42 protein-coding genes and 1 tRNA gene are annotated in these 41,395 nt (G+C 69.0%); 17 read left to right on the plus strand and 26 right to left on the minus strand.

The annotated features are described in order from the left end of the window. The first annotated feature begins 169 nt into the window (after positions 1-169). On the plus strand, positions 170-565 hold the full coding sequence (locus tag ACLBX9_RS15985) for a hypothetical protein (RefSeq protein ID WP_447719627.1): 396 nt from the start codon (positions 170-172) through the stop codon (positions 563-565). Positions 566-701: 136 nt separating this feature from the next. On the opposite strand, the gene ACLBX9_RS15990 is transcribed toward ACLBX9_RS15985, so the two are convergent. After that, positions 702-1,052, minus strand: a complete 351-nt coding sequence (locus ACLBX9_RS15990) for a hypothetical protein (RefSeq protein WP_447719628.1) — start codon at positions 1,050-1,052, stop codon at positions 702-704. A gap of 57 nt (positions 1,053-1,109) precedes the next feature. On the opposite strand from ACLBX9_RS15990, the gene ACLBX9_RS15995 reads away from it, so the two are divergent. Next, a complete protein-coding gene (locus tag ACLBX9_RS15995) occupies positions 1,110-1,253 on the plus strand; it encodes a hypothetical protein (protein ID WP_447719629.1) in 144 nt (47 codons plus the stop codon). 13 nt (positions 1,254-1,266) lie between these two features. Further along, positions 1,267-1,596, plus strand: a complete 330-nt coding sequence (locus ACLBX9_RS16000) for a hypothetical protein (RefSeq protein WP_447719630.1) — start codon at positions 1,267-1,269, stop codon at positions 1,594-1,596. Positions 1,597-1,678: 82 nt separating this feature from the next. Here ACLBX9_RS16000 and ACLBX9_RS16005 read toward each other — a convergent pair whose 3' ends face one another. Together ACLBX9_RS16005 and ACLBX9_RS16010 are read right to left on the minus strand one after the other, a co-directional pair. Next, positions 1,679-1,945, minus strand: a complete 267-nt coding sequence (locus ACLBX9_RS16005) for a hypothetical protein (RefSeq protein ID WP_447719631.1) — start codon at positions 1,943-1,945, stop codon at positions 1,679-1,681. Then, a complete protein-coding gene (locus ACLBX9_RS16010) occupies positions 1,945-2,394 on the minus strand; it encodes a hypothetical protein (protein ID WP_447719632.1) in 450 nt (149 codons plus the stop codon). The genes ACLBX9_RS16005 and ACLBX9_RS16010 overlap by 1 nt, the downstream gene beginning before the upstream one ends. Positions 2,395-2,856: 462 nt before the next feature. Between ACLBX9_RS16010 and ACLBX9_RS16015 the strand changes: the two genes are divergently transcribed. Next, positions 2,857-3,909, plus strand: coding sequence for a hypothetical protein (locus tag ACLBX9_RS16015; RefSeq protein WP_447719633.1), 1,053 nt, complete (start codon positions 2,857-2,859; stop codon positions 3,907-3,909). Between the two features lie 21 nt (positions 3,910-3,930). Here ACLBX9_RS16015 and tgt read toward each other — a convergent pair whose 3' ends face one another. Both tgt and queA read right to left on the minus strand, forming a co-directional pair. Next, positions 3,931-5,064 carry a tRNA guanosine(34) transglycosylase Tgt gene (gene tgt, locus ACLBX9_RS16020; protein ID WP_447719634.1) on the minus strand — a complete coding sequence of 378 codons (1,134 nt, stop codon included), beginning with the start codon at positions 5,062-5,064 and terminating at the stop codon, positions 3,931-3,933. Next, positions 5,061-6,125, minus strand: coding sequence for a tRNA preQ1(34) S-adenosylmethionine ribosyltransferase-isomerase QueA (queA, locus tag ACLBX9_RS16025; protein WP_447719635.1), 1,065 nt, complete (start codon positions 6,123-6,125; stop codon positions 5,061-5,063). Before queA ends, tgt begins: the two co-directional genes overlap by 4 nt. A 98-nt stretch (positions 6,126-6,223) precedes the next feature. Between queA and ACLBX9_RS16030 the strand changes: the two genes are divergently transcribed. The 3 genes from ACLBX9_RS16030 (at position 6,224) to ACLBX9_RS16040 (ending at position 7,720) form a co-directional block, all read left to right on the plus strand. Then, complete coding sequence (locus tag ACLBX9_RS16030; RefSeq protein ID WP_447719636.1) at positions 6,224-6,472, plus strand: hypothetical protein; 249 nt, start codon at positions 6,224-6,226, stop codon at positions 6,470-6,472. A gap of 5 nt (positions 6,473-6,477) precedes the next feature. After that, positions 6,478-6,735 carry a hypothetical protein gene (locus ACLBX9_RS16035; protein ID WP_447719637.1) on the plus strand — a complete coding sequence of 86 codons (258 nt, stop codon included), beginning with the start codon at positions 6,478-6,480 and terminating at the stop codon, positions 6,733-6,735. Between the two features lie 97 nt (positions 6,736-6,832). Further along, positions 6,833-7,720, plus strand: a complete 888-nt coding sequence (locus ACLBX9_RS16040; RefSeq protein WP_447719638.1) for a cation diffusion facilitator family transporter — start codon at positions 6,833-6,835, stop codon at positions 7,718-7,720. A 36-nt stretch (positions 7,721-7,756) separates the two neighbouring features. Here ACLBX9_RS16040 and ACLBX9_RS16045 read toward each other — a convergent pair whose 3' ends face one another. From ACLBX9_RS16045 to coxB, 10 genes are all read right to left on the minus strand, one after another. Next, the gene (locus ACLBX9_RS16045; protein ID WP_447719639.1) at positions 7,757-9,013 is read right to left on the minus strand and encodes an SfnB family sulfur acquisition oxidoreductase; all 1,257 of its coding nucleotides are present in this window, start codon (positions 9,011-9,013) and stop codon (positions 7,757-7,759) included. Positions 9,014-9,057: 44 nt separating this feature from the next. Then, positions 9,058-10,173 carry a dimethylsulfone monooxygenase SfnG gene (gene sfnG / locus ACLBX9_RS16050; RefSeq protein ID WP_447719640.1) on the minus strand — a complete coding sequence of 372 codons (1,116 nt, stop codon included), beginning with the start codon at positions 10,171-10,173 and terminating at the stop codon, positions 9,058-9,060. A 212-nt stretch (positions 10,174-10,385) separates the two neighbouring features. Next, the gene (locus tag ACLBX9_RS16055; RefSeq protein ID WP_447719641.1) at positions 10,386-11,150 is read right to left on the minus strand and encodes an SURF1 family protein; all 765 of its coding nucleotides are present in this window, start codon (positions 11,148-11,150) and stop codon (positions 10,386-10,388) included. After that, complete coding sequence (locus ACLBX9_RS16060; RefSeq protein ID WP_447719642.1) at positions 11,147-11,521, minus strand: DUF983 domain-containing protein; 375 nt, start codon at positions 11,519-11,521, stop codon at positions 11,147-11,149. Before ACLBX9_RS16060 ends, ACLBX9_RS16055 begins: the two co-directional genes overlap by 4 nt. A 148-nt stretch (positions 11,522-11,669) precedes the next feature. After that, a complete protein-coding gene (locus ACLBX9_RS16065; protein WP_010681844.1) occupies positions 11,670-12,533 on the minus strand; it encodes a cytochrome c oxidase subunit 3 in 864 nt (287 codons plus the stop codon). Between the two features lie 147 nt (positions 12,534-12,680). Next, positions 12,681-13,292 (minus strand): cytochrome c oxidase assembly protein, encoded by a 612-nt coding sequence (locus tag ACLBX9_RS16070; RefSeq protein WP_447719643.1) that lies wholly within the window; start codon positions 13,290-13,292, stop codon positions 12,681-12,683. A gap of 10 nt (positions 13,293-13,302) precedes the next feature. Then, positions 13,303-13,467, minus strand: a complete 165-nt coding sequence (locus tag ACLBX9_RS16075; RefSeq protein ID WP_010681846.1) for a hypothetical protein — start codon at positions 13,465-13,467, stop codon at positions 13,303-13,305. Between the two features lie 4 nt (positions 13,468-13,471). Next, the gene (locus tag ACLBX9_RS16080; protein WP_010681847.1) at positions 13,472-14,422 is read right to left on the minus strand and encodes a heme o synthase; all 951 of its coding nucleotides are present in this window, start codon (positions 14,420-14,422) and stop codon (positions 13,472-13,474) included. A 212-nt stretch (positions 14,423-14,634) separates the two neighbouring features. Further along, on the minus strand, positions 14,635-16,263 hold the full coding sequence (gene ctaD, locus ACLBX9_RS16085) for a cytochrome c oxidase subunit I (RefSeq protein WP_010681848.1): 1,629 nt from the start codon (positions 16,261-16,263) through the stop codon (positions 14,635-14,637). Between the two features lie 50 nt (positions 16,264-16,313). Continuing rightward, entirely contained in the window at positions 16,314-17,153 is an 840-nt protein-coding gene (gene coxB, locus ACLBX9_RS16090) for a cytochrome c oxidase subunit II (protein ID WP_010681849.1), read from the minus strand. A gap of 297 nt (positions 17,154-17,450) precedes the next feature. Here coxB and fdhD point away from each other — a divergent pair, with 297 nt between their 5' ends. Next, positions 17,451-18,293, plus strand: coding sequence for a formate dehydrogenase accessory sulfurtransferase FdhD (gene fdhD, locus ACLBX9_RS16095; protein WP_447719644.1), 843 nt, complete (start codon positions 17,451-17,453; stop codon positions 18,291-18,293). Between the two features lie 2 nt (positions 18,294-18,295). Here the strand turns inward: fdhD and ACLBX9_RS16100 are convergent, their stop codons facing one another. Beyond that, positions 18,296-19,171: a hypothetical protein gene (locus ACLBX9_RS16100; RefSeq protein WP_447719645.1), complete on the minus strand. Its 876-nt coding sequence runs from the start codon at positions 19,169-19,171 to the stop codon at positions 18,296-18,298. 541 nt (positions 19,172-19,712) lie between these two features. On the opposite strand from ACLBX9_RS16100, the gene gltB reads away from it, so the two are divergent. Then, positions 19,713-24,428 carry a glutamate synthase large subunit gene (gene gltB / locus ACLBX9_RS16105; protein WP_447719646.1) on the plus strand — a complete coding sequence of 1,572 codons (4,716 nt, stop codon included), beginning with the start codon at positions 19,713-19,715 and terminating at the stop codon, positions 24,426-24,428. A gap of 101 nt (positions 24,429-24,529) precedes the next feature. Beyond that, positions 24,530-25,963, plus strand: a complete 1,434-nt coding sequence (locus tag ACLBX9_RS16110) for a glutamate synthase subunit beta (protein ID WP_010681853.1) — start codon at positions 24,530-24,532, stop codon at positions 25,961-25,963. Positions 25,964-25,979: 16 nt separating this feature from the next. On the opposite strand, the gene ACLBX9_RS16115 is transcribed toward ACLBX9_RS16110, so the two are convergent. The 3 genes from ACLBX9_RS16115 to galE all read right to left on the minus strand — a co-directional run bounded on the left by ACLBX9_RS16115 (position 25,980) and on the right by galE (position 29,697). Further along, on the minus strand, positions 25,980-27,413 hold the full coding sequence (locus ACLBX9_RS16115; protein ID WP_447719647.1) for an SGNH/GDSL hydrolase family protein: 1,434 nt from the start codon (positions 27,411-27,413) through the stop codon (positions 25,980-25,982). 84 nt (positions 27,414-27,497) lie between these two features. Beyond that, positions 27,498-28,700: a lytic murein transglycosylase gene (locus tag ACLBX9_RS16120; RefSeq protein ID WP_447719648.1), complete on the minus strand. Its 1,203-nt coding sequence runs from the start codon at positions 28,698-28,700 to the stop codon at positions 27,498-27,500. 4 nt (positions 28,701-28,704) lie between these two features. Then, positions 28,705-29,697 (minus strand): UDP-glucose 4-epimerase GalE, encoded by a 993-nt coding sequence (gene galE / locus ACLBX9_RS16125; RefSeq protein ID WP_447719649.1) that lies wholly within the window; start codon positions 29,695-29,697, stop codon positions 28,705-28,707. A 175-nt stretch (positions 29,698-29,872) separates the two neighbouring features. Between galE and galU the strand changes: the two genes are divergently transcribed. Further along, entirely contained in the window at positions 29,873-30,742 is an 870-nt protein-coding gene (gene galU, locus ACLBX9_RS16130) for a UTP--glucose-1-phosphate uridylyltransferase GalU (RefSeq protein WP_010681857.1), read from the plus strand. A gap of 243 nt (positions 30,743-30,985) precedes the next feature. On the opposite strand, the gene ACLBX9_RS16135 is transcribed toward galU, so the two are convergent. Then, on the minus strand, positions 30,986-31,888 hold the full coding sequence (locus ACLBX9_RS16135; protein ID WP_010681858.1) for an N-formylglutamate amidohydrolase: 903 nt from the start codon (positions 31,886-31,888) through the stop codon (positions 30,986-30,988). 206 nt (positions 31,889-32,094) lie between these two features. Here ACLBX9_RS16135 and cpdR point away from each other — a divergent pair, with 206 nt between their 5' ends. From cpdR to ACLBX9_RS16155, 4 genes are all read left to right on the plus strand, one after another. Then, entirely contained in the window at positions 32,095-32,451 is a 357-nt protein-coding gene (gene cpdR, locus ACLBX9_RS16140; protein ID WP_003603128.1) for a cell cycle two-component system response regulator CpdR, read from the plus strand. Positions 32,452-32,589: 138 nt separating this feature from the next. After that, a complete protein-coding gene (gene grxC, locus ACLBX9_RS16145) occupies positions 32,590-32,859 on the plus strand; it encodes a glutaredoxin 3 (RefSeq protein ID WP_010681859.1) in 270 nt (89 codons plus the stop codon). Then, the gene (locus ACLBX9_RS16150; protein WP_447719650.1) at positions 32,852-33,709 is read left to right on the plus strand and encodes a carbon-nitrogen hydrolase family protein; all 858 of its coding nucleotides are present in this window, start codon (positions 32,852-32,854) and stop codon (positions 33,707-33,709) included. The genes grxC and ACLBX9_RS16150 overlap by 8 nt, the downstream gene beginning before the upstream one ends. A 20-nt stretch (positions 33,710-33,729) precedes the next feature. Beyond that, positions 33,730-34,185: a DUF1178 family protein gene (locus ACLBX9_RS16155; RefSeq protein WP_447719651.1), complete on the plus strand. Its 456-nt coding sequence runs from the start codon at positions 33,730-33,732 to the stop codon at positions 34,183-34,185. A gap of 37 nt (positions 34,186-34,222) precedes the next feature. Here ACLBX9_RS16155 and ACLBX9_RS16160 read toward each other — a convergent pair whose 3' ends face one another. Then, positions 34,223-34,711 (minus strand): disulfide bond formation protein B, encoded by a 489-nt coding sequence (locus ACLBX9_RS16160; RefSeq protein WP_447719652.1) that lies wholly within the window; start codon positions 34,709-34,711, stop codon positions 34,223-34,225. 2 nt (positions 34,712-34,713) lie between these two features. Beyond that, on the minus strand, positions 34,714-35,295 hold the full coding sequence (locus tag ACLBX9_RS16165) for a YqaA family protein (RefSeq protein WP_010681863.1): 582 nt from the start codon (positions 35,293-35,295) through the stop codon (positions 34,714-34,716). A 294-nt stretch (positions 35,296-35,589) separates the two neighbouring features. Here ACLBX9_RS16165 and ACLBX9_RS16170 point away from each other — a divergent pair. Further along, positions 35,590-35,674, plus strand: a tRNA-Leu gene (locus tag ACLBX9_RS16170). A 256-nt stretch (positions 35,675-35,930) separates the two neighbouring features. On the opposite strand, the gene ACLBX9_RS16175 is transcribed toward ACLBX9_RS16170, so the two are convergent. Continuing rightward, entirely contained in the window at positions 35,931-36,683 is a 753-nt protein-coding gene (locus ACLBX9_RS16175) for a Crp/Fnr family transcriptional regulator (protein WP_447719653.1), read from the minus strand. Between the two features lie 369 nt (positions 36,684-37,052). On the opposite strand from ACLBX9_RS16175, the gene ACLBX9_RS16180 reads away from it, so the two are divergent. Next, entirely contained in the window at positions 37,053-38,042 is a 990-nt protein-coding gene (locus tag ACLBX9_RS16180) for a phosphoribosylaminoimidazolesuccinocarboxamide synthase (RefSeq protein WP_447719654.1), read from the plus strand. A 43-nt stretch (positions 38,043-38,085) separates the two neighbouring features. Here ACLBX9_RS16180 and ACLBX9_RS16185 read toward each other — a convergent pair whose 3' ends face one another. The 3 genes from ACLBX9_RS16185 to ACLBX9_RS16195 form a co-directional block, all read right to left on the minus strand. Continuing rightward, on the minus strand, positions 38,086-38,367 hold the full coding sequence (locus ACLBX9_RS16185; RefSeq protein ID WP_010681866.1) for a DUF2312 domain-containing protein: 282 nt from the start codon (positions 38,365-38,367) through the stop codon (positions 38,086-38,088). Positions 38,368-38,422: 55 nt separating this feature from the next. Next, a complete protein-coding gene (locus tag ACLBX9_RS16190) occupies positions 38,423-39,601 on the minus strand; it encodes an alpha/beta hydrolase (protein WP_447719655.1) in 1,179 nt (392 codons plus the stop codon). A gap of 84 nt (positions 39,602-39,685) precedes the next feature. Further along, positions 39,686-41,053 carry an MFS family transporter gene (locus ACLBX9_RS16195; protein WP_010681868.1) on the minus strand — a complete coding sequence of 456 codons (1,368 nt, stop codon included), beginning with the start codon at positions 41,051-41,053 and terminating at the stop codon, positions 39,686-39,688. Between the last annotated feature and the right edge of the window lie 342 nt (positions 41,054-41,395).

Raw genomic sequence — 41,395 nt, forward strand, 5'->3', positions numbered from 1 at the left:
ACGGCGGAGGTCCTTCCGGTGAGGCTCCACAATGCCCAAGGCGGTCCCGCTAGGCAATCGGAAGTCCAAGAACTGGTTAGGTTTTCCCTGGGCGATGGGCCCCCGCGCCGTCCCGTTCCGAATCGCTCACAGTGCTATCCTGGCGAGGGTGGACGGCGAGGAGCGGGCGATGACGCACAAGTATTGGGAGCACAGGTCGGCTTGGGACTTCTACCGCATGCCGGAGGCCGCGCAGACGGCATTCCGCGACGCGGTCCGCGATGCGCGCTGCGGCGAAGAGAAGGCGGTCGAGGCATTCGTCGAGGCCGGCGTCACCGACTTGATGCGGCCAGTCGTGACGCTGCACGACCTGGTCATCGACGGGATCGCCGAGCTGCCCGCGGACGCGCGCCCCGAGGTTGAGCAAGTCCTATTCGGCCAGTTCCTCGGGCAGACGTCGCCCATCCGCCTCGTCCGCCAGGTCCTCGACCGGGCCCGGCTCGACGGCCTGAACGACCGCCAGATCGCCGGGGCGGTCACGGTCGTCCTGGAGAGCCATGGGCTCCTGCAGAGGGACCCGGCCTGATGGGCGAGCTCACCCTCTTCGTCTGCTCGGCCGGGTCGGCCGTCCTGCTGCTGGGCGTCCTCGCCACGGGGATCTTCGCGGCGCTGGATCGCGCGGTGGAGGCCTGCCCATGAGCCGCCCCGCGCCCTCGGCCGACCTATTCGCTCGGCTCGCCCGCCGTTTCCCGGGATCCCCCGGCCACGCCGCTTGGGTCGCCCGGCAGACGTGCCCGGATCGCCGCCTCGACGGCGGCCGCGGCGACGTCGGCCTCCCGGCCGTGCGGGAGGACCTCCCGGGTGAGGGCGCGCCCGGTCAACGGGTCGGCCACGATGACCGTGGATCGCTCCAGGCCGACGAGCACCCTCACGCTGAGCTCGACCCGTGTGCCGCTGCCGGGACCGTCCTCGACGGCGTAGAGGTCCTCGACGCCGATGGTGACGCCCGGCTGACGGGGCTCCATGCCGGCGAGCAACCTGATGCAGCTGGGGTCGTACGTGTCGTCGGGCATGCCACGGATTCTCGGGCCGCGCCCTTGGAGAAGCAAGCCCGGCACGTGCCACGGCACGTGCCAGAGAGGCCCGCCGACAAGGCGGAATTCCTCGCCCCCCGGGGCGGCCACACGGAGCTCGCGCTAGAGCGCCTGGCCGTGCGGGACGTCCGAATCCGGAAGGGGGCAGCCCTGCCGGCGGTCTGGTCGGCCTACAGCTGAGGGGGAGGGGACGATGCAAACCTACACCGAGACACCCCTCCGCCTGGTGCCGCCCCGGGGCGTGGTCATCGCGCCGGACTGGGACCGCCCGCTGGCGGCGCCCCAGCCCGAGGACGTCGCGGCCCTCCGGGCGCGCCTCGTCGCCGCCTTCGCGGGGGAGGTCGTCCGGATGCTGGCGTGCTGGGTGTCCGAGTGCGAGCCGGCTGTCGTGCACGGGCCCGACGGCCTGATGCGCGGCCTGGCGCTCGCCGGAGATCCGGACAGCCGGATCTTGGTGCCGTCCCGCCTCTCAACCTTGGAGGCCTGCGCGGCGACGATCGCCGGCGGGGTGGAACCAGCCTAAGGCAACTTCCAGAATTGCCTTAGAAAAGGATCACCCGACCTGTGTGTGCGCCACCTGTGCGCCCGTGAAAATGAACAAATATTCAGGAACCCCCGCCGCGATATTCAGGCGGAAGGTCGGGATCTGCCAGCAGCGCGGCGGTGCCCTGCCGGATGAGCGGGAGCAGCTCACCCATCTTGTCATAGGCGAACGGGGTGACGCCGCGGACGCGGGCGGCCAGCACGGCCTCTGCCGCGTAGAGCTCAAGGGCCCGGGGCGAGTCGAGCCCGAGCGCCCAGCGAAGCTCGCCACACGTCAAGCAGTAGCCGCGCCACTCGACGAGGAAGCGGCGATATTCGACCGGCCACATCAGATGCGCCCTCCCTCAGCCTGGACGTGAGCCTCGCGGACCCGGCGCAGCAGCGCCGGCCGCGCGGCGGTCACCCGCGCCGCGGCGGCCTCGAAGAGGTGCGTGACATGGACGTGGTTCTGCCGGTCCTGCCAGACGTTGAGCATCCGCCCCCAGTCGATGTCGGCGGTAGGCATCGCGGCGGCCATGTCCACGAGGGTGAGCATCAGGTCGACCTTCGTGACCCGCCGCTTCCGCTTGTCCAGGCCGCGCGGCGAGCATTCGTTCTGCATCATGATGGCGTACCAGTCGTCGCTCACATCCAGCTCTACGAATGTGTGCGACCGGTACACCTCGTCAGCTCGCCGGGCATCCCGAATCCCCTGGGCGAGCTCGGCCTTCTCGGAGTCGCTGAGCTGCCCGTAGACGGCGGCGCCGATCGCGATGGCGGTTTCGGTGATGAGGGGCATGTCCCTGTCCTCGTGCGTTTCGTTGCGCACAAGGTCGGCCGCGGAACCTACCTGAACCTTAGCGGGGTCCGGATGAGAGGGTGCTCGGTAAAGAGGACATTGCCAGGGGCCCTCGGAAGGGCTCCCCGGGAGCGTTCGCGGACCGTTCCCGGGCCACAGGTCGGCCACAGATTCGACCCCGCGGGCCACGGATTGCGGACGATGGCGGACGATGGGCGACGATGGCAGACCACCTTGCTCCGCAGGGGAAACGGGCCTATCAGGGCGCGGCGGGACCGTGCGTCCCCCCGTTCGGGACGTGGGGGTCGCAGGTTCAAATCCTGCCACTCCGACCAGCTTTTCCCGAGAGCCCAATCCTAAGCCGGCAAGAGCAACAGACCCATCCGGGGCGCGCCGGCGTCGGTCCGCTCGGCGATCCGTGCCTTGCGGCGGGCTCGCGGAGGGCGTTTATGCCTCCCGCTCATGGCCGGACCCTCGCCAGAACCACGCCGCTCCCTGAACGCCTCCGCGCTCTGGGCCGCGTTCGCGTGGAGTTTCGTCACCTGCGCCATCCTTGCCGGCGCCGCGGTGCTGCTCTTCATCGCGGCGATCGACCCGTACGGCCTGCGCGCGGCGCCCGGGCGGCCTCCGGGTCCGATCATGGACGCCAACCAGCGGCTCTCCTACCCGCAGATCGCCCGCGGCGGCCCCTTCGACGCGGCCGTGTTCGGGACCTCGACCGCGCGGCTTCTCGACCCGGACGCCCTGGACGCCGCCTTCGGATACCGCTTCGCGAACCTCGCGGTGAACGCGGCGACGCCGGACGAGCAGATCCGGCTGGCGCAGCTGTTCCTGGCACACCGGACCGTTCGGGCGGTCCTGTTCGGGCTCGACGCGACGTGGTGCGCCGCGGATCCGCCGCCGCGGACCGCCAACGCCTTTCCCGACTGGCTGTACGCGGACGGTGCGCCCTGGGGCGTGCTGCGGCAGGTCAGCCTGCGATCCGTCACGGTCGCGGTGCAGGCCGGTCTCGCCCGGCTCGGCCTGACGCGGCCCCGGATCCGCCGCGACGGTTACGCGGTCTTCACACCGCCGGAGGACCGCTACGATCCGGAGCGCGCCCGCGCCCACATCCGCGCCGGCGCCCTCAATCCGGCCGCCCGGGCGGACGCGCCCGACGAGCCCATGCCGGCGCTGGCGCGGCTCGACCTGCTCCTGACCCGGGTGCCCGCGGACGCGCTGAAGCTCCTCGTCTTCATGCCGGTCCACGCGGCCGCGCAGGGGGCTCCGGGAACGCCGGCCGGCCTTCGGGAGGAGGCCTGCAAGGCGCGCGTCGCGGCGCTCGGGGCCCGTCACGGCGCGGTGGTGGTGGATTTCCGCCGCGTGTCGCCGCTGACCAGCCAGGATGCCCATTACTGGGACGCCTTGCACTACCGCCTGCCGGTGGCGGCCCGCGTCGTGGCGGATCTCCAGGCGGCCGTCGCCCGCGGAACGGACGATCCCGGCGGCGACTATCGGGTGCTCACGCCCCGTTGAGGCTGCGGCTCAGGCGGTCGTTTAGGCGGCGCGCTCGGCCCGGGCCCAGCCCTCGCGGGTGCTGCCACAATAGTCGGCGAACCGGCCGTCTCGGACGGCCGCGCGGGCGCCGGCCATCAGGTCCTGATAATAGGCGAGATTGTTCCACGTCAGCAGCATCATCCCGAGGATCTCGTTCGAGCGGACCAGATGATGCAGGTAGGCCCGGGAGTAATCCCGCGCGGCCGGACAGGACGAGGCGTCGTCGAGCGGCGCCGTATCCTCGGCGTGGCGCGCGTTGCGCAGGTTGACGCGCCCGTGCCGGGTATAGGCCAGACCGTGGCGGCCGGCGCGGGTCGGCATCACGCAGTCGAACATGTCGATGCCGCGGGCGACCGCTCCCAGAATGTCGTCCGGCGTGCCGACACCCATCAGGTACCGCGGCTTGCCCTGCGGCAGATGCGGCTCGACCGTCTCGATCATGGCGAACATCACCGCCTGCGGCTCGCCCACCGCGAGGCCGCCCACGGCGTAGCCCTTCAGGTCGAGGTCGGTCAGCGCCCGGGCGCTCTCGACCCGGAGCGCCGGCACGTCGCCGCCCTGGACGATCCCGAACATCGCCCGGCCGGGCTGCTCGCCGAAGGCCACCCGGCAGCGCTCGGCCCAGCGCAGCGACAGGTGCATCGCCCTCTCGATCGCGCCATGCTCAGCCGGCAGGCGCACGCACTCGTCGAGCTGCATCTGGATGTCGGAGCCGAGCAGACCCTGGATCTCGATCGACCGCTCCGGGCTCATGTGGTGGGCCGTGCCGTCGATATGCGAGCGGAAGGTCACGCCCTGCTCGTCGATCTTCCGCAGGGCCGAGAGCGACATGACCTGGAAGCCGCCGCTATCCGTCAGGATCGGCCGGTCCCAATTCATGAAGCGGTGGAGACCGCCGAGGCGCGCCATGCGCTCGGCGCCCGGCCGCAGCATGAGGTGATAGGTGTTGCCGAGCACCACGTCGGCGCCCAGTTCCCGCACCTGCTCCGGATACATCGCCTTGACGGTGGCGGCCGTACCCACCGGCATGAAGGCCGGCGTGCGGATCGTGCCGCGCGGCGTGACGATCTCGCCGGTGCGAGCGGTGCCGTCCTGCGCCCGCAGGGTGAAGCCGAAGGGGACAGGGTCGGTCATGGTGCATCCGCGCCGGGGCCCGGGAAGAGCAGGCTGGCGTCGCCGTAGGAGTAGAACCGGTAGCCGCTCCGGATCGCGTGCTCGTAGGCATCCCGCATGGTCTCCAGACCCGAGAAGGCCGAGACCAGCATGAACAGCGTCGAGCGCGGCAGGTGGAAGTTGGTCACCAGGGCATCGACGGCGCGGAACCGGTAGCCGGGCGTGATGAAGATGTCGGTGGCGCCCGAGAAGGCCGACAATCTGCCGTCCGGGCTGGCGGCGCTCTCGAGGAGGCGCAGGGCGGTCGTGCCCACCGCCACGATCCGGCCGCCGGAAGCCCGGGCGGCGTTCAGCGCCTCCGCGGTCTCCGCGTCCAGGATGCCGACCTCCGCGTGCATGCGGTGACCGTCCGTATCGTCCGCCTTGACGGGCAGGAAGGTGCCGGCGCCGACATGCAGGGTGACGTGATGGCGGCGCAACCCGGCGGCGTCGATCGCCGCGAGCAGCGCCTCGGAGAAGTGCAGGCCGGCGGTGGGGGCCGCGACCGCGCCGGGCCGGCGGGCATAGACCGTCTGGTAGTCGGTGGCGTCGCGCGCGTCCGTGGGGCGCTTGCCCGCGATGTAAGGCGGCAGCGGCAGGGCGCCCTCGGCCGCGATGGCCGCGTCGAGCGCGGCGCCGGCCCGGTCGAAATCGAGCACGACCTCGCCGGCCTCCGCCTTCTCGACCACCACGGCGGTCAGGTCGCCGAAGCGCAGGACGTCGGCGACGCTGAGCCGTTTGGCCGGGCGGGCGAAGGCGCGCCAGCGGGCCGGCGCCTCGCGCAGGTGCAGCATCACCTCCGTCCGCTGGCCCGGGGCGCCGGGTCGCGTCCGCACCCCGTTCAGCCGGGCCGGGATCACCCGCGTGTCGTTGAAGACGAGGACGTCGCCCGCCCGCAGCGCCCCGGGCAGGTCACGGACGTTCCTGTCCGTCGGCGGCGAGCCTGGACGCACCACGAGCAGCCGCCCGGCATCGCGCGGCTCGGCAGGACGCAGGGCGATGCTGGTTTCCGGAAGGTCGAAATCGAACAGGTCCACGCGCATCGCGGGCTGCCTGCACCGAACGGCAGCGGGTTTCAACCGCGGAACCGGTTCGGGGCCTGTCCGTTTCTCGCCTCACCGAGACGCGAGACGCCCTGCCGATGCCCTGGTACGCCGTACGACCTCGAGACGCCGCCGATCCGCGCTGGCCGCTGCCGGGAACGGAACAGATCGTCCTGAAGGCGGACGACCCGGACGGGGCACGGGTGAAGTTCGCGCAGGCCTATCCGAGCCAGCCCTTCGGCAGCCCGGCCGCACCTGTGCCCGATGCCGGCATCGGCAGCTTCCGCGCGGAACCGGACGCGCTGATCGTGTCCGAGACGGGCGAGCCGCCCGCACCGCGGGAGTAGGGCCGGTGGCTACGGCCCGCCGACCCGGGCGGATCACCCTGGATGGCCAGCTCCTCAGTTACTGGGAGCGCGAGGCCACGCGCCTCGACGCCCTAGCGGCGACAGCGAGCTTCGGCTGGCAGCGCCGCCGCTATCAGCGGAAAGCGGAGGCGGCCCGCGCAAAGGCGCAGCGCAGCCGAGAACGCGAGGCCGCCCGCGGCGCGGCCGGGCCGGACGCACCAAACGAGACGGAGACCCGATCGATCTCCCCGCCGGAGACTTAGCCGGGGCTAAGACATTTTCGGCTCCCTTGAACCTTTGCCGTGGCCTTGGGCGTCGATGTTCCCGTATGGGGCCGCCGACACACGAACGGCGCAGGCCATGGACCGCACCCAGAAAGCCGCTCTCCTCAGCGCTGCGATCGGCTTCGCCGTCACGGCCCTCAAGTTCTACGCCGCCTGGATCACCGGAAGCCTCGCGCTGTATTCCGACGCGCTGGAGAGCATCATCAACGTCGTCGCGGCGATCGGTGCCTTCGTGGCCCTGCGGGTGGCGGCGCGCCCCGCCGACGAGGACCATCCCTACGGCCACCACAAGGCCGAGTTCTTCTCCGCGGTGATCGAAGGCGCGCTGATCGTCGTCGCGGCGCTGATGATCCTGCGGGATGCGTATGTCGGCCTGCTGGCCCCCAAGCCCCTGGACGCGCCGGTCCTGGGCCTCACCATCAACTTCTTCGCGAGCGTCATCAACGCGGTCTGGGCCTTCGCGCTGATGCGGTGGGGCAAGACGTGGCGGTCGCCGGCCCTGATCGCCGACGCCCGGCACGTCTTCGCGGACGTGATCACCTCCTGCGGCGTGCTGGTCGGCGTCGGCGCCGTGCTGGCGACCGGCTACCCGGTTCTCGACCCTGCCGTGGCCGGCTTGGTGGCGCTGCACATCCTCTGGTCGGGGTTCCGGATGGTCCGGGAATCCGTGGACGGCCTGATGGATCGCGCCGCCTCGCCGGAACTGATCGGCGAGATCCGCGCGCTGATCTCACGACACGGCGAGGGCGCCCTCGAAGCGCACGACGTGCGCACGCGCTCGGCCGGTCAGGCGACCTTCATCGATTTCCATCTGGTCGTCCCGGGGACCATGACGGTGGAGGATTCGCACGCCATCTGCGACCGCCTGGAAACCGCCCTCGAATCGACGATCTCGGGCGCCGTCGTGACGATCCATGTCGAGCCCGGGGCGGAGGCCAAGGCCCACGGATTGCCGGTTCTGTAGGCCGCCGCAGCCGGGGCCGCGGCGGCGGGGCGGCGGTCAGCTCCAGGCATGCTGGGGCGGGTTTACGCCGTTCAGCGCGTGGTTGCCGATGATCGCGTATTTCCAGCGTACCGGATCGTGAAGTGTGTGCGTGCGGGCGTTGCGCCAGTGCCGGTCGAGATTCTCGGCCGCCAGCGTCGAGCGGGTGCCCGACAGTTCGAACAGCTTGTTGGACGCCGCCAGAGCGACCTCGGTGGTCAGGACCTTCGCCTCGGCCACGGCGAGCTGCGCCGCCGCGACGCTCTCGGCCGTGGGATGCGCCACCGCCGCGTCGAGGGCCAGACCGGCCCGGTCCAGCAGCGCCTCGGCGGCGTGCTGGCGGATCGTCAGGTCGCCGATCGCCTGGATCGTGTAGGGATCGTCCGCGGCGCGATCCTGCCCGCTGTCGATCCAGGGCCGGGCCTTCTCGCGCACGAAGCGCACCGTGTCGTCCAGAGCCTCCCGGCCGATCCCGGCATCGATCGCGGCCTGGATGATCTGGAATACGGCCCCGTCCGCGGTCGGAGCCTCATAGCCCTTCCAGGCGGGGACGAGATGCGTCTTCGGCACCCGCACATCCTCGATCAGCACGGTGCCGCTCGCCGTGCCGCGCTGGCCGAAGCTCGACCAATCATCGATCACCGTCAGACCGGGCGCATCCCGCTCCGCGATGGCGTACCAAGCGCGCCCCTCGGCATCGAGGGCCACGATCGGCACGAGGTGGGCCAAGAGCGCCCCTGTGGCGTAGAATTTCTGGCCGCGCACGATCACGGCGTCGCCGGCATCGGTGAAGCGGGTGTCGAACTCGGCTGCCCGCTTGGTGCCCCGCTCCGAGAAGGCGTTGCCGAACCGCGTGCCGCGGAGCACCTCACCGAACAGGAACTGCCTCTGCGCCGCGTCCGAAACCGTCCGAATCGCCGCCACGATACCGAGGTGGTTCTGCGCGATCTGCGCGATGGCGGGGTCGGCCGCCGCGAGGATCGCGATCACCTGCGCCAGGGTGCGGTACGAGACCTCGGGACCACCTTGGGCCCGCGGCACGTTGATCGACCACAGGCCGCTCTGTGAGAACGCGTCGAGTTCCGCCAGCGGGCGCGCGGAGGCGCGGTCGCGCTCCGAGGCGCCGGTGCGGAACGCGGCCGCGAGCCGTTGGGCCACGGCGAGCGCCTCGTCATCGTCCTGGATGACGTGCGCGGCGGAGGGTGGGCGCGCGGGTCCGGGGACACCCTGGCGGCGCTCCGGTTCAAGCGTGCGCGCATCGACGGCGATGTTCATGGCTCAACCCCAGCAGGACAGGATCTACGGGCCGACGGCGGCGCTCAGGCCGCCTCGGCCCGGCTCTGGCGGCCGGCTTCCAGAGCGCGGACGCGAGGGATCACGTGTTCGCCGAAATACGCCACGTCCTCCTGGAAATGCAGGAAGGCCAGCAGCGCGAGGTCGGCGCCCGCGTCCTTGAGGGCGAGGATCCGCTCGGCGATCTGGTCGGGCGTCCCGATCAGGTTGGTCTTGAACCCGTCATTGTACTGGACGAGATCCTCGAAGCTGGATTTCGCCCAGTTGCCCTCGCCCTCCGGCGAAGCCTTGCCGGCATTCTTCACCTCGTGGCCGAAGGCCTTCACGGCCTCCGGATCGGCGTGGTCGATGATTTCCTGGAGGACGGCACGGGCTTCCTCCTCGGTGTCCCGGGCGATCACGAAGGCATTGACCCCGATCCGCGGCCGGTTGCCGGTCTCGGCCGCCTTGGCCCGGATGTCATCCACCTGAAGGCGTATGTTCTCCGGCGTATTGCCGTTGGTGAAGTACCAGTCGGACACGCGCGCGGCCATGTCGCGCGCCGCGCGCGACGAGCCGCCCTGGAAGATCTCCGGCAGGGGCTCGGCGGGTTTCGGCTTCAGGCTGTAGTCACGGTAGCGGTAGAAGTCGCCCCGGAACGTGAAGCTGTCCTGGGTCCAGATCCCCCGCAGGCTGCGGATGAACTCCTCCGATCGGCGGTAACGCTCGTCATGGTCGAGCCACGGTTCGCCGATGGCGCGGAACTCGCCCGAGAACCATCCCGAGACGATGTTGACCGCGATGCGGCCCTCCGTGAGCTGCGAGATCGTCGCGATCTGCTTGGCGGCCAGGGTCGGGTTCCACGGCCCCGGAAGGAGCGCCGCGATGACCTTCAGCCGCGTGGTCGCCGCCAGCAGCGCGTGACTGAACGCCACCGATTCGTGCTGGTACTCCGCGCCGTAGCCGGCGGTGAAGCGGATCTGCGTCAGGCCGTAGTCGAACCCCGCCGCCTCGGCGATCTGCGCCAGGCGCCGGTTGTACTCGGCGTCCCAGCTCGTCCGCTGCGGGATCTTGCTGATCACGAGGCCGCCCGACACGTTGGGGACCCAGTAGGCGAAGCGGATCGGCTCAGGCCGTGCTGCGGGGGGATGGGGGCTGGTCATCTGGCGCTACCTCGCATGTCCGACGCTGGCGCGCCGTGTCTTCTGCGGGAGATCGCCCTGAACTGAATACAACATGCAGAACCTGGGCGATCACTGAAGAACACCGAAAGTATTCCGGCGTGATCGCGTCGGGTCAAAGGAACGCGCTGCTGTTTTTCAGGCCTAATCGACGGCACTGTCCTTCGCGGCGGCGTCTTCGCTGCTCGTTTGTCCTATGTCGCCCGCGCAGGCTCCGATTCGTGCAGGCGCCGCCACGCGAAGACCGAGAAGACGCCGATCAGGCACGCGGCGAGGCCGAACCACGTGAACGCGTATTGCAGATGGTTGTTGGGGAGGTCGACCCGCAGCTGGCCGCCCCGCGGCCACGTGGTCTGGCCCGGAACGGCATCGGCCTCGATCAGGTAGGGAGCCGCATTCTCGAGGCCCCGTGCGGCCGCGATGCCGGGGATGTCACGATTGAACCATTCGCCGCGGGCCGGATCCGGCTCCGGCACGAACAAGCCCCTGACTTCGCTGGCGCGGAGAATGCCGGTGACGGTGGTCTCGCCCTCGATCAGGCCGTCCCGGCGATCGCCCTGTGCCTTCAGCTCGGTCGGGACGAAGCCGCGGTTGATCAGCACCGGGCCGCCTTCCGGGCGGACGAGCGGGGTGAGGACATAGTAACCCTGGAGCGCGCGGCCCGGCGTCTCGCCCGGAGCGAGCCCGTGGACCAGGGTCTCGTGGTCGTTAAGGAAGCGCCCGGTGACGCGGACATGGCGGAACTCGTCCCGGGCCGGGTCCCAGGCGTCGGGCGCCGGGGGTGCCACCGGCTCGGCGCGGCTCTGACGCAGGATCCGGGCGATCAGATCCTCCTTCCAGGCCCGGCGCTCGAGCTGCCACGTTCCGAGGCTGAGGAGGATGGCGAGCGCGACGAGCGAGGCGAGGCCCGGCGCGATCAGGTCGCGCCACGCTGGCCGCGATGTTGCCGACAAGGTCACCGCTCGAAGCGTCCTTCCTCGGCCTTGTTGCTGTACTGGAGCGCGATGAGCATGCCTTTGAGCGGGCGAACCAGGATCAGGCTGAGTCCGATCGAGAGGGTCGCCGCCACAACGGCGTGAACCCAGATCGGCGGCTCGTAGGTGATCTCCATCCAGAGGGCGAGCCCGACCACGATCAGGCCGACGATGGACATCACGAAGAAGGCCGGCCCGTCGGCCGAATCGAAGCTGGCGTAGTCCAGGCCGCAGACCTCGCAGGAGGGCCGGAGGGTCAGGTACCCCTTGAACAGGTGGCCCTCGCCGCAGCGCGGGCATCGACCGCGTAGGCCCGTTGGGACCGGAGGCGGGGGCGTGTAGGTGCGTTGGTCCACGGGCGAACTCCAGACCGATCCGGGATACCGCGCACGGGCGGCGCCCGACGCGTCCTATCGATATGGGGATTTGGTCGGGTCGGCACGAAAAAGGGCGGCCGGAGCCGCCCTTCGCACAGCCGCCATGCGCTGGCGGGATGGATCGGCCTCAGTGGGCGCCGCCGCCGTGGAAGACGCCCGAGCCCCACACGTAGATGGCGGCGAACAGGAACAGCCACACGACATCGACGAAGTGCCAGTACCAGGCGGCGAACTCGAAGCCGAGGTGCTGGCGCGGCGTGAACTGGCCGGCATAGGCCCGGAACAGGCAGACCGCGAGGAAGATCGTGCCGATGATCACGTGGGCGCCGTGGAAGCCCGTCGCCATGAAGAAGGTCGACGAGTAGATGCTGCCCGAGAAGCCGAACTCGGCGTGGCTGTACTCGTAGGCTTGGCAGGCGGTGAACAGCACGCCGAGGATGATGGTCAGCCACAGGCCGTACTTCAGGCCCTTGCGGTCGCCCTCCAGCAGCGCGTGGTGCGCCCAGGTCACCGTGGTGCCCGAGGTCAGCAGGATCAGGGTGTTCAGAAGGGGCAGGTGCCAGGGATCGAACGCCTCGATGCCCTTGGGCGGCCAGACGCCGCCGGTGAACTCCACGCGCGAGACCTGGATCGGGTCGGCGGTGTAGAGGGCGGCCTCGAAGTAGGCCCAGAACCACGCGACGAAGAACATCACCTCGGAGGCGATGAACATCATCATGCCGTAGCGGTGATGGAGCTGGACGACCCGGGTGTGGTCGCCGGAATTGGCCTCGTGCGCCACGTCCTTCCACCACGAGAACATGGTGTAGAGGACGCCGATCGTGCCGGCGCCGAAGATATAGGGGCCCGGGGATAGTGTGCCGATCTGGAGGCTCTTCATCCAGAAGACGGCGCCGAACGCCATCAGGAAGCCCGAGAAGGCGCCGATCAGCGGCCATGGACTCGGGTTCAGGATGTGAAAGTCGTGATTCTTGGCGTGCGCCTCGGCCATCGTCCCGTCGCTCCTCACCCTCGCGCCCTGCGCCGTTCCCGGCTTACGGCCTTACGCTGCTTGCTGTTGGCCGGGCGCGGCACGGACCACGCCCAAGCTTGTCGGCACCTTTAGTCGCTGCGGCCCCGTGTTGTCACGGTCCCGCGATCACAAATCGCCCTTCGTGCCCGAAGACGCCGAATTCGCCACAGGTCCCGTCACCGGCTGGCCGTTCTTGGCGGCGAAGTAGGTGTAGGACAGGGTCATCTCCGAGAGATGCGCAGTGTTCGAATCGTCCCGGACCGCCGGATCGACATAGAACACCACGGGCACGTCCAGAGTCTCGCCGGGCTGCAGCGTCTGCTCGTTGAAGCAGAAGCAGGCGATCTTGACGAAGTAACCGCCCATGAGGCCGGGCTGGACGTTGAAGGTCGCTACGCCCGTCGACGGCTTCGTGCCGGTGTTCTGCACCCGGAAGAACACGGTCTTGGTCTCACCGAGCTTCGCTTCGACGCGGTTCGCCTCCGGCGCGAACTTCCAGGACAGGCCCGGAGCGACGTTCGTGTCGAAATGAACGACCATGCTGTCGTCGCTGCGCGCCGCGGACGCCGCGAGGGCGGGGCCCTGGCGGGGGGTCCCGTCGTAGCCGGTCGCCTTGCAGAACGCGTCGTAGAGCGGGACCGACGCGAAGGCGAGCCCGACCATGCCGACGGCGAGGCCCCCGCAGGCGAAGGCGGTCCGCATGGCGCCGCGTCCGAGGTTGGCACGGGGAGCGGTCATCGCGGTCTCCTCACAACGGCCGGCTGAGGATCTGCGGCCCGAGCTTGACGATCGTCAGCACGAAGAACAGCAGGACCCAGGCGCCGAGCGCCAGCGCGATGGCGATCGACCGCTTGCGGCGGCGCGCCTCTTCCGCGGGCGTGAGCGGACGGTACTGGACCTCGTTATCCGCCATCGCGTCAGCCCATGACCGGACGGAACAGGCCGAAACTCTGCTCCGCCAGCAGCGCCGAGAACAGCGCGAACAGGTAGAGGATCGAGAAGCCGAACATCCCCATGGCGGCCTTCTTCTCGGCCTCGCCTTCGCGGTTCCGGAGGACGCGGATGCTGAAGGCGACCATGCCGAGGCCACCGACGACGCCGATCACCGCGTAGATCAGGCCGCCGAAACCGAGCGCCACGGGCACGAGCCCGAGCGGCGCGAGGAGCAGCGAGTACCATACGATCTGGCGGCGGGTAGAGGACGGCCCGGCGACGTTTGGCATCATCGGGATACCGGCCCGGGCGTACTCGTCGGCCTTGATCAGGGCGAGCGCCCAGAAATGTGGCGGCGTCCAGATGAAGATGATCGCGAACAGAATCAGCGACTCGACGCCGATGGATCCGGTCACGACGGCCTGACCGATGACCGGCGGCAGGGCCCCGGCGGCGCCGCCGATGACGATGTTCTGCGCGGTCGCCCGCTTCAGCCACATCGAGTAGACCACCGCGTAGAACACGATGGTGAAGGCGAGGAGCGCGGCAGCCAGGAGGTTGGCGGCGAGCCCCAGCACCACCACCGAGGCGACCGAGAGGAACAGCCCGAAACCCAGCGCCTCCTCGGAGGTGATCCGGCCCGACGGGATTGGCCGGGTCGCGGTCCGGCTCATGACCGCGTCGATGTCGGCGTCCCACCACATGTTGAGGCAGCCGGACGCCCCGGCACCGACCGCGATGGCGAGGAGCGAGATCGCGCCGATCGCCGGTTGGACATGGCCCTGCGAGACCACCATCCCGACCAGCGCCGTGAAGATCACGAGGACCATCACCCGCGGCTTCAGCAGGGCGAAGTAGTCGGGAACGTCTCCGCCTGCCGCCGTGAGGGCCGGGGCCGGACCGTCCCGGCCGATGCTGTTCGTCAGGCTCGTCATCGCGTCTGCTGCTGCTGTGTCGGCGCCCGGCCACGCGCGTCACGGCCGGGTCGAGTCTCGAATTCGAAATGTTCCAAGAGACGGCGTGAGCGGGGCCCAGGATCTCCCCGGGCCCGTGCGGATCGCCCTCAACGCTCGCCCTTGCCGGGAGGCCAACGAGTGGCCTCCGGGGAAGGGCGAGGGCCGCCGATGCGGCCCTCGCGGGGTTTGTATCAGTGCACGCCCGGCTCGTCGACGATGCGGGGCAGCGTCTCGAACTGGTGGAAGGGCGGCGGGGAGGGAAGCGTCCACTCGAGGGTGGTGGCGCCTTCGCCCCACGGGTTGTCGGCGGCCCGCTCCTTGGAGCGGAAGGCCAGGACCACGCCGATCACGAACACGAACATGCCGAGGCCGAAGATGTGGCCACCATAGGTCGAGACCTTGTGCCACTGGGCGAAGGCGTCCGGGTAGTCGGCGTAGCGGCGCGGCATGCCGGCGAGCCCCAGGAAGTGCATCGGGAAGAACAGGACGTTCGCGCCGATGAAGGCCAGCCAGAAGTGCAGCTTGCCGGCCCATTCCGGGATGATGTGGCCGGTCATCTTCGGGAACCAGTAGTAGACACCGGCGAAGATGATGAACACGGCACCCAGGGACAGGACGTAGTGGAAGTGCGCCACGACGTAGTAGGTGTCGTGCAGGTACTTATCGACCGCCGAGTTGGCGAGGACGACGCCGGTGACGCCGCCGACGGTGAACAGGAAGATGAAGCCCACCGCCCAGTGCATCGCGGCGGTGAAGCGGATCGAGCCGCCCCACATCGTGGCGATCCACGAGAAGATCTTCACGCCGGTCGGGACCGCGATCACCATGGTGGCGAACACGAAGTAGGACTGCGTCTGGAGCGACAGGCCGACCGTGTACATGTGGTGGGCCCACACGACGAAGCCGACCACGCCGATCGCCACCATGGCGTAGGCCATCGCGAGGTAGCCGAAGACCGGCTTGCGCGAGAACGTGGCGATGATGTGCGACACGATGCCGAAGGCCGGCAGGATCATGATGTACACTTCGGGGTGACCGAAGAACCAGAACAGGTGCTGGTACAGGATCGGGTCACCGCCGCCGGCCGGGTCGAAGAAGGTGGTGCCGAAATTACGGTCGGTTAGCAGCATCGTGATGGCACCCGCGAGCACCGGCAGCGACAGGAGCAGCAGGAACGCGGTCACAAGCTCGGCCCAGGCGAAGAGCGGCATCTTGTGCAGCGTCATGCCGGGGGCGCGCATGTTCAGGATGGTGGTGATGAAGTTGATGGCGCCGAGGATCGAGCCCGCGCCCGAGAGGTGCAGGGCGAAGATCGCGAAGTCGACGGCCGGGCCGGGATGGCCGGCGGTCGAGAGCGGCGGGTAGACGGTCCAGCCGGTGCCGGCGCCGGACGCGCCGGGGGCGCCTTCGACGAACAGCGAGCACAGCAGGGAGCAGAAGCCCGCCACCGTCAGCCAGAACGAGATGTTGTTCATGCGCGGGAACGCCATGTCGGGCGCGCCGATCATGAGGGGCACGAACCAGTTGCCGAAGCCGCCGATCAGCGCCGGCATCACCATGAAGAACACCATGATGAGGCCGTGGCCCGTGACGAACACGTTGTAGGTCGCGGGGTTCGAGAAGTACTGCAGGCCCGGCTGCTCCATCTCCATCCGGATACCGAAGGAGAGGAAGGCGCCGATCATGCCGGCGCAGAAGGCGAAGAGCAGATAGAGGGTGCCGATGTCCTTGTGGTTCGTCGACAGGAACCAGCGGGCGAAGAACGACGGCTTGTGGTCGTGGACCTCGTGGGCCTCGGCATGGGCTGCGGCTGTAGCCATGGATTCGGGTGCCTTGTGAGTCGGATGGGTTCTGTTCGGTCAGCCGGGGCTCAGCGCGCCTCGGCGAAGCTCGTGCCGTTGTCGATGCGGGCGTACTTGGTCTTCGCCTCCTTCAGCCAGTCGGCGTAGGCCTGCTCGCTCACGACGCGGACCACGATCGGCATGTAGGCGTGGCGCTGGCCGCACAGCTCGGAGCACTGGCCGTGGAAGGTGCCTTCCTTGTCGGCCTTGAACCACATCTGGTTCAGGCGGCCGGGCACGGCGTCGATCTTGAAGCCGAAGGCCGGCATGGCCCAGGAATGCAGCACGTCGGCGGCGGTGACCTGGATCTTCACGATCTTGCCGACCGGGACGACCATCTCGTTGTCGGTCTGGAGCAGGCGGGGCTGCTTGTCCTCGTCGATGTTGGCATCGAAGGTGAAGCCGCCGCCCGCCTCGGTCTGCGGGTACTCGTAGGACCAGTACCACGCGTGGCCGATGACCTTGACGATCATGTCGGCCTTCGGGTCCGAGAGCTGCGTGCGCAGCAGGCGGAAGGACGGGATCGCCACCGCGACGAGGATCAGCACCGGCACGATCGTCCAGGCGACCTCGATGGCGGTGTTGTGGGTGGTGCGCGAGGGGGTGGGGTTCCGCTTCTCGCCGAAGCGGAAGATGCACCACAGGATCAGGCCCAGCACGAAGACCGAGATCGCCAGCGACAGCCAGTGCAGGCCGACCTCGAAGCTGAGGATGTCGCGCGCGTTCTCGGTGACCGGGATCTGCCGGCTCATCTCCCATGGCACCGGCTGGCCGAAACCCGCGGCCTGCGCGCCTGTTAACGGAAAGAGCGAGGCGCCGAGAGCGGCGAGGCTCCAGAGTGACCGGTTGATCGTCCGCACCGTCCGCATCTGCCTCTCGTGGCTCCCCAAAACTGTCTGGCGGCTGCCGGACCGTCCCGTCTTGATCGCGTGCGGGATCGTACCGACGTGACGGAGTACCGGTTGTGTCACCCGGCATTATCCGACCGGCGCTTCAGACCACAAGGGCCGTCGAGGTGCAACCGCACAAGCGTCGCATGAGGCGCTTTCCCGACAGTTCCCCGCGCCTCGTGGCGTGTTCGCACCGCGAGGGTTCGGTAATTTTCGACCCGATTGCCCGACGGACCTGGCGGCGGATAGGAGTTCTTCCGCACATTGGAGCGCTGAATGCCGACCGCCCCGGAGAGCCCATCCCAGGACCTGCCCCCTGCCTCGGTGCGGGTGCCCATGCAGGTCGTAGCCTATACGGGATCCGAGCCGCGGCTGGATGCGCGAGCCCTCGCCGCGGAGGTGCCGGTCAACCTCGTGTACGGCAGCGTGCCGCATGCCGTGATGATGTGCACGCCCGCAGATCTCGAGGATTTCGCCTACGGGTTCAGCCTCACGGAGGGCATCGTCGAGGCTGCGGAGGAGATCCGCGAAACGCGGGTGGAGACCGTCGCCGACGGGCTGCGCCTCCATATCGAGCTGGCGCCCGGACGGCTTCGCGAGCACCTCGCGCGCAAGCGCGCCATCAGCGGCCGCACCGGGTGCGGCGTCTGCGGTATCGAGGACCTGAAGGAACTGCCCCGCACGGATCGGCGGATGGATTCGGAGGTGCGGGTCGCCGTCTCGGCGATCGCCCGGGCCCTGTCTGCCCTGGACGAGGCCCAGCGGCTCGGAGCCGAGACCCGGGCCGTCCACGCCGCCGCCTGGGCGCGGCTCGACGGCACACTGGTCGCCGTCCGGGAGGATGTCGGCCGTCACAACGCGCTGGATAAGCTGATCGGTGCACTGATGCGGTCCGGCGCCGACACGCGGGCCGGCTTCCTGGTGATCACCAGCCGCTGCTCCTTCGAGATGGTCGAGAAGGCGGCAAGTCTGGGTGCCGCGATCGTGGTGGCGATCTCGGCGCCGACGGCTCTGGCTCTGGACCGTGCCCGCGCCCACGCCATGACGCTCTGCGCCATCGCGCGGGCCGATACCGTCACGGTCTTCGCCGGCGCGGATCGGCTGATCACCGCCGGGTAGGGCTACTGAGCGGCGCCCGGTTCCTTCTCGACGGTACCGGGGACGATGGTCGCCCCGCCGATGACCCGCACGGGCTTCTTGTCCGTGGGCGGATCCTTCCAATCCTTGGAGTCCGGCTTGGGCGCTTCGGCCACGACCTTCTCTGCGGGCTTCTCCGCGGCGGGCGCCGGGGACGTCGCCGGCTGCGCCTTCTCGATCGACGCGTCCCGCGTCTCCGGCTTGCCGCCCGTCTTGGTGTCAGCCTTCGCGTCCGTTCTTCCCGAATCGGCGGGAACGGCCTTCGGCGCGGGGACCTCGGGGCTGTTCCGGAGCGCCGGGCGCAGATCGGCCGGCCGCGCCGGCGCCGCGCGCGCGACCTTGCGCGGAGGGGCGGTCCGGCCGACGCTGTCGGGATTGACGCCGTCCGGATTCGGCTCCGGCCTCAGGGCTTCACCGGCGGGCCTGCGCTGAAGCCTCAGGGCCGGCGGCTCGTCGAAGGGCGAGGGCCGCACGACCCGACGGGGCGCGGCGTCATCCTCGGTCCAGCCGAAGCCGGGCGCCGGGCGTTCCAGCCGCGCGTAGGTCTCCGGGGCGCCGACGCGCTGCCGGCCGATGATCGCGCCGCCCGTGGGATCAACGAGCAGGCGGACCGGGATGCCGGCCGGGTTGACCGCGTCGACAACGTAGACGCGCCCGTCGAAGCGCGGACGGCTCAGGCCGGTGAACCCGCGGTCGGCGAGGCGCCACGCGACCACGCGCGGCGGCAGGATCTCCTCTTCGAAGGCGAATTGCGCGCTGGCATGGCCGCCGAGACCCAGAAGGGCGCCGCCTGCCACGACGGAGGCGCAGAGAGCGCGGGTCATCGTGGTGCGGAGGCGCGCGGTCGATCTGCTCGTCATCGTCACTCTTGTGCGTTCTCGGTCTGGAGACCCGGCAGAGTGTCCGGTTCCGGCATGGTCCGGGCCGGTGAACCCGGACCTCGACCATGCCGGCGAGGTCGTTGCCCCGCATGCCGCTTGTGCTCGGCCCGTCGGGTAGACCGTGAGATTCGGGCGACAATGCGGAAGATGCGGAGCCGCGCTGGCCCGCGATCGGCAGCATCCTTGACGCAGTGGACGGCAGTCACTTGCTGAAAGGATTGCGATCTGGCAATTTCGCGACTTAGGACAGCACAACTGTCCCATCGGCCGTGCATCCCGGCCGTCGCCGTCTCGCGCGCGGGCGAGAAATACGGCAGACGGACACGGGCAGGCCAGCGCACCGTTCCCGGAGCGGTCCGGGTCCTCGACGAATGCAAGCCGGCGGACGCGTCCCGAGCGGGACCGACCGGACGGCCTGCGACACGAGGTCGGAGCGCGGGGCGCCGACGACCCGTGGGCATGAAACATGCTGGCGGGTTCAGCGGCGGCGGACGGTATCGAGGGAAGGACGAGACGAAGCATGTCACAGCGCAGACCCGCCGACGAGTTTGCTGCTTCCACGGTCCAGGCTGCCGCGCCCCGCGGCGGCGCGATGCCGCTCATCGTGCGCGATCCCGCTTTGCCGAAAGCGCAGGGCGCCTACGATCCGGCCCGGGAGCGCGACGCGTGCGGCGTCGGGTTCATCGCCGACATGCACGATCGCCGCACCCACGCCATCGTCGAGCAGGGTCTGAAGATCCTGGAGAATCTCGACCATCGCGGCGCCGTGGGCGCCGACCCGAAGATGGGCGACGGCTGCGGTATCCTCACGCAGATCCCGCACGGCTTCTTCGCCGAGGAATGCTCGCGCCTCGGATTCGAGCTGCCGCCGGCCGGGGACTACGCCATCGGCCAGTTCTTCATGCCGAAGGCCGAGGAGCCGCGGGCGATCATCCAGGAGATCGTCGAATCGTCCCTGGCTGCCGAGGGGCTGCCGCTCCTCGGCTGGCGCGACGTGCCGGTGGATCCCGAGGATCTCGGCGAGGCCGTGAAGGCGACCGAGCCGCATCACCGCCAGGTCTTCATCGGCCGTCCGGCGTCGGTCTCCGACCAGGACGCGTTCGAGCGCCGGGTCTACGTCGCCCGCAAGGTGATCTCTAACAAGGTCTACGGGCTCGAAGACCCGCGGGTGAAGGAGTTCTATCCCGTCTCGGTCTCGACCCGGACCATCGTCTACAAGGGCATGGTGCTGGTCACGCAGCTCGGGAACTATTTCCTCGACCTGAGGGACGAGCGCTTCGTCTCGGCGATCGCCCTCGTCCACCAGCGCTTCGCCACCAACACCTTCCCGACCTGGCGCCTGTCGCACCCGTACCGGATGGTCGCCCATAACGGGGAGATCAACACGCTGCGCGGCAACGTCAACTGGATGGCGGCCCGTCAGGCGAGCGTCGATTCGGATCTCTTCGGCAACGACATCTCGAAGTTGTGGCCGATCTCCTACGAGGGGCAGTCGGACACCGCCTGCTTCGACAACGCCCTCGAGTTCCTCGTGCAGGGCGGCTACCCGCTCGCCCACGCGATGATGATGCTCATCCCGGAGGCCTGGGCCGGCAACCCGCTGATGAGCGAGGAGCGGCGCGCCTTCTACGAGTATCACGCCGCCCTGATGGAGCCGTGGGACGGCCCGGCCGCCGTGGCGTTCACCGACGGCCGCCAGATCGGCGCGACGCTGGACCGCAACGGCCTGCGCCCGGCCCGCTACATCGTCACGGACGACGGCCTCGTCGTGCTCGCCTCCGAGATGGGCACCCTGCCGATCCCGGACGAGAAGATCGTACAGTCCTGGCGCCTCCAGCCGGGCCGCATGCTGCTGATCGACCTGCAGAAGGGCCGCATCGTTTCCGACGAGGAGATCAAGGGCGAGCTCGCCGCCGCGCACCCCTACGCCGACTGGGTCAAGAACACCCAGATCGTCCTGGAGGACCTGCGCCCGGTGCAGCCGCGGGAATCGCGCGGCGATGTCGACCTGCTCGATCGCCAGCAGGCGTTCGGCTACACGCAGGAAGACCTCAAGCTGCTGATGCAGCCCATGGCCGTCACCGGCCAGGAGGCGGTCGGCTCGATGGGCACGGACACGCCGCTCTCGGCCCTCTCCGAGAAGTCGAAGCTGCTCTACACCTACTTCAAGCAGAACTTCGCGCAGGTCACGAACCCGCCGATCGACCCGATCCGCGAGGAGGCCGTGATGAGCCTCGTCTCGTTCATCGGGCCGCGGCCGAACCTGCTCGACATGGAGGGCGCGTCACGGCGCAAGCGCCTCGAGGTCCGCCAGCCGATCCTCACCAATGCCGACTTGGAGAAGATCCGCTCGATCGGTCATTTCGAGGACCGGTTCGACACCAAGACCCTCGACATGACCTACCCGGCCGAGACCGGCGCGGCGGCCATGGACGGGGCGCTCGACCGCCTCTGCGACCGCGCCGAGGCGGCGGTGCGCGGCGGCTACAACATCATCGTGCTCACCGACCGGGCGGTCGGGCCGGACCGGATCCCGATCCCGGCGCTGCTCGCCACGGCGTCCGTGCACAATTACCTGATCCGCAAGGGGCTCCGGACATCGGTCGGCCTCGTGGTCGAGTCGGGCGAGCCGCGCGAGGTGCACCACTTCGCGTGCCTCGCCGGCTACGGCGCCGAGGCGGTGAACCCCTACCTCGCCTTCGAGACGCTGCTCGCCATGAAGGACGAGTTCCCGCCGGACCTCACCGATGACGAGATCATCTACCGCTACATCAAGGCGATCGATAAGGGCCTGCTCAAGGTGATGTCCAAGATGGGCATCTCCACCTACCAGTCCTATTGCGGCGCCCAGATCTTCGACGCGGTCGGCCTGAACTCGACCTTCGTGGGCCGCGATTTCTTCGGCACGGCGACGACCATCGAGGGCGTCGGCATGGCGGAGATCGCCGAGGAGACCGCGCGCCGTCACCGCGACGCCTTCGGCGACGCGCCGGTCTACCGCAACGCGCTCGATGTCGGCGGCGAGTACGCGTACCGGCTGCGCGGCGAGACCCACACCTGGACGCCCGACACGGTGGCGACGCTGCAGCACGCGGTGCGCCTCAACGTGCCGGAGCGCTACCGGGAATATGCCGAGCTGGTGAACCGGCAGGAGCACCAGCTGAAGACGCTGCGCGGCCTGTTCCGGATCAAGTCCGCCGCCGAGCTCGGCCGCGCGCCGGTCCCGCTCGATTCGGTCGAGCCGGCCTCCGAGATCGTCAAGCGCTTCGCCACGGGCGCGATGTCGTACGGCTCCATCTCCAAGGAGGCGCACGAGACGCTCGCGATCGCGCTCAACTCGTTCGGCGGCCGGTCGAACTCGGGCGAGGGCGGCGAGGAGGTCGAGCGGTTCAAGCCGCTGCCGGACGGGCGCTCGCGCCGGTCCGCGATCAAGCAGGTCGCGTCCGGCCGCTTCGGCGTCACGACCGAGTATCTCGTCAATTCCGACATGATGCAGATCAAGGTCGCGCAGGGCGCCAAGCCCGGCGAGGGCGGCCAGCTGCCCGGCCACAAGGTCGACGCCAAGATCGCCAAGGTCCGCTACGCCACCCCGGGCGTCGGCCTGATTTCGCCGCCGCCGCACCACGACATCTACTCGATCGAGGATCTGGCCCAGCTGATCTTCGACCTGAAGAACGTGAACCCGTCGGCGGACGTGTCGGTGAAGCTCGTCTCCGAGGTCGGCGTCGGCACGGTCGCGGCCGGCGTCGCCAAGGCGCGCGCCGACCACATCACGATCTCGGGCTTCGACGGCGGCACCGGTGCGGCGCCGCTGACCTCGCTCAAGCACGCGGGCGGACCCTGGGAGACCGGGCTGGCCGAGACCCAGCAGACGCTGGTGCTCAACAACCTGCGCGGGCGCGTGGCCCTCCAGGCCGATGGCGGCATCCGCACCGGACGGGACGTGATCATCGCGGCGCTGCTCGGCGCCGACCAGATGGGCTTCTCCACGGCCCCGCTGATCGCGGCCGGCTGCATCATGATGCGCAAGTGCCACCTGAACACCTGCCCGGTGGGTGTCGCCACCCAGGATCCGGTGCTGCGCAAGCGCTTCAAGGGCACGCCCGAGCACGTGGTGAACTACTTCTTCTTCGTGGCCGAGGAGGTGCGGGAAATCCTGGCGTCGCTCGGCTTCACGAAGCTGGAGGAGGCGGTCGGCCGCTCCGACGTGCTCGACAAGGTCGAGGCGATCGCCCACTGGAAGGCGCGCGGGCTCGATTTCACCAAGCTGTTCCACCGGCCGAAGGTGGCCGAGGGCACGGCGATCCGCCACGTCGATGTGCAGCACCACCCGATCGACACGGTCCTCGACCGGCGCCTGATCGAGAAGGCGCAGCACGCCATCGAGACCGGCGAGCCGGTGATCATCGCCGACACGATCCGGAACTCGGACCGGGCGGCGGGCGCCATGCTCTCCGGCGCGGTGGCGAAGGCGCACGGCCACGAGGGCCTGCCCGACGACACGATCGTGGTGAAGCTCGCCGGCACCGCTGGCCAGAGCTTCGGAGCGTGGGTGGCGGCCGGCGTCACCATCGAGCTGACGGGCCACGGCAACGACTACGTCGGCAAGGGCCTGTCGGGCGGCAAGCTGATCATCCGGCCGAGCGATGCGCTGAGGTCGCCGCAGGATCGGACCATCATGGTCGGCAACACCGTGCTGTACGGGGCGATCGCCGGCGAGTGCTACATCCGCGGCTCCGCGGGCGAGCGCTTCGCGGTGCGCAACTCCGGCGCCATCACGGTGGTCGAGGGCATGGGCGACCACGGCTGCGAGTACATGACCGGCGGCGTCGTCGTGTCGATCGGCGACACCGGGCGCAACTTCGCGGCCGGCATGTCGGGCGGAATCGCCTACGTGCTCGACGAGGACGGCTCGTTCTCGGCGCGCTGCAACCTGTCGATGGTCGATTTGGAGCCGGTCGAGGAGGAGGACGACCTGATGCGCCGCTTCCACCAGGACGGCGACCTCGAGACCAAGGGGCGGGTGGACATCCTGGCCGACATGTCGGGCCACGACGAGGAGCGGCTGACGCAACTCATCAAGAACCATCTGAAATACACGGGCAGCCCGCGCGCCAAGGCGATCCTCGACGACTGGTCGGCCTATCGGACCAAGTTCGTGAAGGTGATGCCGGTGGAGTACCGCCGGGCGCTGCGCGAGATGGAGATGGCGCGGATGCCGGTCGCGGCGGAGTAGCCGGCCTTCAGGACCGGGCGGTCTGCCGCCCGGTCACGCACACGCGATACAAGACGACGCGGGCAGCGCAGTCAGAGACTGGCCGGCCCAGGGGCTGACCAATGGGCAAGATCACAGGCTTCCTCGAATTCGACCGGCAGGAGCAGAAGTACCAGCTCGCCGCCGACCGGGTCCGGCATTTCCGCGAGTTCACGCTGCCGCTCGACGAGCATGATCTCACGAAGCAGGCCGCGCGCTGCATGGATTGCGGCATCCCGTTCTGCCACGGCCCGACCGGCTGTCCGGTTCACAACCAGATCCCGGACTGGAACGACCTCGTTTTCCAATCGGATTGGGAAGAGGCCTCGCGCAACCTGCACTCGACAAACAACTTTCCGGAATTCACTGGCCGCATCTGCCCCGCGCCCTGCGAGGAAGCCTGCACGCTGAACCTGGAGAACCAGCCGGTCGCCATCAAGACGATCGAGCAGGCCATCGCCGACCGCGCCTGGAACATGGGCTGGGTCAAGCCCGAGCCGTCCGCGACGCGCACCGGCAAGCGGGTGGCGATCGTCGGCTCGGGCCCGGCCGGCATGGCGGCGGCGCAGCAGCTCGCCCGCGTGGGCCACGATGTCCACGTCTTCGAGCGCGAGCCGAAGGCCGGCGGCCTGCTCCGCTACGGCATTCCCGACTTCAAGATGGAGAAGCGCCACATCGAGCGGCGCGTGCGCCAGATGGAGGCCGAGGGCGTCGTCTTTCACTACAACCAGAACATCGGGGTGACGAAGCCCGTCGACGAGCTGAAGGCCGAGTTCGACGCCGTGATGTTCTGCGGCGGTGCCGAGGATCCCCGTAATCCGCAGCTGCCCGGGCAGGACCTGGAAGGCGTGCACTACGCCATGCCCTATCTCGTCCAGTCCAACCGGCGCGTGAACAACGAGCCGATGCGCGGCAACGGCGAATTGCCGATTCTCGCCAGCGGCAAGAACGTCGTGGTGATCGGCGGCGGCGACACGGCCTCCGACTGCGTCGGCACGGCCTTCCGGCAGGGCGCCCTGTCGGTGACGCAGCTCGACATCCGCCCGCGGCCCCCGGAGCGGGAGGACAAGCTGACGGTGTGGCCGTATTGGCCGACCAAGATGCGCACCTCCTCCAGCCAGGCCGAGGGCGCGGAGCGCGAGTTCCAGGCCGCCACTTTGCGGGTCGAAGGCAACAAGAAGGGCCACGTCACCGGCGTCGTCTGCGCCCGGGTCGATGCCAAGCGCCAGCCGATCGCAGGTTCCGAGTTCGTCCTGCCCGCCGACCTCGTCTTCATGGCGATCGGCTTCGCCGGCTCCGTGCAGAAGGGCCTCCTCGAGCAGTCCGGCATCGGCGTGAGCAAGCGCGGCAACGTCGAGGCGAACGAGGAGGATTACCGCACCTCCGATCCGAAGATCTGGGCGGCAGGCGATATGCGGCGCGGCCAGTCGCTCGTGGTCTGGGCGATCCGTGAAGGCCGACAGGCCGCGCGCGCCATCGACGAGGCGCTGATGGGCGCGACCGTCCTGCCGCGGTAGGACGGACCTTCGGACGTCAGCCGGGCGGCCAGCGGAAATCGTCGGCGCGCCCGGGCTGCGGCATCGGCGCGTTTCCGCGCAGCAGCGTCCGATCGGTGGTGCCCAGATTGTCGGCGTCCCGGGGCCGTCCGCTCAGCAACGTGCCGCCGGGTGAAACTTCCGTGCGGCTCAAGGGCACGACCGGGCCGGCCGCTGGCTTGACCGGCAGCGCCGGTACGCCCGGCGGCTCGGGCAGGCTCGGCAGCATCGCGGTGATCTGCCGGTCGATGGCGGCGGTGTCGTTGAGCTGGCCGCTGCCATCCAGGCTCGGCCCCGAAGCGGAGGGCGGGGCGAGGGGCGCCACGGTCGCTGCCGGCGGCTGGTCGGCCGAAGGGGCCGTCGTGCCCATCAGGCGCTTCAGCTCGACATCCGCGAAGTGCGCCAATTTCCGGTCGCCGGCCTTCGTGAAGTGGACACCGTCCGCGGTGCGGAGCTTCGCGATCTGACCTTCCGGATCGGGGCCGGAGGCGGCGTAGCGATCGCGATCGTCGACGAAGCCCGGCCAGATATCGACGTAGGTTGCGCCGGCCTTCGTGACGCTGTCGCGGATCATGTCGTTCATCGACGCGAGATCGCGGCTGAGCCCCTCGCTCTGCATCGGCGGAAGGCCGACCCAGATCAGCGGCACCTTGCGGTCGGTGAAGACCTTGATCAGCGCCTCGATCCGCGCCCGGTACATAGCGCGCCACCGGTCGGTCAGCGGGTCGGCCGTCTCGTCGCCCTCGCGGATCGGCTGACGGTCGTTGGCACCGAGCATCACCAGGGCATAGCGCACTTTCGGATTGGCCTGCAGATAGTCCTGCGCCACCTTCGGCCAATCCACCACGTCCTTGCGGACGAGGCCGCTATCCCCCTTCGCGCGGTCGATGACCGCGACGTCGGCATTGTCCTCGAACACATCGTCGAGGCCCTTCGCGAGGTGGTCGGCGAGGGAATCGCCGAAGACCGCGATCTGGACACTCGGCTCGCTCTTGGCGACGGCCGGCTTCGGGGCGGCCGGGGCGCGGGCCGGGCGGACGCGGCGCTTGATCGCCGGCGGCGGGCGCTGGGCTTCGGTGGCGCCGTACGGGATGCGTTGACGCGGGGCGCGATAGGTCCGCTCCGGCTGAGGCGCGACGGGCTGTGGCCTGTCCTCCCAGGGCCAGTAGAACTGGCGCGGCGCCTCCTGCTGGGGCGCGTAGCGCGGCTGGCGCGCGGCGGATCCATCGTCACGATAGTAGGCGTCCCGCGGTCGCCGACGCGGGGGCGCCTCGTAGTAATTGCCGTTGCCGGGCTGCTGGTAGCCGTCACCCCACTGCGCCTGCGCGGGGAGGCTGCCCGACAGCGCCGAGCCGGCGATCCACAGGATGGCCGCAAGCCCGAACAGCGGCGGGTGCCCCGAGGCACGGCGACCGGCGACTCTCATGCGCATTCCGCACTCTCTTGCCGGGCAGAGGCCGTCCGGCGCGGACGTATTATAGGGGAAGCGGTCGACAGGTCGAAATGCCGTCTTCCGTCAGGGCCGGGACCCTGAACGGTCCTTGATCCGCGACAGGAGAGCCGGCGTGGCGTAGCCGTCGGCCGGCAGATCAGCGCTGATCTGGTAGCGTCGCACCGTCTCGCGCAGCCGGGGACCGGCACGGCCATCCTGCGGACCTTCATAGAAGCCGCCGGCCGCGAGAGCGGACTGAAGCTCCCGCAATCCGGGCCCGTCGAGGCGGGCTCCCGCCGCAGGCCAGCGAGCGGCCAGAGGCGGACCACCATCGAGGCGGTCCGCGAGGTGGCCCACCGCGAGCGCGTAGGAATCCGAGGTGTTGTAGCCGCGAATGACCTCGAAGTTGTCGGTGATCAGGAAGACGGGTGCCCCCGATCCGCCGGGTAGGAACAGGCTGGCGCGCCCGTGCCCGGGGAGCGGCTTGCCGTCCGTCCGTCGGACCCCGCGCTTGGCGAAGTCGTCGATGTCCGCCGCGTAGCGCGACAGGTCGAAGCCTTCCGGCAGGGCTACCTCGTAGCCCCACGAGACCGCCGGATCCCAGCCGAGATCCTTGAGGTAGGCGGCGATCGAGGCCAGCGAATCCGCGTCGCTCGACCAGATGTCCCGGCGGCCGTCGCCGTCGAAGTCGACGGCGTGCGCCAGGTACGTGGACGGCAGGAACTGGACCTGGCCCATCGCTCCGGCCCAACTGCCGCTCATCCGCGCGGGCGTGACGTCGCCGCGCTGGAGGATCGTGAGTGCGGCGAGGAGCTCGTCGCGGAACAGGCTGCCGCGGTGTCGCGCCTCGGCCAGGGTCGCGAGAGCCCGGACCGTCGGAACACTGCCCGCGCTGGCGCCGAAATCGGACTCGATGCCCCAGAGCGCGAGGAGGACCGGCGCCGGAACGCCGTAGCGGTTGCGGATCTCCGCCAGGGTGGGCGCGAGGGCGGCGGCCCGCGCCCGCCCGCGCGCGATCCGACCGTCCGAGACGGCGCCGACGAGGTAGTCCCACACGGGCCGCACGAACTCGCTCTGTCGGCGGATCCGCGCCAGCACAGCGGCGTCCGGCCCCGAGACGCCCCGGAATGCCGCGTCGAACGTCGCTGCAGAGACGCCCCGCGCGGCGGCATCGGGGCGCAGCGACTCGATGAAGCCGCGAAACGCGCCGGATCCGCCCGTCGCCGCATGGGCCGGGACGACGGCCAGGCACAGCGCCGCGGCACAGACGGCTCTCCGGGATTGCATCCGATCAGATCCGGTTGCGCTTGCCCAGCTGATCTTCCCAGGCGAGCGCCTGCGCGACGATGGCGTCGAGGTCGTCGTGCTCGGGCGTCCAGCCGAGCCGCTCTCGGATGAGCGCGGCCTCGGCCACGATCCGGGCCGGGTCCCCGGCGCGCCGGGGACAGAGGCGGACCTCGAAGTCGCGCCCCGAGATCCGCTTCACCACCTCGATCACTTCGAGCACCGAGTATCCGCGTCCGTAGCCGCAATTGAGCGTGAGGCTCTCGCCGCCCGCGCGCAGATGGTCGAGGGCGACCCGGTGTGCCGCGGCGAGGTCCGACACCTGGATGTAGTCGCGCAGGCACGAACCGTCCGGGGTCGGGTAATCGGTCCCGTACACGTCGAGCCGCGCGCGCTGCCCCAGGGCAGCCTGCGTGGCGACCTTGATCAGGTGCGTGGCGTTCGGCGTCGACTGACCGGTACGCCCCTTGGGATCTGCGCCCGCGACATTGAAGTAGCGCAGGATCACGTACGAGAACCCGTGCGCGGCGGCGGCGTCGGCGATCATCCACTCGCTCATGAGCTTCGAGCGGCCGTAGGGATTGATCGGCGCGAGCGGCAGCGTCTCGGGCACCGGAACGACCTCCGGTTCTCCGTAGACGGCCGCCGTCGACGAGAAGATCACGTGCCTGACACCCGCTCGCACCGACGCCTCGATCAGCGAACGGGTCTTCACGGTGTTGGCGAGATAGTAGCCCAGCGGGTCGGAGACCGACTCGGGCACCACGATCTTGGCGGCGAAGTGGGCGAGGGCGTCGATCCTGTGCTGGAGGATCGTCTGAGTCACGAGGGCTTGGTCGGCCACGTCGCCGACCACGAGCTTGACCCCTTCCGGAACGGCCCAGTCGAAACCCGTGGAGAGATCGTCCAGGACGACGACCTCCTCGTGGCCCGCGTCGAGCAGGGCCAGAACCATGTGGCTGCCGATGTAGCCGGCGCCCCCCGTCACAAGAACCGCCATCTCACCTCCCGAAGGTCGCCATCCACAATAACCACTTAGACGTGCGCAGACGGTATATTTACGGCACTCTGCCTCATAGTATCGGCGCACAGGCCTTGCGGCGGCAGGCCTCAGCCTGTCTCACTCGCCGCATCGTCGACCACGTCGTTTCAACCAGTGCCGGGGTTACCGTCCGATGAAACCCATCCGCAAGGCCGTCCTGCCCGTGGCGGGGCTTGGCACGCGCTTCCTGCCCGCGACTAAAGCGGTCCCGAAGGAGATGCTCACGGTCGTCGACCGGCCGGTTGTCCAGCATGTGGTCGATGAGGCGCGGGAGGCCGGCATCGAACACTTCATCTTCGTGACAGGCCGCGGCAAAGCGGTGATCGAGGATCATTTCGATATTGCCTTCGAGCTGGATCACACCCTGCAGGAACGGGGCAAGACGGCCGCCTACGAAGAACTCAAGAAGGATCTGCCCAAGGCCGGCCAGACAAGCTTCACCCGCCAGCAGGCTCCGCTCGGCCTCGGACATGCGGTCTGGTGCGCCCGCGAGATCGTCGGCGACGAGCCCTTCGCGGTGCTGCTCCCGGACATGCTCAGCCGCGGCTGCATGCAGCAGATGCTGTCGGCCTATGAGCGGCATGGCGGCAACATCATCGCCGTCGAGGAAGTGGCACCCGAGGACACGCACCAGTACGGAATCGTCAGCGTCGGTGAGACCTACGGTCAATCCTTTCAGATCACCGGAATGGTCGAGAAGCCGAAACAGGGCACGGCGCCGTCGAACTTCATCATCTCCGGGCGTTACATCCTGCAGCCCGAAATCTTCGGGATCCTCGAACACGGGAAGAAGGGCGCAGGCGGTGAGATCCAGCTCACCGACGCGATGATCGACCTGATGGAGAAGCAGGATTTCTTCGGCATGCACTTCGATGGCCGGACTTATGACACTGGTTCGAAGATCGGCTTCCTCACCGCCAACCTCGCCTATGCGCTGGAACGGCAGGATCTGGCAGGACCCTTGAAGGCCGAGATCGCCAAGCTCCTGAAGTCTCACGGCTGAGGGGGCGCACGGCGCTCGCGATAGGCCGGCGTGAATCAGGTATGCACGGCGCGCAGGCGAGACGCCGATTTCGGCCTTGCATCTTGTGCGCCGCACTTTAATTTGTGCGTTGCGAGATCGCGATGGCGTCGCGGTCTCGCTGCCCTTCTTGGGCGTTTCCTCCCTAGACTTCGGGCCGCTCCTTCGGGAGTGGCCTTTTTTGTTTCGATTGCGGGCGCGATATCGGCCGTGGCGAGCGGATGCCTACTCCGCGGCCATCCGGCTCGGCGTGAGATCGCCGAGGTCGGCCGCCACCTCCGCGATGATGGACTCGAGCGCGGCGACGAGGCTGGGAAAGCCGGCTGCGATCGCGAGGCTCACCTCGTTCATGTAGAGCGCCCGATTGACCTCGATCTGGAGCGCGTGCCTGCCGAAATTCGGCTCTCCATAATGCTCCGTGATGAAGCCGCCCGCGTACGGCTTGTTGCGCACGACGCGAAAGCCTCGTGCGCGGAAAGCCACCTCGACGCTGTCGATCAGGCTCGGCGCGCAGGCGGTGCCGTAGCGGTCTCCGAGCACGACATCGGCCTTACTGTCCGTGTCGCGGCCCAGGCTCGTCGACGGCATCGAATGGCAATCGATGAGGACACAGTGACCATGGCTCCGCACCGTGCGCTGGATGAGGCCGCGCAGCGTGCGGTGGTACGGTTTGTAGAGACCGTCGATGCGCGACGTGGCCTCACCCACCGGCAGGCGTCGGGCGTAGATCTCCTGCCCGTCGGCGACCACGCGCGGGACCGTGCCCAAGCCGCCCGCGACCCGCATCGACCGGGTGTTGGCGAAGGGCGGCAGCCGCCCCTCGAACATCCGCGGGTCGAGTTCGAACGGCTCCCGATTGACGTCTAGGAAGGCGCGAGGGAAGTTCGCTCGCAGGAGCGGCGCACCCAGCGTCACCACTGGGGCAAACAGGCGATCGACGTGCGCGTCCTCCGAGCGCCGGAGGGCGAGGGCGTCGAGCCGGGAGGCGGCGATGAAGTCCGGGGGGTAGACGGCTCCGGAATGGCCGGTATTGAAGACGAAGGGCAGGGTGTGCGCCGCGGGTTCGTCGACCGCGAAGGCCGGGGCGAATCCGAAGGCGTCTGGCTTGACCGGTTCAGGCGCAGTCATCGGCTGGTGGACACCCCGGCGGTTGGGCGAGCGCGGCAGACCCGCACTGTGGTGCGCGATCGGCCGCCTGTCCACTCCATGGCTGGCGGCTCAGGCAGCCGCCTCGGGCATCGCGGTTCATTCTGCGGTTGCCATCCTAACACCTTGTTTACCATCGCCTCCCTTTATGGGATCAACTTCTCGACTCGAAGGCTCGGATCCGGCCGATGAAAATCCTGCTGGCGGAAGACGACAACGACATGCGCCGGTTCCTGGCCAAGGCGCTGCAAAACGCGGGCTACGACGTCCTGTCGTTCGACAACGGGCTCTCGGCGTACAACCGGCTGCGCGAGGAGCCGTTCGAGCTGCTGCTGACCGATATCGTCATGCCCGAGATGGACGGCATCGAACTCGCTCGCCGGGCGACCGAACTCGACCCCGACATCAAGGTCATGTTCATCACGGGATTCGCGGCCGTCGCGCTCAACCCCGATTCCAAGGCGCCGAAGGACGCGAAGGTGCTGTCGAAGCCCTTCCATCTGCGCGATCTCGTCAACGAGGTCGAGAAGCTTCTCGCTGCCTGACCGGATTCCTCGGACGATCTCGAAGCGCCGCGACCGGAGCATCGCTCGCGGAGTGCTGGCCTGTGACCACGCGGGCATAGGAATTTGCTGTCGCGCGCTCCTATATGAGCGGAGTTGAGGCGCGAGACGACCTATTCCATGCAGCCGGTCACCATCTATACGACGGCCTGGTGTCCCTATTGCTCGGCGGCGAAGAGCCTGCTGAAAGAGAAGGGGGCGTCCTTCCAAGAGATCGACGTCGAGCGCGTGCAGGGCGCGCGCGCCACGATGGTCGACCGCGCCAGAGGACGGACGAGCGTCCCGCAGATCTTCATCGGCGACACCCATGTGGGCGGCTGCGACGATCTTTACGCCCTCGACCGTGCCGGCAAGCTCGACCCGCTCTTGAGGGATACGGCCGATGCCTGAGTCGCGCTTCACCGCTGCCTGTGTCCAGATGCGTTCGGGCCGGAACCCGGAGGCGAACCGCGACGCGGCAGTCGCAGGCGTGCGGGAAGCGGCGGGCCGCGGTGCGGCGTTCGTGCAGACGCCCGAGATGACGTCCCTGGTGGAGCGGAGCCGGGAACGGCTGTTCGCCGAGGTCACCACTGAGGCGCAGGATCGAACGCTGGCGGCTGTGCGCGAGGTCGCGCGCGAGACCGGCGTCGTCGTGCAGATCGGCTCGATCGCGGTGCGGTCGGGCGACAAGATCGCCAACCGAGCCTACCTGATCGGCAGCGACGGTGACGTCGTCGCCTCTTACGACAAGTTGCACCTGTTCGATGTCGATCTGCCGAGCGGCGAGCGCTGGCGTGAATCCGCGACCTATACGGGCGGGGCCTGCGCGGTGGTCGCGCCCACCCCGTGGGCGATGCTCGGGTTGACGATCTGCTACGATATCCGCTTTCCCGGCCTGTACCGGGCGCTCGCCGAAGCCGGGGCCGAGATCCTCACTGCGCCCGCGTGCTTCACCCGCCAGACGGGCGAGGCGCATTGGCATGTTCTCCAGAGAGCACGGGCGATCGAGACGGGATCCTTCGTCATCTCGGCGGCGCAGGGCGGCCTGCACGAGGATGGGCGGGAGACGTTCGGCCATTCCATGATCGTCGATCCCTGGGGTCGGGTGCTGGCCGACGCGGGCGGATCCGAGCCGTGCGTCATCCTGGCGGAGATCGACGTGGCGCAGGTCGCCGACGCGCGCGCGCGCATCCCGTCGCTCCAGCACGGGCGCCCCTTCACCGTTGAACGCGTCGGTCCGAAGATCCAGGCCGCGCAGTAAGCAGCACAGCAAGTTCCATCATGATCCGGTACAGTCTCGTCTGCGAGGCCGGCCACGGCTTCGAGAGCTGGTTCCCCTCGTCCGACTCCTATGATGCGCAAGTCGCCCGTGGGCTCGTCGCCTGCCCGGTCTGCGATACCGCGAAAGTCGGCAAGGCGCTGATGGCTCCGAGCGTCGCGCGCACCGATGGGGAGCGTCAGCCCGCTCACCCGCCCGCGCAAGCCGCCGCACCCGTGACCCTGGTGGCCGAGCCGGAGCGGCAGGTGCGGGCGATGCTCCGTGCCCTGCGCGAGCACCTCGTGGCCAATTCCGAGCATGTCGGCGCGCGCTTTCCCGAAGAGGCGCGCAAGATCCATTACGGCGAGGCGGAAGGCCGCGCGATCTACGGCGAGGCGAGTCCCGCGGAAGCGCGCGCGCTGATCGACGAGGGTATCGACGTGGCCGCCCTGCCTCTGCTGCCCGACGACCGCAACTGAGACCTTGTGCCAGCGTGCTCCGGACGGCCCGCCCCGGTCAGGCCCGTGCGGCCGCGCTGCCGGCCAGGGAGGCCAGGACAAAGGACGCCAGGGCGTTCCACCCGGCGAGGGAGACCCCGAGGACCCGCAGCGCCGCCACCGAGCAGTCGACCACCTTGGTCGATTGGAGCGCGTTGAGGAAGTCGCCGATCTGCCCCGGATTGGCGCCGCTGCCGCCCCCGCAATCGGCGGGCCCCGGCCAGAAGCCCCATTCGGCTCCGGCATGGTAGATCCCGATGCCGGTCCCGTAGAGGAAGCCCAGCGCCGCGAGCCCGAGAGCGATCCGCCCAAGACGCTCGGGCGCGAACAGCGCGATCAGGCCCAGCGGCACGGCGGCGTAGTAGGGGAGGCGCTCGGTGAGGCACAGCTTGCAGGGCGCGTAGCCGTATCCGTACTGCATCACGAGGACGGCGCCCACGATCAGGCCGGCCAGGATCGCGAGCCAGAGGCCCGCCGTCTTCACACGCAGTGCAGCCGCCGTGTTCATCGCTACAGGATCACCTTGAAGAGCAGGAAGCCGAGGATGATGACCGCGACGGAAATCGCCGCCACGGCATTTAGATGCCGGTCGAGCACGCCGCGGATCTGAACGCCGTATCGACCGAGCAATCCGGCGAGGATGAAGAACCGCGCGCCTCGGGTGAGGATCGACAGCACCGTGAACCAGAACAGGCTGTAATGGGCGAAGCCCGACGTGATGGTGACGAGCTTGTAGGGGATCGGCGTCAGGCCCTTCAGCAGGATGACCCAGTGCCCGTACTGGGCATACGATTCCTGGAAGGTGGCCGCGGAGTTCTGCAGGCCGTAGAGGCGGATCAGCCACGCACCGACGGAATCGAACAGAAGCGCCCCGATGGCGTAGCCGACGAGACCGCCCAGCACCGACGCCACCGTCGCGATCGTCGCGTAGAACCAGACGCGATCGGGACGGCTCACCGCCATGGGCACGAGCATGGCGTCGGGCGGCACCGGGAAGAATGAACTCTCGGCGAAGGCCACGGCGCCGAGCGCGTAGGGCGCGGAGGGCCTGCCGCTGAGGGCCAAGATCCACGCGTAGAGCCGGCGGAGCATTCAACCTACCGTATCGAACAACCGGCCGCCCTTTGAGCATAGGCGCCTCGCCTTGGCCAGATCGGCTGTCTGGACAACCGAGCCGTTCGGTCCCTTAAGCCCTCTCCCGACGTGCGCCGAGCAACATCCTGCCGACCTCGCGGCGGATTCCGGCGCCGCCATAGGGCGGCGGTCGAGCCACCGGCGAAGCTTCTGCCTCCAGTGTAAGGCGAGACGCAGATCGCAGCTCGTGGCGGGACTCCCGGTCGGAGGCAAACTGCGCTAGGAGCAATCGGGTCGCCAACGCGACTCGATGCGGGTGTGGTGGAATTGGTAGACGCGCCGGACTCAAAATCCGGTTCCGCAAGGAGTGTCGGTTCGAGTCCGACCACCCGCACCATCAGTCCCAACCCAGGCACCGAGCGCCGCATCGGCCATGACGCGCCTCTCGCTGCGCGAACGCGCGGATTTCTTTCCCGGTCGGTGAGCTTGAGAATTCCGCTACCGCTGGGTCGCCCCAGGTTCGGACCTGCTGACCTCGGCTCCTGGCGGAGTCCCGCGACCGCGTTCGCTATGGGCAGGGCGGCCGCGGACTACCTTGTCCGACTGAATCACCTGACGGAGAGGGCCTCAGCTTCAAGCGCGCAGCCGGCGGTCTACGACGCGTCCTGATCGCGGCAGTGCAGGTAGGTGGGGTCGAATTCGGCCGCCGATACCAGTCCATTCCAGTCGTGAACCGTGAGGCGGCGGCTACGCAGCGTGATCAGGCCGGCGGCCTTGAGGTCCCGGATGGTCCGGTTCACATGGACCGGCGTGATGCCGAGGGCGTCCGCGAGTTCCGGCTGAGTCATGGGGATGTCACAGGTCCGGTCCGGAGCGAGCCCGACCGCGCCGAGGCGGATCACCAGTTCGCAGAACAGGTGGGCCATGCGGGCGAAGGCTTCCCGCCGGCCCGTATTGAGCATCCACTCCCGCACGATGGCGGCGTCGATCAGAGTCGCGCGCCAGAACACGTCGTTGAGCCGTGGGTGCGCGCGCAGCATGGCGCGCGCCGCTTCGTGCTGAACGAAGCCGAGGCGGCACGCGCTGACTGTGGCGATGCTGATGTCGAGGGTTTCCAGGTGGAGGCTCAGGAAGTCCGGCACGTCACCGGGCACGTGGTAGCCCATGACCTGTCGTTTTCCGGACCGCGTCGACTTGTACGTGCAGGCGATGCCCTCCAAGACCGCGAAGCAGCGGGACGGGCGGTCACCTTCCCGGACGATGTCCCGGTTAGGCTCGATCGTCGCCATCTGCATGGGCAGAGCATTCAAGGCCGCGAGTTCCGCCTCGCTCGGTCTGAACAGCGCGATGCTCTCGATTTTGCGCAGGAACGGATGCCTGCTCGACTGATGCGTTGATCCTGTCATCGGGCCTCGGCTGTCAGGCGGCATCGCCCGTCCCCGCGGCCACCCGGATGCCTACAATGTGCAGTGGTCAGTAGGATAGGGCCGGGTCTCGAGCCCGACTAGTATGTTTCAACCGGTCAAGCAGCGGGCTCGGAACGTACGGCACCGGCCGCGGCTCCGCCCTATACCGACGACACTGAGCGGCGGAACGGGCGTCGAAACCCGATCGACCAGGCCGCCGGCCAGTCCGGACGCGGGACATGGTGCCGGCACCAAGCCGGAATCTTGCCGCAGATGTCCGCGGTGCCCGCCGGGGACTGGAAATCTCCGGTCGCTCCGCGCACACAGGCGCGGCGGCGTGATCGCCGCGCAGTCTGACGGACAGCCCCGATGAACACGGCCGACCTCGTTCCGCACGCACATCAAGTTCTGCGTGAGGCGACCCTGCCCGAACTGCCGAACCACTACCGGGGCAAGGTGCGGGACAATTACGACCTGCCGGACGGGCGGCGCGTGCTCATCACCTCGGACCGGATCAGTGCCTTCGACCGCGCGCTGGCCGCGATCCCCTTCAAGGGGCAGGTGCTGACCCAGACCGCGCGCTACTGGTTCGAGAAGACGGCCGATATCTGCCCGAACCACGTGATCGCCTATCCGGACCCGAACGTGGTGGTCGGCCGTCGCCTGGAGATCCTGCCGGTCGAGGTGGTGGTGCGCGGCTACCTCGCGGGCACCACATCGACCTCGATCCTGACACGCTACCGGGCGGGCGAGCGCAACATGTACGGTCACCGCTTCCCGGAGGGCATGCGGCCGAACGAGCGCCTGCCCCGGGCCATCATCACGCCGACCACGAAGGCGTTCGACGGCGGCCACGATGAGCCCCTGACCGAGGGCGAGATCCTGGAGCGCGGGCTGCTGACGCCTGAGCAGTGGCGAACGGTGTCGGAGGCGGCGCTGGCGCTGTTCGCCCGCGGGCAGGCCCTCGCGGGGGAGCGCGGGTTGATCCTTGCCGACACGAAGTACGAGTTCGGCACCGATCCGGACGGCCGCATCGTCCTGGCCGACGAGATCCACACGCCGGACAGCAGTCGCTACTGGTTCGCCCAGAGCTATCCCGAACGCTTCGCGTCCGGCGCGGCCCCGGAGAGTTTCGACAAGGATTTCGTGCGGAACTGGGTCGTCGCGCGCTGCGATCCCTACACGGACCCGATCCCGGAGATCCCCGCCGACGTCGTTCTGGAAACGGCCGCGGTCTACATCCGCGCCTACGAGACCATCACGGGCGCGCGCTTCGTGCTGCCCGATCCCGCCGAGGAGCCGCTCGCCCGCATCCGGCGCAATCTCGCGGCCTATCTCGGGACGCCCTCACGCGCCTGACAGGGATGGGGCGGCGCGCCGGGCGCCGCCCCCTGGCTCTGCCTCAGGCCGCTTGCGCGATCGGCGCCGGGGAGGGGGCATCCATGGCGCGAAGGTAGACGTCGAGCAGGGTTTCCTGCTCGTCCCGCTCGTCCTTGTCCTGCTTGCGGATCTTCAGGATCTCCTTGAGCACCTTGACGTCCAGCCCTTCGCCCTTCGCCTCGGCGAAGACCTCCTTCTTGGCCTCCATCAGGTCCTTGATCTCCTCCTCCAGCCGCTCCACGCGCTCGATGATCGAGCGGATGCGGTCGCCCGCAACGCCTACGGTGTCGGTCATGTCGGTCATGCGTTCCCTCGTCGGATGACCGGATCACCCTCGCCGGGACAGGGTAAGCGGCGGGTTAAGGCCGGGGCTTCCCGGGCTGTGCCCCGGTCCGGGCTTCGATCCAGCCGACGATCGCGTCCGCCACCGCGTCGCTGTTCGACTCCAGCATCATCATATGGCCGTTGCCGTGGATGCCCTGCTCGGCCAGCGCCAACCGGTCGGGCTTGGCCCCAGCCTGCGTCAGGAAGGCGGCGGTGCAGTCATCCATCGTGGCGCGGAACGACGCCTCGGCCGTCACGATCACGGCCGGCACCCTGGCGAGGTTCGGGAGGGTCCGCGCCGGCTCGGCCTGCAGCCAGCAGCGGATCTGATCCGGACGCGCTGGCTGATCGGCCTGGACCACCGTGAGGTCCGCGGGACCGCTCACGGGCGGCTCGAAGTGCAGCGGAACCCGGGTGATGCCGTAGGGCCGGGCGCGAGCGTCGCCGACGCGCTCGTACCAATCTGTCCCGCCCTTGAACCGGATATCGTAGAAGGTCGGTCCGTTAGGCTCCACGGCGACATGCGCCTTCACGAGGTCGGGCCGCTGATCGGAGACGGCCCAGCCGAACACGCCGGCCTGGGAGTGGGTCAGCAGGATCGCCGGCCCGATCTTTTCCAGGAGCGCGATCAGCGCCGGATCGACCAGTTCCTCACTCCTGAGGGCGCTCGCGATGTAGGGCACCTGCGACTGGTAGAACTGGTCGAAGGCGCCGTTGCCGCGCATGCCCGGGCCGCCGGGCCACTGCGTGTGCAGCTTGGCCTGCGGATAGAGGGAGAACCGCTCCTGTCCGGTGAAGACGGTCTCCAGATCCTCGACCGGCAGGCGGGCGTAGGGACCGTAGGTCTCCGCGTCGCCGCCTGACCGGCCGCGGCCGACCTGATCGATCACGTAGGTCGCGAAACCCTTGGCGGCGAAGCGGTCCGCCCAGCCGGGCCGCCCGTCGGGCGTGCCGAGGAAATTGGTCCCGGTCTGCGCGGTGCCGTGCACGAGGACGATCGGGTAAGGCTGCGTGATCCGCGCGGGCGCGCGGTACTCCACGAACATCTGCCCGCGGGCGAATGTCTTGTCCTTCGCCGTCTCGTAGCGGCCGCCGACGAAGAGATAACCGGCGGGTTGCGTCGGCCTGAACGGCGCCGCGTCCTCCGCGCGGGTTTTGCTGGTCGCGACGAGACCGAGGATGGTCAGGGCGCCGACCGCGGCGATCTTGAGCATCGTATCCTCCCGCGGGCGTCTGGCGCGCCCGACAGGAGGCATATCATCGGGAAATGCCGCACCGGTCCAGCCGGGCGGCCCCACTCAGGCGTGGGCGAGGCGCGGCTTCTTGCCGAGCGCCTCCTCGACGGTCCCGGCGCCGTCGAGATAGCCGTGGACCTTCGGGTTCGGCATGATCAGCGAGGCCACGAAGGCGATCGCCATCAGCACGGTCACGTACCAGAAGAACGTGCTTTCCATGCCGTTGTCCTTGAACCACAGCGCCACGAACTCGGCCGTGCCGCCGAAGGTGGCGTTGGCCACCGCGTAGGACAGGCCGACGCCGAGCGCGCGCACGTTGGTGGGGAACAGCTCCGCCTTCACGATGCCGCTGATGCCCGTGTAGAACGACACCACCGCGAGCCCGAGCGTGATCAGCGCGAAGGCAAGATAAGGGTCCTTGTTGGTGCCGAGCGCCGTCATCAGCGGCACCACCATGAGCGTGCCCAGCCCGCTGTAGAGCAGCATGTTGGCCTTGCGGCCGATTTTGTCCGACAGCGCGCCGAAGATCGGCTGGATCGCCATGTAGACGAACAGCACCACGGTCATCACCTGCGAGGCCGAGGTCTTGGGCATGCCGGCGGTGTTGACGAGGTATTTCTGCATGTAGGTCGTGAAGGTGTAGAAGCTCAGGCTGCCGCCGGCGGTATAGGCCACCACCACCAGGAAGGCGCGCCAGTGCTTGGACAGCTCGGCGAAGGTGCCGGCGTTCTCCTTGTCGCTGCTGTCCTTGGTCTCGGCCAGCGAGCGGCGCAGGTAGAGCGCAACGACGGCGAGGCCGGCGCCGATGAAGAAGGGGATGCGCCAGCCCCAGGCGGTGAGTTCCGGTCCGCTCATCACGGTCTGGAGCAGGACCAGGACCAGCGAGGCGAGCAGCTGGCCGCCGATCAGCGTGACGTACTGGAACGAGGCGAAGAAACCGCGTTTACCCTTGATGGCGACCTCGCTCATGTAGGTCGCCGAGGTGCCGTACTCGCCGCCCACCGACAGGCCCTGGAGCATGCGCGCGAGAAGCAGCAGGACGGGGGCGAGGGTGCCGACATGCTCGTAGGTCGGCAGGATGCCGATCAGCAGCGAGCCGAAGCACATCATCAGGACGGAGATGACCATCGAGGTCCGGCGCCCGACGCGGTCGGCGATGCGTCCGAATAGCCAGCCGCCGATCGGGCGCATGAAGAAGCCGACCGCAAAGATTCCGGCGGTCTGCAGCAGCTGGCTGGTGGAGTCGCCCTTGGGGAAGAAAGCCGGCGCGAAGTAGAGCGCGAAGAAGGCGTAGCAGTAGAAATCGTACCACTCGACGAGATTGCCCGAAGACGAGCCGACGATCGCCCAGATCCGGCGCTTCCGGTCCGCGGCCTCGTCGAGCGCGCTCGTCGGCGCGATACCGATCGTGTCGTTTCGCGGGGCGGACATGGCGTCTCCGTCGATCAGTATCGGCGCCGGCAGCGGCCGGGCTCTTCTTCGTGCGGCGGGACGTTACAGAGGCCGCTCCTGATCGCAAGTCCGTGATGGCGCTTTGCCGAGGACAGAGCACGACGGTGTCATCCCGTCTGTTTGAGCCTCCCGACGGAACGGTTTGGCCCGAGGGCCCGTTGCGGCCCGGCGCGGGCGTCGCAGGCGCTCCCACAATGCGCTCCCACAATCGCAGGAGGAGAGGCCATGAAGCGGATACTCAGGGACACGGTCGCGGCCATCATCGTCGTCGCGGGCGCGGCGACCGCGTTCGCGCAGGGCGGCCCGGGCGGCGGTGGCGGC

The sequence above is a fragment of the Methylobacterium sp. A49B genome (assembly GCF_053346215.1).

Bases quoted from the DNA above. Each gene is read 5' to 3' on its own strand.
- ACLBX9_RS16075 (WP_010681846.1), bottom strand. From the start codon at position 13,467: ATGGCGGATAACGAGGTCCAGTACCGTCCGCTCACGCCCGCGGAAGAG.
- sfnG (WP_447719640.1), bottom strand. From the start codon at position 10,173: ATGACCAGCCCCCATCCCCCCGCAGCACGGCCTGAGCCGATCCGCTTC.
- ACLBX9_RS16040 (WP_447719638.1), top strand. From the start codon at position 6,833: ATGGACCGCACCCAGAAAGCCGCTCTCCTCAGCGCTGCGATCGGCTTC.
- ACLBX9_RS16100 (WP_447719645.1), bottom strand. From the start codon at position 19,171: ATGACGAGCAGATCGACCGCGCGCCTCCGCACCACGATGACCCGCGCT.
- ACLBX9_RS16180 (WP_447719654.1), top strand. From the start codon at position 37,053: ATGAACACGGCCGACCTCGTTCCGCACGCACATCAAGTTCTGCGTGAG.
- ACLBX9_RS16080 (WP_010681847.1), bottom strand. From the start codon at position 14,422: ATGACGAGCCTGACGAACAGCATCGGCCGGGACGGTCCGGCCCCGGCC.
- ACLBX9_RS16195 (WP_010681868.1), bottom strand. From the start codon at position 41,053: ATGTCCGCCCCGCGAAACGACACGATCGGTATCGCGCCGACGAGCGCG.
- ACLBX9_RS16030 (WP_447719636.1), top strand. From the start codon at position 6,224: ATGCCCTGGTACGCCGTACGACCTCGAGACGCCGCCGATCCGCGCTGG.
- fdhD (WP_447719644.1), top strand. From the start codon at position 17,451: ATGCCGACCGCCCCGGAGAGCCCATCCCAGGACCTGCCCCCTGCCTCG.
- tgt (WP_447719634.1), bottom strand. From the start codon at position 5,064: ATGACCGACCCTGTCCCCTTCGGCTTCACCCTGCGGGCGCAGGACGGC.
- ACLBX9_RS15985 (WP_447719627.1), top strand. From the start codon at position 170: ATGACGCACAAGTATTGGGAGCACAGGTCGGCTTGGGACTTCTACCGC.
- ACLBX9_RS16110 (WP_010681853.1), top strand. From the start codon at position 24,530: ATGGGCAAGATCACAGGCTTCCTCGAATTCGACCGGCAGGAGCAGAAG.
- cpdR (WP_003603128.1), top strand. From the start codon at position 32,095: ATGAAAATCCTGCTGGCGGAAGACGACAACGACATGCGCCGGTTCCTG.
- ACLBX9_RS15990 (WP_447719628.1), bottom strand. From the start codon at position 1,052: ATGCCCGACGACACGTACGACCCCAGCTGCATCAGGTTGCTCGCCGGC.
- ACLBX9_RS16155 (WP_447719651.1), top strand. From the start codon at position 33,730: ATGATCCGGTACAGTCTCGTCTGCGAGGCCGGCCACGGCTTCGAGAGC.
- ACLBX9_RS16005 (WP_447719631.1), bottom strand. From the start codon at position 1,945: ATGTGGCCGGTCGAATATCGCCGCTTCCTCGTCGAGTGGCGCGGCTAC.
- grxC (WP_010681859.1), top strand. From the start codon at position 32,590: ATGCAGCCGGTCACCATCTATACGACGGCCTGGTGTCCCTATTGCTCG.
- ACLBX9_RS16135 (WP_010681858.1), bottom strand. From the start codon at position 31,888: ATGACTGCGCCTGAACCGGTCAAGCCAGACGCCTTCGGATTCGCCCCG.
- coxB (WP_010681849.1), bottom strand. From the start codon at position 17,153: ATGCGGACGGTGCGGACGATCAACCGGTCACTCTGGAGCCTCGCCGCT.
- ACLBX9_RS16115 (WP_447719647.1), bottom strand. From the start codon at position 27,413: ATGCGCATGAGAGTCGCCGGTCGCCGTGCCTCGGGGCACCCGCCGCTG.
- ACLBX9_RS16185 (WP_010681866.1), bottom strand. From the start codon at position 38,367: ATGACCGACATGACCGACACCGTAGGCGTTGCGGGCGACCGCATCCGC.
- ACLBX9_RS16015 (WP_447719633.1), top strand. From the start codon at position 2,857: ATGGCCGGACCCTCGCCAGAACCACGCCGCTCCCTGAACGCCTCCGCG.
- galU (WP_010681857.1), top strand. From the start codon at position 29,873: ATGAAACCCATCCGCAAGGCCGTCCTGCCCGTGGCGGGGCTTGGCACG.
- galE (WP_447719649.1), bottom strand. From the start codon at position 29,697: ATGGCGGTTCTTGTGACGGGGGGCGCCGGCTACATCGGCAGCCACATG.
- ACLBX9_RS16010 (WP_447719632.1), bottom strand. From the start codon at position 2,394: ATGCCCCTCATCACCGAAACCGCCATCGCGATCGGCGCCGCCGTCTAC.
- queA (WP_447719635.1), bottom strand. From the start codon at position 6,125: ATGCGCGTGGACCTGTTCGATTTCGACCTTCCGGAAACCAGCATCGCC.
- ACLBX9_RS16190 (WP_447719655.1), bottom strand. From the start codon at position 39,601: ATGCTCAAGATCGCCGCGGTCGGCGCCCTGACCATCCTCGGTCTCGTC.
- ACLBX9_RS16070 (WP_447719643.1), bottom strand. From the start codon at position 13,292: ATGACCGCTCCCCGTGCCAACCTCGGACGCGGCGCCATGCGGACCGCC.
- ACLBX9_RS16150 (WP_447719650.1), top strand. From the start codon at position 32,852: ATGCCTGAGTCGCGCTTCACCGCTGCCTGTGTCCAGATGCGTTCGGGC.
- ACLBX9_RS16045 (WP_447719639.1), bottom strand. From the start codon at position 9,013: ATGAACATCGCCGTCGATGCGCGCACGCTTGAACCGGAGCGCCGCCAG.
- ACLBX9_RS16120 (WP_447719648.1), bottom strand. From the start codon at position 28,700: ATGCAATCCCGGAGAGCCGTCTGTGCCGCGGCGCTGTGCCTGGCCGTC.
- ACLBX9_RS16175 (WP_447719653.1), bottom strand. From the start codon at position 36,683: ATGACAGGATCAACGCATCAGTCGAGCAGGCATCCGTTCCTGCGCAAA.
- ACLBX9_RS16165 (WP_010681863.1), bottom strand. From the start codon at position 35,295: ATGCTCCGCCGGCTCTACGCGTGGATCTTGGCCCTCAGCGGCAGGCCC.
- ctaD (WP_010681848.1), bottom strand. From the start codon at position 16,263: ATGGCTACAGCCGCAGCCCATGCCGAGGCCCACGAGGTCCACGACCAC.
- ACLBX9_RS16065 (WP_010681844.1), bottom strand. From the start codon at position 12,533: ATGGCCGAGGCGCACGCCAAGAATCACGACTTTCACATCCTGAACCCG.
- ACLBX9_RS16160 (WP_447719652.1), bottom strand. From the start codon at position 34,711: ATGAACACGGCGGCTGCACTGCGTGTGAAGACGGCGGGCCTCTGGCTC.
- ACLBX9_RS16000 (WP_447719630.1), top strand. From the start codon at position 1,267: ATGCAAACCTACACCGAGACACCCCTCCGCCTGGTGCCGCCCCGGGGC.
- gltB (WP_447719646.1), top strand. From the start codon at position 19,713: ATGTCACAGCGCAGACCCGCCGACGAGTTTGCTGCTTCCACGGTCCAG.